The organism is Sporosarcina sp. E16_3, assembly GCF_017347125.1.
Taxonomy (GTDB): Bacteria; Bacillota; Bacilli; order Bacillales_A; family Planococcaceae; genus Sporosarcina.
This window is the reverse complement of record NZ_JADPRX010000034.1, coordinates 1-45,757: the sequence shown is the minus strand read 5'-3', so window position 1 is coordinate 45,757 and position 45,757 is coordinate 1. Positions and strand designations below refer to the sequence as shown.

Below are 45,757 nucleotides of genomic sequence, written 5' to 3'. Positions count from 1 at the left end.
GTGTGGCTAGAAGTGACTCCGTCACTTCTAGCCACACTTTTTTCAGTAATCCTGTTGCGAATAGTTGCCTGTCGCGTACCTATACTATTCAAGTGAATAATGCAGTTGCTTTGAAAGAAAAGAATAGATGACATTCTTTAGTGAGAGTAAGCGCCCGAAGATACAATTTCGGGCACCCTTGCACATTGTATAATGCGTTCCTTGCTTACTCCTAGCAAAGAGTATGCATGTAATCATGTGATGCGTACTAGATAGTGACACTTCTTTAATAAAAAAAGAGAAAACCATAGAGAAAGTTTCAGCCGCCAAAATTGCATCTTTGACGGCTTTTCTCTAGTTAAGAAGCCAGCTATTCTTTCGTCCAAAAAAGCTCCAAATGGACTACGTGTACTTATGCATTTGGAGAACGACGGATGAAGGACTACCATACGATTACCGAATAGAATGCGTATGGATGCGACTTTGTCGCATCCATACATCCCGGTAATCGTAATAGAGGTTATTCAATCCAAAGCAATCCAAATGCAACTAGACACGTAACCCCCAGTGTGTTATCAAGTTATTTGCTGGTTACTTTTGATTATTCAACAGACGTGACAAATAGCAATATTATTCCTAAAAAAGAGCAATCCCCTTCAACCGGATAACCGATTGATAGGATTGCTCTTTTTTCAAATGAAAAGAAAGTATTCATTTTTTAACTTATAATAGTGTCTAGCTCCAGGCGCTCGGGTCATAAGCAATCCATCTATGTGGCAAAGGGCGCCACGTCGCTGGATTGACTTATGCCTGCCGCGTCTAAACGGCGCCTTCCGCTTTTCTTATTGTCTAGCTACAGGCGCCAGCCGCTCGGGTCATAAGCAATCCAGCTATGTGGCAAAGGGCACCACGTCGCTGGATTGACTTATGCCTGCCGCGTCTAAACGGCGCCTTCCGCTTTTCTTATTTCATAGAATTACGGTCTTCAAGTCGGAAAGGTAGAATGACTTGTTGTTCTTCAACCTCTTCCCCGTTCATCAACTTCGTCAACAAACGCATTGACACTGCGCCTAAATCATAAAGCGGAACGACAATCGAAGTAAGTTGCGGTCTTACTACCCTTGCCAATATGGAATGTTCAAAACAGATGAGTTCGTAATCTTCAGGTACAGATAATCCGCCATCCCGAATTGCATTTAACAGACCGACAGCAATCGCATCGCTTCCTGCAATAACGGCAGTTGGTTGCCCCTGCAATCCACGAATTTGTTTCCAACCTTCATATGCACCATCGTACGTATCTTCCATTTCAATGACGAACTGCTCATCAACTGGTATATCCGCATCCTGGAGGGCTCTCATATAACCCGCTTTTTTACCGATACGGTTGATATCTCTTGTAAATGGCCCCGAAACAAAAACGATTTTCGTATGACCATTTTGAATTAATTTATTGACCGCTACATAAGCAGCTTCTTCATAATCAATATTCACCGTTGCTAACTGTTTTTCCACATCCAATGTTCCAGCCAAAACGATTGGTACATTCGCTGTCGACATTTCGGCACGCACTTCATCAGAGATTGAATCACTCATAAAAATAAGCCCGTCCACCTGTTTACCAAGATGGTCTTCTATCAATTCTACTTCTCGATCCGTGCTCTCATCGGAATTCGACAGAATCATATTGTATTCGTACATCGTTGCAACGTCCGCTATTCCACGGGAAAGCTCAGAGTAGAAACTTTTCGAGATATCAGGAACGATGACTCCGATTGTTGTCGTCTTCTTACTAGCGAGACCCCTTGCAACAGCATTTGGTCTATAGCCAAGTCGTTCAATGCAGTCGAGAACTTTCTTTCTCGTTGCAGGTTTTACATTTTGATTGCCGTTAACGACACGGGAGACCGTTGCCATTGAAACATTGGCCTCCCTGGCTACGTCGTAAATCGTTATAGCCATTAAAATCCCTCCTTCTATATATATTCATTATACCCTATGTAATCAAAACGCCGGAACCATTATAGGCCCGGCGTCTACTCATGAGATTGTTGTATGTGTGTTCATGAATTGGTTAATGGCTTCATAAAATTCATCAAATTGTTGCAGATCCATCTGTTGTGCAGAATCGGATAATGCAACAGCTGGATCAGGGTGCACTTCAGCCATTACGCCATCTGCACCAACTGCTATCGCAGCTTTCGCTGTAGGCAGTAACAAATCTTTTCTGCCTGTAGAGTGAGTTACGTCAACGAAGACCGGAAGATGCGTCTCCTGCTTCAAGATTGGAACGGCAGAGATATCTAATGTGTTGCGAGTTGCCCGTTCATATGTACGGATACCACGTTCACAAAGGATGATCTGGCTATTACCTTTAGAAAGTATATATTCAGCTGCATGAATGAATTCATCGATTGTCGCTGCAAGTCCACGTTTTAGAAGAACTGGTTTATTGATCATTCCAGCTTCTTTCAGCAATTCAAAGTTTTGCATGTTACGTGCACCGATTTGAACAACGTCGATATACTCAAGCGCTTCTTCAAGATGTGATGGCGTAATGATCTCCGTAACAACTGAAAGACCCGTTTCATCAGCAACACGTTTAAGAATTTTCAACCCTTCAAGGCCAAGACCTTGGAAATCATACGGCGATGTACGTGGTTTGTAAGCTCCGCCTCTTATCATCGTTAACCCTTTTGCTTTGATGGACAATGCAACAGCTAAAACCTGCTCATACGATTCGACTGCACATGGACCATAAATGAATGACGGAGTTCCGTCCCCAATTTTATGGCCATTAATGTCCACAATTGTATCTTCGGCTTTTCTCTTACGGGATACAAGCAAAGCATTGCGTTGATCGTCTTCTTGTATTTCAAGTGCAGACATGAATATTCCTTTAAAAATTTGTTCAAGAACGCCGTTAGGTAACGGACCATTGTTAGATTCTTTTAGGAAATTAAGCATTTCACGTTCGCGAATCGGATCATACCGATTAACACCCTGCTTCTCTTTTACTTTACCAATTTCTTGGACTACAGTTGTTCTTTCGTTAATAAGATCCAAAACTTTAACATTCAGCTCGTTTACACGGCCGCGCAATCCATCTAAATCATTTTGTCTCATCTGTCCGTCTCCTCCCCGTATATATAATTCTCTTTCAGTAGAGAAGAATATATGTTACATTTTTGATAATAGACCTAAGTATAAAGAAGACTATTTGAAAAGTCACGTTATTTCTACTAATTCTTTTTTATATTGGACATTTATCGACAGAAAGGATGAATAATTCTGGCTACTACACTATTTGCACTCGACATCGGGACGCGTTCGGTCGTTGGAATCATCCTGATTGAAGACAACGGTATTTTTCACGTTGCTGATCTTGTTTCGATTGAACATAAAGAACGTTCAATGATTGACGGACAAATACATAATATTTTAAGTGTTGCAAGCGTTATTTCAGAAATCAAAGAAATACTCGAGGAAAAGCATGGTCCCTTGAAACGAGTCAGCGTTGCTGCCGCGGGACGTGCTCTAAAAACATCAGAAGGTTCAATGGCTATCGACATTTCAGAAAGGTCCCTCATTTCTGTTGAAGACGTCAATCATTTAGAACTTGCAGCAGTCCAACATGCCCAGCAAAAACTGCTGTCATCCGATACAGTTACAAAAGACGATTATTATTATTGTGTTGGTTATTCCGTTCTTTACTACAAACTTGAAGGTGATGAAATAGGCAGTTTAATAGATCAGGCGGGACGATCTGCTTCTGTTGACGTCATCGCGACATTCCTTCCTCGAGTCGTTGTCGAATCACTTCTTTCGGCGCTCAAACGTGCAGGACTCGAAATGGAAGCCCTGACACTGGAACCGATTGCAGCTATCAATGTTCTAATCCCACCATCCATGCGACGCCTAAACGTCGCGCTTGTCGATATAGGTGCAGGGACATCGGATATAGCTATTACCGATAACAACACCGTTGTGGCTTACGGCATGGTACCACTTGCAGGTGATGAAATTACGGAAGCACTCAGCAACCATTATCTCCTTGATTTCCCACTTGCTGAAACTGCCAAAAGAAGTATTACAACAGAAGATACTATTGTCATGACGGACATTCTAGGCTTTGAAGAAAATGTAGCTTCAAGGGATGTAACCGCTATTATTAAACCTGCTGTAGACCGACTGGCAAAGTCGATTTCAGATGAAATCAAGCGCTTGAACAATGGAGTTCCCCCTAAAGCGGTCATGGTTGTTGGTGGTGGAAGTTTAACTCCCGGGCTGACAAAAGAAATTAGTGTATGCTTAGGACTGCCTGAAAACAGGGTAGGTATTCGGGGATTGGATGCTCTCACGGGAGTTACATTAGAACCTGGAATTACTTCATCACCAGAACTCGTCACACCAATCGGTATCGCTATCGCAGCAAGAAGAGCACCGATTCACTATATGTCCGTATCCGTAAATGACAAGGTCCTGCGCCTATTCGAATTAAAAGAAATGACTGTTAGCGATGCACTTCTTGCCGCAAATATTAAAGCCCGCCAACTATACGGCATGCCTGGACTTGGAATGACTATAACAGTAAATGACAAGGATATCATTATACCCGGCGAACATGGTACACCCTCAACAATCCTATTGAATGGGGTAAAAGCGAGCACAAAAGACTACATTAAAAACGGGGATACTATCGACTTACTTCCCGGCAGTGATGGAACTAACGCAATCGCAACTGTACATGACCTTGTCGAGGATATGATGGCCATCAGTGCCGCCATGGATGGAGTTGCCGTGCAATTGGAACCCCTTATTCACATTAATGGAATTCTCAAAAGCATCCATACATCCATCCAAGACCGTGATAAAATTACAGTTACACATACCAGAACAGTCGCAGCAGCGTTTGAAAAAACACATCGGAATGTCCATTTAATTGACAATACTTACACAGTATCCATCAATCAAAAAAAGGTCACCTTGAAAAAAAAGAACATCGAGTTCTTCATTATGGGGACTGCGGTGCAGCCAACGCATGTAATCAAAGATGGAGACCGGATTACAACTAAAAAACCGCCCAGCCCTACCATAGATGAAGTTATAGCTGAGATGGGTAAAAAGGCGTTCGATATACTAACTGTACTATTTAACAATGAAGCCGTCACAATTCGAAAACCACGGCTTACTTTTACACTGAACGGTCATGATACGGAAGTATCTGCCGTTATTAAGCCTGGTGACTGCCTCAATTTTGTACCACTAAGTGAAAGCCCTATTACTTTTGGCGACATCTTCGCATTTACAGATTATAGTTTGCCCGAAAACCAATCAGGTAATTATAGATTACTTCGAAACGGGACAGCAATCGGATTCAACGATGCTATTTTCGGCGGCGATAGACTTAAAATTAGTTTTACTTAAAAAAAGTCCATCTACTCGAATTTGAGTAGATGGACTTTTAACATATCATTTTTTCACTTCTCAAGAATGTCTGACACGTAGTTTTGATTCGTTATTTTATCCTTACCAAGGTTCTCACCGTTACCGTAAGAGACATCACTATTGCCAGTTGTAGCTTCCTCAGCATTATTAGTTTTTCCCACAACTGCCGATTTTAATGCTTCTGCAGTAGCTGTCATACTTTCTTCTCCAGCTTCAATAGCATTTTCAATTTTGGATTTTGCTGTATCAACGAAATCAATAGACTCTTCACCTTCTGAAGATGCTGTTCCATCATCCATCGGCATAGATGTTTTCGATTTCATAGATTTCACTTTATCAACAAGTTGTCCAGATTGTTCTTGGATTGTTTTCGATAATTCACCCGTTTTCTCTTTTGCGACCGAAGTTAACTCTGTTGCTTTTTCCTTCGCAACAGAACTGATTTCAATACTCTTATCCTTCAGTTGAGTTGCCTGAGTCGTAAGATTCCCTCGCATTTCACTACCCGTTTTTGGTGCCAAGAATAGTGCTGCAGCTGCTCCAATAACTCCTCCGACAAGTGCACCCATTAAGAAACTTCCCGCTCCTGAACCTTCATTTTCATCATAGAAAGAATCTGTATAGTCTTTGTTATAATCATAATTTGCCGGTAGGTATGATGGTTGACCATACGCATTTTCATAACCTTGGCCACCTTGATTGTATTGTGGGTCATTATTAGTTGATTTCACTTTTTTTTCTTCACTCATATCCGATTCCTCCTATTTTTTCAAACTATATATATATATTGAAATTTGGATCCTATTTATAAGCCTTTATTCGGGCTAGGCAATCTCTTTTGGCCTGGTACTGGCTTGTAAGCAGTCCACCCTTTCGTGCTTGTCCCACCCGTCTTCCGTTCCTTTACTTTGCCCATAATGTCGATAACCACATTGCTCCATTGAATGATTTGCGCTATCTTGTCACTATTTCGTTCTGCTTCTGTTGCGATATTGCTGGAAACCCTTCGAACAGAGGAATTGAGTACTGTGACAGACTCCCCGACGCCTTTCACTGCATCGACAACAGTGTTCAATTTTTCGGCTTTCTGCTGAATGTCTTCGGCAAGTTGATTTGTTTTATGAAGAAGTTCTGTTGTTTCCGTTGTTACCCCTTCAAGTTGAGTCGTCAGCCCCTCCATTGTTCCAGATACACTTTGTAATGTTTTCTTCAATGAAGATAGGGTCTTCGCCAAACTAATGCATAAAATCAAAAATGCGATTGCAGCGACAATTGCCGCTATGTACAGTAAATTTACCACGGTACAGCCTCCTTCAAATACTCATATAATATTGTCTACCCTTTTCAAGAGTAAAATAAACGTTATTCCTCTTATTACCTCTTCGACACTAAACCTCAATTCCCTTCACAAAGTTAGAAAACATTTCATTTTTTCGTGATTTTTTAATTCCCAAATCAAAAAACAGCTAACTCTGGATCAAGTTTCAATTTTCCCAATCCAGGGTCAAGCTGTTTTTTTAATTGCAACAGTGAAAAAACAGTGTGCCGTTAAACTGTTTCTTCTCTATCAAGATAAGACTTGAATGAGCTCATGTATTTCTGAACATCCCCTGCACCCATGAAAAGGTAGACTGCGTTTCCATGAGATTCAAGTGATTTATTATCATCAAGATCAAGATGTTTTGCACCAGGAATTTTATCAACCAGGTCATTAATGGTTAAATTACCTACCTTTTCGCGTGCAGACCCGAATATATCGCATAAATAGATATGGTCGGCAGTTGAAAGACTTTCTGCAAATTCATCTAAAAGAGCAGCGGTCCGCGTAAATGTATGCGGTTGGAATATCGCAACAATTTCACGTTCAGGATATTTCTGTTGCGCTGATTGTAATGTTGCCTGAATTTCAGTAGGGTGATGGGCATAATCATCCACAATAATTCGATCCGCTATTTCCATTACTGTGAACCTTCTTTTAACACCATGAAAAGTGGACAGTCTCTCTTGGATAGTGGATGCTATTACTCCTTCATAATGACAAAGTACAATCACACCTAAGGAATTCAAGATTGCATGATCCCCAGCCAGCGGTATTGTAAATTTATGATAAAATTCGTTCCTTACAAAAACATCGAAGGTCGAACCTTCCACAGTTTTAATGATGTTTTTCGCAGCAAAATCATTCGATTCTTCAAATCCATAATAGAGTACTGGAACGTTAGCCTGAATCTTTTGCAAGTGTCTATCATCACCGCAGGCAATTAGGGCTTTCTTCACTCGGAGTGCCATTTCACCAAATGCGTCCATTACATCTGCTAGATCCTTAAAATAATCAGGATGATCAAAATCGATATTCGTCATAATCGCATAGTCGGGTTCGTATGCCAGGAAGTGTCGTTTATATTCGCAAGCTTCGAATACGAAGTACTCGCTATCTGCCGGACCACTTCCCGTGCCATCTCCAATTAAATATGAAGTTGGTGAATGTCCAGATAACACATGAGCAAGCAAGCCAGTAGTCGACGTTTTACCGTGTGAGCCTGTAACTCCGACAGATATGAATTTCTCCATATACTTTCCTAAAAAGTCATGATATCGAATAATTTCGAGGCCAAGTTCCTTAGCCCTTATAAGTTCAGGATGACTGTCAGGAAAAGCATTTCCTGCAATAATTGTCATGCCTGATTTAATATTGTTTTCATCAAATTTCAAGACAGTTATTTTTCTTTCGTGGAGCGGATCTTCTGTGAAGAACCATTTCTCCACGTCTGAACCTTGTACTTCATTCTCAGAATCGTGAAGTATTTGGGCGAGGGAACTCATTCCAGCGCCCTTAATGCCAGTAAAATGGAACAACGTCATAATGCAACCTCCCGGGATCATTTCTGTTCCCCTTAATAAATATCATTAATTTTTTCTCGCTACATTTGTTATTTAAGCATTTAAATTTACATTTCGCATTGCTAGGCTAGTTAGTACTCCATACGATCTGTAAGTCGATCGAGATCACTTTCCGTCAAAAAGACATCTCGCGCCTTACTCCCTCGCGGCCCTGAGATGAATCCACTCTTTTCCATCCGGTCCATTAGTTTGGCGGCCCGATTGTATCCGATACTGAAATTACGTTGTAACAGAGACGTTGATGCACTGCCTGTTTCATGGATAAAGAGACATGCCTCTTCAAAAAGTGGATCAGCTCCTTCTTCTTCGATACTGCTTGCAAGAAGGTCTTCTTGGCCAAATAAATAATCAGGTGTTGCCTCATTCCGAACGTGTTCTATTATACGCTCTATTTCCTCATCCGTGACAAATGTACCTTGCAGTCGGACACCAGAAGATTGTCCATTTCCAATGTAAAGCATGTCACCTTTGCCTAGTAACCTTTCTGCTCCAGGGGAATCGATTATTGTTCTAGAATCGATTTGTGATGAAACCGAAAATGCGATTCGTGTTGGGATATTCGCTTTGATTGTACCTGTAATAACATCGACAGAAGGACGCTGTGTCGCGATGATCAAGTGAATACCGCAAGCACGTGCTTTTTGTGCAATTCGACTAATTGATACTTCGACATCTGCCGGCGCCATCATCATTAAATCGGCAAGTTCATCAATGACAATTAGAAGATAAGGCATCTTCAAAGAGAATCGACGACTTTCTACAACCGCTTTATTGTAACGCTCGATATCTCTCACACCTGCATGTGCAAGCAACTCGTAACGTCTTTCCATTTCCGCCACTGCCCACTTTAATGCAGCAGTTGCAGCTTTGACGTCTGTAATCACAGGACTGATTAGATGTGGTATGCCGTTGAATGGTGCAAGTTCAACCATTTTAGGGTCAATCAGCATCATTTTCAAATCGGTTGGTGCAGCTTTGTAAAGCAAGCTGACCAAAATTGAGTTAATGCAGACGGATTTACCCGAACCCGTAGCCCCAGCAATCATACCGTGTGGCATCTTGCGAAGATCTAAGGTTACTGGTGTTCCAGTCAGGCTTAATCCAAGCACAGCTTCAAGCGGGGACGTAGAAGCCCTGAACTGCTCCGTTGCAATAACTTCGGATATCCGAACAGGTCTCGTCTTACGATTTGGAATTTCAATTCCAATTGAACTTCTACCAGGAATGGGTGCTTGGATACGAATATCTTCGGCGGCCAGTGCCAATTTCAAGTCATCTGTTAAATTACGTACTTTACTCACTTTAGTTCCTACTCCGACAGTCAGTTCAAAACGAGTGACTGTCGGACCTTGCATCGCTTCAATAACGGTAGCTTTAACCGCGAAGTGCGACAATGCTTCCTCAAGCTTTTCAGATTGAGATTCCAGCCACTCTGTATCTTCGATTTGCGATTCAGGTGGAATTAGATAATCCAGTGATGGGAAAGCGTAATAGGGTTCTTCCTCTTCTTCTAAGGTTTCACCAACTATTTCTTTCGACTCTACGAAAACTTCTTCTCGAGCGTCGACCAAAGGTTTCGGACTTATCGGCTCAGAAATACTAACTTTTGTGTTATCAATTGGTACTAGCGGGCTCGAAGACACTACTGCTTTAAGTTTCTCTTTATCGGACTTTAACATCAATACATTGAATGGAACAGTCCGTTCTTTTCTTGTTTCTTGAATTTGTTCTTCTACCAATTCAGGTATCGCAGGAGAAGGCTCATCATCTGCTTCTGCCTCAGGTAACACATCCTCAGTATGTTCCACATCATCCAAAATAATTCCCTTAAAGTCCTCTTCAACCTCTAATGATTCGATTGTAGAGATTTCATCCTCAGAAGGCTCTAAAGCTTCCGGCACGACCACCGACTCTTCGTCCTCAATTACTGTTGATTCGATTTCGTAGACTTCAACTTTTGGAGGTTCTATCTCACTAGAAATGACTTCACTGCTGTCATTTTCAACTACAAAGTCCTCATTCAAAATTGATATGCTAATCGTTTTTTCGTTTTCATAAGGAACTTCATCCGGTTGTGTCAGCTGTTGTTCTGTTACAACTTCCTTATCTTTCCGTGGTTGTAACATTACTTCTTCTACTTTCGAAGTTGTCATTGCTTCTCTTCTTGGATTAATAAAGCCATGAACAGGTGAAGGTACTTCGGTCGGTGTAAATGGTTTACTGGAACGTTTTTGTACCGACACATTCACTTTCGGCGGAAGTTCCTCCTGAAGTGCCTTTTTTGTGGAGGAGAAAGAACTTTTTTTCCCCTTCCCTTCTACGCCATATTTTTGTAATGATTCAGCCCTGAAGATATTGACTGTTCTGTTGTCACTTGGCCATTTAACATTTTCGGAAAGTGGTTTCGTTTCATAATTATCGAACACTTCTTCATTTTTGGTTGTTTTTTTTGGAGTATCAACTTCAGTAACAGGTTCATCGTCCCAACCATAAATTTCTGCATCTGAGATAATTGGAAAGCGAAATGATGTACTGTTCTTTGTTACATTTTTATTTAATGATTCGTCAATTTCATTTTCTGTTTCTTCGTATTCTAGCTCCACTTTATTGTTGTCTTCATCCGGTCCAAATAACCGGCCTACTATTGTTTTAAACCAACTCAAGACTATCACTCTTTTCATGTCAATCACTCTATTTTAACAGTACTGACACGACAAAATCAAATCAATTTATAAAATCAAAAGAACGTACCATGCCGGTACGTTCTTTGTGCTCTTATTTATTGAAAGTTTCGCCAGTAACAGCGTTGTTGTCTAGTACTAAAATCCCTTTTTCTTCGGGTGCGTCAGGCAAACCAAGTTCTTTAGCCGAGCAAATCATTCCAGCCGATGGAACTCCACGCAATTCTGCATCACGTATGATCATTCCAGATGGCATAACAGCTCCGACTTTCGCAACAACAACCTTCTGCCCCGCATCCACGTTCGGTGCACCACAGACAATTTGGACTTCTTCACTGCCAACATCTACTGTACAAACACTTAACTTATCAGCATTCGGATGCTTTTCTTTTGTCAAAATATGCCCTACAACAAACTTAGGTGTGAAATCTACGTCCAGTTTAATTTCTACGCCATTCTTCAGAAGTGCGTCTTGCAATTGACTTGCCACAGCCTCAGTCAACTCAACTTCCCCGACCGCTTCATTTTCCACGTAAGATGATGCGTTAAATAGATTAAATGCAGCTAATTCTCCAGTAGCCTCGTCATGGATTAACGTAACATCCCCTAGTGACTTCGTTGCAATAGCTTCCGGACGTGTAAGTGCAAGCTGCACAAGCAACACATCTCCAACACCATTTAAGTTATAAAATATATTCATTTTTTCTTTCCTTCCCTTCTTGCCAAACGATTTTTAGCCATGATGAAGATTGGTTCAAGTTTTCCATCTTCATAGATGAATGACAAAGATGTAACCGGTACCGTGCCAGTAGTAAAGAAGTGCATAGCCATTTGCGCCAGTACATCGTACCCTGTATCGTTCCGGATATCACCTATAATTAGTACATCTTGGTGTGGGACAGAAACAGTCATATGACCTTCAATTTTCGCTTCCATCTCTTTTAGAAATGCACTGTTCAATATTCTGCTGGCATCATAGCCGTCATTATTATTGATAAAGTAATAGATATTACCCGAGACTTCATCCTTCTTCATCGCAGTCGGTAATGCTCTTACTCGGAATAATGCAGACTCTGTTATCTCCGCTTCAGTCATGTGAAGGGACTCCAACATACTTTCATCAATTAACCGATAGGTCGTTCCAAGGTCAAGTGCATAATAGATACATGTTTCAGCCGTATGTTCTTTCATAAGAAAACGATGTCCTACTGCAGATTCTTTCGGAAATGATGAAGACCTGATTACAGGATATATAATCGTACTATCAGAGAAACCTATCAATTGTTCTTTTTCCATTGCTTTAAACGTCTCACCAATTGTATAAACTATTTCTTTTATGGCTGCCTCTTTTTTCTGCTCGTATTTCACAAGAATTTCAGGAAGCGAAATATCCATCCCTTTTTTTAGAACCGAATGCTCTAGACGAACCTTATCCGTTTTTCGGTCAAACCGCCAATTGAAATGTTCAGATGGAAGATGCTCTTTTAATAGTTCAACAAGCTGTGCAGAATTCATCTATTTATTTCCTCCACTCATATAAATTACGTAAGGCGCCATTTAGCCCTGAAAAGCGCTGAAAGACTTGAAGATAAAGGCGTTCAGCGCTTTTATCAACAAGTCTGAAGCGACTCAAGGGGGTGGCGCCTGAAGCCTAGACACTATTTCGTGTCGAAAAAATTATAACTTTTAACCTTTTCCAGAAAAGCGCTTCTACTTTTGATTAATAGAACGCACGATTTCCATCATTCTTGCGAGGTTTTCTTCGATGTTTCCTTTTTTCGTCATTGTCGTCATTTTTGATCCACCAACACTCGTAATTAGCTCAACATCATCATTGCCACTTTTGACTACCGCCGCAAAACCGAATGTGCCTTCATCCGTAAATGTTGCTTGCTCGACAATTTCTTTACTTTTATCAGTAAGAAGCAAATCATAAAATAGTTTACTGTCACTTGTTTCATTGGGATTGACAAAAAGGATGAATGTTTCTTCATTTTTTGTAAAGACGATATTTTGTGCATCTGACTTATCATTCATCTTAAAGCCGGCAGGTAGATATAGTTTAATGCCGTCAATTTCTTCTGTTTGATTTTTTTCGTTCGAATGGAATGCTTCTCTAGCCGCATCGACTCCTGAGGTTGCTTTTTCGTCTAGCGATTTTCCACATGCTACAAGCGCCAATACAGATATCGTCATCAGGAATATGAATTTCCATTTTCGGAACATTCGATTTCCCCCAATCATTAATTTAAACACTAGTTATCATTTTAATGTTGTTACGGGGTAGTTGCAACCAATACACGTTGCTACCAAGCACGTCGAGATTTACTGAGATTGCAGATGGTATTTATATTGTCCTATCAAGAGCTGTAAAATATGTACGAATAACTCATCACGTTTCACCGCGTTCGCAGTCAACATACCGATAGTCCCTTCTTTCATCCGGATACCACTCGATTTGAAATAAGTATCAACAACTGGTCCCAGTTCTTTCCCCGCCATCAACTCATCTGCAATTTCATTCGGTAATGGAATCTGTGCGCCCCCCGCCGTGAACCTTGTCCCGTCAGGCAGCGTCAACGCACCCCAGTTACATAGAAACATTTGTCCCTCAAGAATTCGGACGCCGCCCTCTAGTCCGATTCCGATTGCACCCGCTTTCGATCCTGCTGCTCGTAATGCACGATTAATAGCACCAAGCCTAGTTTCATCATCACCAAAAGGCTGGCCTGAAACACCTGACCCTACTTCGGTCTCAACAAGAAGTGCCTGCGGAAAATGAATTGTCAAAACCTCCTTGACTGCTTTCACTTTTGCGGGATTCGTAGATCCTATCATAAATTCCATTCTTATTCTCCTCCATTCTTCCAAATAGAAAACCGTCCTCTACGCCATTTAACAGCGTAAGGACGGATTTCAGATTATACGTTTCCTTTAATCGTTTCTACTGTTGTCTTATCACACGCCTTAACAAGTTTCACAAGAAGCTCTTTCGCTGCTGCGTAGTCATCCGTGTGGATGATAGATCCCGATGTATGAATGTATCGTGAACAAATACCAATGACCGCACTAGGAACGCCTTCATTCGACGTATGGACCCGTCCTGCATCCGTCCCCCCCTGCGAGATGAAGTACTGATAAGGAATATTATGTGTTTCTGCCATATCAAGGATAAATTCGCGCATACCGCGGTGGGTTATCATCGAACGGTCAAAAATACGGAGTAATGTCCCTTTCCCAAGTTGACCGAATTCATTTTTGTCTCCTGTTGCATCATTTGCTGGACTTGCATCAAGCGCAAAGAATAAATCCGGATTGATCATCGTTGCAGCTGCCGCAGCACCACGAAGTCCGACTTCCTCCAGAACATTTGCCCCGGAGTACAAGTTATTCGGCAATTTTTCGCCATGCACTTCTTTTAATAATTCGATTGCAAGTCCGCAGCCGTAGCGATTATCCCAAGCTTTAGCAAGTATTTTTTTGTCATTCGCCATTGGAGTGAACGGGCTAACTGGAACAATTTGCTGACCCGGACGAATGCCGATTTTCTTCGCATCTTCTTTATCGTCTGCACCAATATCGATAAGCATGTTTTTTATATCCATTGGTTTATTGCGCACTCCATCACTTAGTAGATGTGGTGGAATCGAGCCAATGACACCGATAATTGGACCGCTATCCGTAATAATTTCAACGCGCTGCGCTAGCAGTACTTGGCTCCACCATCCGCCAAGTGGTTGGAAACGAATCATTCCGTTATCCGTAATTTGACTAACCATAAATCCAACTTCATCCATATGACCAGCAACCATTATCCGTGGGCCATCTTCAGGCCCTTTTCTAACGCCAAAAATACCACCGAGGTTATCTTGGATCAATTCATCAGAGTACTTTCCAAGTTCTTCACGCATATATCTACGTACCGCGTGTTCATTACCCGGCGCACCCGGAAGTTCTGTCAACGTCCTAAACATTTCAAGTGTATCTTTTTGCATTAAATAGTTCCTCCCACTTTTTATGTATGTACCTACTGTAATTAGTGTAGTCGATTATTCAGAAACTTTCCATCATTTAATTCGGATTACGAATTATCATTTCAATAGACTAGCTTCGCAAAGCTAACTAATATTGTGGTACACTGTTTGAAATACCGATATAGGGGGTAAAAAGAATGAAATTAACAGATTTCCTAGCAGGTGTATTAACGGGTGTTGCGGCTGGTATTGTAGTCAGTGAAACTATCGATCGAGTAAATCAGAACGTTTCGGCAGACTCTGTTCTAAACACAATTAAAGATGCTTTTAAAAATGAAGGTCCGATAGATGGTTCATGGATCGTCATGAAAACTGAACCATTCAAGAACAACGTCATTACTATGGACGTTTACCGCGGTGGTATATCACGTATTAAAGAAGGCGAACTGGAACAATTTGAATTTGCAGCAGATGCAAAAACGGGTACAGTCGTTGAACTGATAAAAGCATAACTAAGAAAAGCGCAAGGCGCCTTCTGGACGCGACAGGCATAAGTCGACCAAGCGTCGTGGCGCTCTTTGCCACATAGCTGGATTGCTTTCAAGGAACGTAGCCTAAGTAAGCCGCGTCCTGCGGCAATGGCTACGTGACCCACATCCTGTGGGCCTCCAAGCGGCTGGCGCCTGAAGTATAGACACATTTCTAAGTCGAAAAAAAGTTTACTTTCTTTTCTTTTAAAAAACCGTCACAATTCCGGATTCCACTGGAATTGTGACGGTTTTTTTATTAAATAGTAACCTTAACGGATTCAATGATTTCTTTGCCACTTGTATCCCATTTAACAAGTCGATAATAAGCATCATGGTAAAATGTGAATCTATATCCACCTGCAAGTGCCTCTTTCATCAACTTTTCTTTAGCAAAAATTGACGTCATCGGGTAATCATCAAAAGCCAGAACCCACAACGGGTTACTATGTGCTTGTGTAGGCATAATATCAGCCATATGAAGAATCGTTTCGTCGTTCTGAGTCAATTTGATAACGCTATGACCATCACTATGACCGCCTGTATGGATCATTTCAATTCCCGGCATGATCGTAATGCTTCCCTCGAAAGTCTTCACCTGTAGCTGAACAGGCTCCCAGTTTTCTTTTAAGTATGTATTCCTGGATCGGATATTCGGATTACGCATTTCATCCCATTCGGTTTTCGAAACGTAAATTTCAGCATTCGGGAAAACAGAAACAAGATTCCCTTCACGCCATTCTGTCAAACCCGCTGCATGGTCATTATGCATGTGTGTCATAAGAATAATATCAATGTTTTCCGGTGACAAACTGAGCTCAGCAAGGTTCCCCTCAACCTTTGTCTCTTCAACAATGCCCAGATTTTTCATCATTTTCTCACTGAGTTTTCCTTTTCCATGCCCCGTGTCAATCAATATGTTTTTACCTTCATACTGAATAAAAATCGGATCGTTTCTCATCTTGATGCGATTTTGTTCATCAGCTTCGTATCGCCTTGACCAAAGTGCTTTTGGAACAACTCCAAACATCGTCCCGCCGTCTAGATAATTCCCACTACCATCTAGCCACCTCAACGTCATATCATGAAATGTATATGTATCCACAGAAACATCCTCCCATTCCCTTGTCTAATACGATTATGAATTAGTAAATTGAGATTCAAGCCTGTATATCGGGTGTCCTTTTGCAGAAAATTTCTCTTCATATTCCGTCATAATATTATCTTCTGGCATTTCTGCATGCAAATCAAGCGATACATAGCCTAGCTTCATGCCGTACTCCGACATTGAGACAAGTGAGTATTCGAACAACAGACGATTATCTGTTTTGAAGTGAATTTCCCCACCTTCAGCAAGTACTTCTTCGTACAGCTTTAAAAACGTTTCATGCGTTAGTCTTCTTTTAGCATTTCTCGTTTTCGGCCACGGATCGGAAAAGTTTAAATATACCCTATTTATTTCCCCTTTGTGGAAGATTTTCGTAAGGTCCATTCCATTTGCACGAAACAGTTTTAAATTTGACGGCTTTTCTGCTTCAACCGCCTTTTCTAGCGCAGATACGATAACATTGTCAAAATGCTCTATGCCAATATAATTCACATTAGGGTTGGCAATCGCCATGCCGATGACAAATTGCCCCATACCTGACCCAACTTCAATGTGTATTGGGTTTTCATTACCAAAAAGGGTATGCCAACCATTCATCATTTTTTCTGGTTCTGCTAATAGGATATCCGGGTGTTCTGCCATGTAGTCTCTTGCCCATGGTTTATTACGAAGTCGCATTGTATACACTCTTTTCTATTTATAGGTAATTAATCTTCTTCTGATTGTTGTTCCTCATCTTCACCAAATAATCTACTTATTGATGTAGTTTGCCCCAAGTCAAGTATTGCCTGGCCCGCCTTGAATTGCGTAGATTTCATTGGAACAGGCAATTTCTGAAGTACAGAAAACCAGTCATCATAGGACCGTCTATCGATAATTTCAACATCAAACGCAGAACCTGGATGGTCGATATACCCGTTACGTGAAATCAAATATTTCCGTATAGGAAAATCGATTTCTTGTGCTTTAAATATACTTGAAATAATCTTTTCAGTTCTGTTCAGGGCGATGAGCGGACTAAGAAATTTCGTTTCTTTTTTCCCAAGCTTCTTTAACCAGAATCTGTCCCCGCTCCCGCTAAACGCTGCAACGTCCTCTTTCTCAAGTACCGTAATACACATGCATTCAACAGGTGTCACAATGATAATGTCTAGTTCAACAGGCGCTTTCTTCAGAAGCAAGATTGGATAATAAAACAATAAATAATTATCCGGAAGATTCTGAGCGAAACTTCTTAAAAGTGAATCTCGGAAAAAACGCGAATCCACTCTTGACTTGTCCATTAACGTCGAACTTGCCCACTTGATTTGAAAATGAAAAAGTTGTTCCAAATACAGTCTCCTTAAATGCTCAAGACTTGATGGATTATGAATCAGATTTGGGCTAAATCCAAAATTTTCTTCATCACTTTTTTCATCTACGCGATTGTCGTGATCTTGCTCTGCCTCAACATCCTTACGTTGACCGAAGACCCGGAGTAGAGGTGAAAACCATTTGCTCTCTTGCGGTTCTTCTACCTCTTTAATCTCCTGTTGCCATTCTGATAAATCCGCTCCACTTTCCCACTGGGTCTTCATACGTTCCCATTGATACCTTTTTAATCGGATATACTGCGAAGGGTAACGCGTAAGATCTTGTTCGTAACGGGAGACATAGTCAAGCAGTTTAACAAGTTGCGCCATGTCCATTCACTCCGATCACATACTGTTCGCTATTATTCACCCGCAATGAAAGACGGGATTTGCAAGTTGAATGCTTTTTGTAAGTTCTTTGTCAATGGTCCTACTAGTCCCGAGCCTACAGGACGCCCGTCGATTGAAATGACTGGTGTCACTTCAGATGTTGTTGACGTTAAGATAAATTCATCCATTTCAAAAGCTTCATCTAGTGTAAATGATTTCTCGACGACAGGAATTCCTTGTTCTTCACATAGTCCTAGAACAACCTGCCGTGTAATGCCATTCAAAATAAGATTTGTTACAGGATGAGTATAGACTATTCCATCCTTTACCCCAAACACATTCGACGCAGAACCTTCCGTGACAACACCGTCACGGTGAAGCAATGCCTCTATACAACCCGCCTCATGCGCCTCTTGCTTAGCGAGAACATTGCCAAGTAAGTTAAGACTTTTAATATCGCAACGCAACCAACGGACATCTTCCACTGACTTGACCCCGACTCCGTTTTCTATGCCCGCCATCGGTCTTGGGTTGTTAATTGCATATCCTGTCACGACTGGGGGTACTGCCGGATTAGGGAATTGGTGAAGTCTTGGTGCGGATCCACGTGTCACTTGGATATAAATGTGTCCAACCAAAATGTTATTTTTCGCCACTAATTCACGAGCAATTTCCATCAACTGCACTTCAGCATAGGGAATTGTCATCTTTATCTTCGTAGCACTTTGAAATAAACGTTCTATATGTTCTTCCGCAGTGTATAATTCCCCACCATATACTTTAATTACTTCATACACACCATCGCCAAAATAATAACCGCGATCCTCAATCGAAATAGCTAATCCATCACGTTCTGTAAACTGTCCATCCATAAAATATACTGTCATCCTTATTCCCCTTCCGTTCTTTCAGATACGAGTCGGCTAATTGCATCTGCATAGATCCCAGTTGCCTTCACTAAATCATCTATATATACATATTCATCTGCCTGATGAGCTACATCTTCCCTACCAGGAAATAGCATTCCAAAAGCAACCCCTTTTTCAAGGACACGCGCGTATGTGCCTCCCCCGATTGCCAGTAACTCAGCATGTTCACCGGTATGATCAGTATACACTTCTTGCAACGTCCGAATAAGGGGGTCATTTGCATCCACATAATGCGGTGCAGAGTTCGATCCGATATCGACTGAAAAAGGTGTTTCCTTTAACCGTTTCATACATGTCGTCATTTTCTCTTCAAACAGATAGCTAACTGAATAACGCAGACTAACGTTAATTTCCCCACCGCTTTCGGGATTGTATGTCACGATACCCGCATTCAGCGTCGTATCACCTGACATTTCATCATTGAATGCCAAACCTAAGAAAAGCCCTCTAGATTCATTAGCAAATGCATCAAACATGAATTGTGTAAAGTCTTTTGATGGACCTTCTTTTAAAATCCGATTCAAGAAAGAAGCTAGAAGTACAGCGGCATTGACACCATTATCTGGTTCCATCGCGTGAGCTGATTTCCCATTCAAACTAATGACGGTTTTACGACCATCCGTGGAAACTCCCCCTGTGACGCCATGAATATTTAAAAACGTAATGAACTGTTCATTGTTGAATTCAACTTCCTCTGCCAAGTGAGCCTCTGCATAATCCGGCACCATATTTGTTCGATTTCCTGACTTAAATAACAGAAGCTGTCCATCCGCAGTTATCACCTTTTGCCTAAATAGGATAGAAGCAATTCCTTTTTCAGCGTTAATAATTGGGAAGTCTGCATCTGGTGCAAATCCAATAGCCGGCATTTCCTCTTTTTTAAAATAGCGATTCACACAACGAAAACCACTCTCTTCGTCTGTTCCAATAATGAGCCGCACTCGTTTGTTCATTGTGATACCTGAGTCCCGGACCATTTTCATAGCATGCCATGCCGCTATAGTCGGTCCTTTATCGTCAATAGCACCGCGACCAAACAGCTTGCCGTCCTCGATAGCACCGCCAAACGGCTCATGTATCCAATTACTACCCGCTGGTACGACATCAACGTGGCAAAGGATTCCGATGAGTTCATCCCCTTCACCCATCTCAATATGTCCCGCCATATTGTCTATATTTTTCACAATCATTCCCGCTTTGCGACCTTCTTCTAAAATCCAGTCGAGCGCGCGCTTTGGTTCTGGTCCAAATGGTAAATCTTCAGTAGCTGCGCTTTCATCAAGCACAGAAGGAATGGCAATTAAACTTTGTAAATCAGTTAGTAGAGATTCTCGCCTTTTCAAAGCTTCATTTTCCCAATTAAACATTCAAGGCACCTTCTTTCACAATAAGTCTATTTTCACACGTTAGCCCAAGAAAATAAAGAGGAATCCTCTTTTACAGACTCTTTACAAAAAACTCATGCAATCTTCAGGGAAATACGCTATACTAGTATTGTCAGAAGGTTTAATCTGACTTTTCAACTTTTTCGAAAGGATGTGCGTCGTCAGGGATAATTTCAACGTGCTTTAGGCAACATTCATAAGTCTCATGACCAAAATTTTTGGAAAATGAAGATGAAGGGGTGATTCCACACTTGAAACCTGCAACTGATCGTATGCTTACACGCATCAAGGATATCTACTTTTATATCCTTGATAATGGTACTGTAACTACCGAAAACCTGGTCGAAGAATTTGGCATCACTCACCGTACGGTACAAAGGGACTTAAACGTCCTGGAATACAACGAGCTTATTATAAGCCCGGTACGCGGTAAATGGACGACGACAGCAAAAAAAGTGAAATTATCTTCATGACCCGCACATAACCTAGAAAAGCGTGAGGCGCTAGTTCCAGTACCTGCATTCCGTATGCACTGGGGCTGGCGCCTGCGGTTTGGACGAAAATAAAGAGCTGAACCGTATTCTTTCAAACGGCTCAGCCCTTTTTATTTTTCAGTAATCTGCACAAGTTGCTGTAATTCCTCTTCCGTCAATTCCCGGTATGACCCAAGCGCTAGGCTTTCATCCAAAGATAAGGGCCCCATTGATAAACGTTTTAAATAAATAACTTGCTTACCAACTGCTTCAAACATTCGTTTCACTTGATGGTATTTCCCTTCCGTAATCGTCAATTCGATTTCGGAAATGTCGGCTGATTTCAAAATGCGCAACTGACCAGGCTTTGTCTCATATCCATCATCCAGAATAACGCCCTCTGAAAACCGCTCGGTATCCTCTTCTGTAACAATACCTTCAATATGGGCATAATACGTTTTCGGCACACCTTTTTTAGGTGACAATAAGTTATGCGCAAGCTTTCCATCATTCGTTAGCAACAGAAAACCTTCTGTATCTTTATCCAACCTGCCAACAGGAAACAGTTCAAAAATGTTATATTCTGAGTCTAATAAATCAATAACTGTCTGGTCCCTTTTATCTTCAGTTGCAGATAATACCTCCTGCGGCTTGTTCATCATCAGGTACATAAATTCTTTATAGATGACTTTTTCACCAAGTATGGTTACTTCATCCTTCACTGTATCGACATGAAAAGCCGCATCTTTCACCGGCTCTGCATTAACCCGGACAGCACCTTTTTTCATCAATTTCTTAACTTCTTTCCGAGTACCGTATCCCATGTTGGACAACAATTTATCTAAACGCATTATGTTCCTCCTAAAAGCCTAATTTCTTCGTAAATCTAGTCAATCGCTCACCAAATAATTTCTGTGCGAGACCCGTTTTAAGTGATAGATAACCGTAAATCGCAGCGCCTACAGTAGCACAAATCAAAATGTACAAGATAGACTGCATTTTTCCGTCAACAGGACTGATTACTGTCAGTCCTTTCAATGTAAATGTAACGACTAAAAACATGATGGCATTTAAGATACCAATGAGAATCAGTCTTCTGAATACCATCCGAGACCTGTAGTGAAGGACTTTTATAATGATGGCTAAATTTATGCCGACTGCAACTGTATAGCCAATTGAAGTCGCTAAAATAGCACCATTCGTTTCAAACATTTTGATAAGCGGTATATTTAGTACGAGTTTGAAGAATAGACCAAGTAATGACGTGAATATAATCCATTTATGCCGGTCAATACCTTGTAAAATGGCGGCTGTCACCGTATATAAACCAAACAAAATGGCAACTGGGGCATAACTTGCTAATATTTCCGAGCCCACAGTACTTTTACTATAAAGGGTTTGATAAAGTTCATCTGATAAGATAATTATTCCGATGACCATTGGAACTGTTAAATACAACATAATTTGAAATGTTTGATCGAGTGAACGCGTAATTCCTATTTGATCTTTTTTCACATAATAACTTGTAATGACAGGAATCAATGCCATCGAAAACCCTGTCGCAACCATGACTGGAATCATAACAAATTTATGGGTCAGTAGATTCAACATACCTAAATAAGTTTCAGTTACTTCGGCAAATCCAATTGAGGACATGGCTTTATTAAATGTAATCATATCGACGAACTGATACAGCGGATTGATTACTCCGACAAGAACAAACGGCAAAATATAAGCAAATACTTCCGTATACATCTCTTTGAAAGAAACATCACTCGCTGGGGGGCTGTTCGCCAACAGATGGTCCAGTTCAGGTTTGTAGGACTTCCAGTATTTAAAGAGGACTACAAGACCTGCCAGTGCTCCGATAAATGCCGCGAATACCGCAAAATTGACAGCTGTTTTTGGCGATCCGTCTAAGACATTGACGACAATGAATGCCCCCACAAGAACAACGATGATCCTGACAATCTGTTCGACAAGTTGCGAGACAGAAGTAGGTTCAAATTTCTGATATCCTTGCAGAAAACCACGAACAATACTCATAAGTGGTACAGCCAATAGTGCATAACTGACCCAACGAATCACGCCTGCAACATCATCCACCGAAAAAGTTTGATCATCACTACTGTGAACAAGCTTAGCGATTGGTTCGGCCAGTAAATATAGGGTTATAAATGAAACTAAGCCCGTAATCGCCATAACAAGCATTCCTGATTTCAGCAATTTTCGACCAGTTGCATAATCCCCCAATTCATTGTATTTCGAAACATATTTAGATATTGCAAGTGGTGCTCCTGAAATTGCGATTGCTAGCGCAATATTATAAGGCACATACGCATATTGATATAATGGAATATTTTCTTCCCCAACTATTGCATAGAGTGGAATAAGATATAATAGCCCAAGTGCTTTAGATAAAAACAACCCCACCGTAAGTATGGCGGTACCTTTTACAAGATTCGACGACATGTTTGATCCTTCCATTCTCCCTAAATCTACTTTACAGTTTACCCTATAGATGAGACTTTTCACAATTAATATCCGTCAATCGGGTATATTAGAGGCAAACTAAAAGTGTGATTTCCATTCTATATGGTGTCATCATCTGACAATGAATTGAGTAAAACGTATAGACGAGTGAAACTAAGTGGGCAGTCGCCAAAGAAACAATAGGTAAAATAGTATAACGAAGATTGCATTCAAGAAAAATCAGACTACCTATCTCCACTAGATTATGGAGAAAAGGCAGCCTGATTTTGGTTCTGTATGTGTCTCATTCCGCTTGGTAAGTTCAGGATGATTAATCTCTAACTAATTTAATGTTTTCGTTAGCAATCAGTACACCTTGCTTAAATTCTTCATAGTCAGGCTCTGTTTCGTTTAGGAAGCATGTGGTAGCGATCTTTTTCGCTATCAATCGCCTACCTTTTCTCACAACATCCATTCCCCCTGCATGGCTAATCAATTTATGGTAGATTCGCTGGCACTCTTTTTGTTGGAAAGCATCGTGTCTTATTTGTTCGTTCTCCGCGCTCGTTGGATACGATTTCTCTTGATATCCCTCTTGCTGGCTTACATGCTGTTCAACTTCGCTATTTACTTCTTTAGTCATTCCGTACCCTCTTCCCATTCTTAGTCAAAGTAGATATACTCTGCTTTCTCATCATTTCACTTCTATATAGCTTGAATGGATGATTTCATTGAATACCGCTTAGGGGATGCCTCTCGCCATAAGCCAGGTAGCTCCTCCGCCACCGGTCATACGGCTTCGGCTACCCCTGTAAGGCGCCTACGCTAGTTCATATACAGTATTCAATACTTCAACATATATATATATTCGGCACTTACTTATTTAGAATTAACTAGGTGGTATCCCTCACCAGTTTAACGAACAAATCTAGCGAAGGAGCGACAAAGTGTGAGCCTTACGCAATAAGACCGACAGTGATCTTCTGACGGGCTTATTGCGTAAGGCCATCACCAAGCGACAAAGCGATGTTGGAAGAACATTCTATTTATTAAGAGCCGACTATATAGTATTATTCTTGAAAGTTTTATTGTAAAATCAATTTTATTGTACCACATGCCGTTGCTCTATTTCCTTCCATTTTGACCGCCCCTACTGTTTTTCAATAATGCTGTGGTAAACTGATAGTTAATAATCCATTTCCGAAAGGCTTGATAACATAATGACTACTAATAATATTGATGTAGACGTCATCATCATAGGCGGGGGGCCATCAGGATTGATGGCTTCAATTGCTGCTGCTGAAAATGGAAGGAAAGTTCTCCTTCTTGAAAAAGGTAAAAAACTTGGCACTAAACTGGCAATCTCAGGGGGCGGGCGCTGTAACGTTACAAATCGCCTTTCACAAGAAGAAATCGTTAAAAACATTCCTGGGAACGGTCGATTTTTATATGGTCCCTTCTCAGTTTTCAATAATGAAGACATCATTCGTTTTTTTGAAGGTCTTGGCGTTGCATTGAAAGAAGAAGATCATGGCAGAATGTTTCCTGTTTCGAACAAAGCAAAAGATGTTGTCAATGCATTGCTGACAGAAATGGATCGCTTACATGTTGAAGTGCGATTAGAAACGCGCGTTAAAAAACTGTTGATGAATGAAGAGCAAATTCTAGGTGTCAAACTGGATTCAGGCGAGGAAATTCGTGCTCATGCTGTCGTTGTTGCAGTCGGTGGAAAAGCGGTTCCTCAAACCGGTTCAACTGGTGACGGTTATCCATGGGCGGAAAAAGCCGGTCATACCGTGACAGAACTTTATCCAACGGAAGTGCCTTTATTGTCAAATGAGCCTTTCATCCTTTCAAAAGATTTACAAGGTCTTGCGCTTCGTGATGTAGCAGTATCCGTCCTTAATGCCAAAGGTAAGAATCTTATCACGCATCAAATGGACATGTTGTTCACCCATTTCGGCTTAAGCGGACCTGCCATTTTACGTTGCAGTCAATTCGTCGTGAAAGAACGTATGAAAAACGGCGACAAGCCCGTTGAAATGAGAATCGATTCTTTGCCAGATCTAAATGAAGAAAAAGTATTCCAACTGCTTAATACCACTTTAAAAGAAGATTCAACGAAAGCCGTGAAGAATGTGCTAAAAGGAATTGTACCTGAACGTTGGATGCTGTTTTTATTCGACCGGGCAGCAATTGATCCAGCTGAAACTGGAGCCCAGATGCTAGTAGAAAAGATTAGGGCACTGGCTAAGTTATTGAAAGCTTTCTCGATGAATGTCAATGGCACACAGCCGCTTGAAAAAGCATTCGTCACAGGCGGTGGAGTCTCCGTAAAAGAAATTGTTCCGAAAACACTAGGTTCACGCAAGAAAGAAGGTCTATACTTCTGTGGTGAAATTTTAGATATTCATGGCTATACTGGCGGGTATAATATTACTTCTGCTCTTGTAACTGGAAGGATTGCTGGGTTGAATGCCGGGGAGCACGCGACTAATTTATAATCGTTGAATTCGGAAATTCTGTGCGACAGATTGTTTGAAATGGACAACAAAAAATCCGTGTAAGGGGGACAACCCTCTTACACGGATTTTCTTTTTTTATCCTACTGCAACAATATTAATCAGTCTTCCCGGAATCGCGATGACTTTTTTCACATCTTTGCCTTTAAGGAGTCCTTTCACACTTTCATCTTCTAGTGCAAGCCTCTCAAGTTCATCCTTCGTAACATCTTTCGATACGACGATTTTCACACGCACTTTACCGTTGATTTGAACAGCCATTTCAATTGTGTCATCGACAAGCTTTGATGCGTCAAATGTCGGCCATTTTTCATACGTAATTGTATCAGCATGCCCCAACTTCTCCCATAACTCTTCAGCAAGATGCGGGATAATCGGTGAGATCATTTTGACAAAGCCTTCGACATACTCTTTCGGAATCGAATCGACTTTATAACCTTCGTTGATGAAGACCATCATCTGAGAAATTGCTGTATTATTACGCATCCCTTCGAAGTCTTCCGTCACCTTTTTCACTGTTTGATGGTAAACTTTCTCAAGTGACCCACCCGTTTTACCAACAATTTTCGTGCTAAGTGATCCATCTTCATTGACGAATAGGCGCCAAATACGATCTAGGAAACGGCGAGCACCGTCAAGGCCATTCGTCGTCCATGCTTTTGAACCTTCCAGAGGTCCCATGAACATTTCATAAAGACGAAGTGAATCGGCTCCGTGCGAATGAACGATGTCGTCTGGATTCACTACATTGCCTTTTGATTTCGACATCTTCTCATTACCTTCACCAAGAATCATCCCTTGGTTGAACAATTTTTGGAATGGCTCTTTCGTGTGAACAACTCCGATATCATAAAGCACTTTATGCCAGAATCGTGCGTAAAGCAGATGTAGAACCGCATGCTCTGCGCCGCCTACGTAGATATCTACTGGTAACCAGCGTTTTGCAAGTTCCGGATCGATAAGCATTTCATCGTTATCAGGATCGATATAACGCAAGTAATACCAGCAGCTACCCGCCCATTGTGGCATCGTGTTCGTTTCGCGACGACCTTTCATCCCCGTTTCTGGATGAGTCACATTTATCCATTCCTCGATATTTGCAAGTGGCGACTCACCCGTTCCGCTTGGTTTGATATTATCCGTTACCGGTAATACAAGCGGTAAATCTGCTTCCTCAACAGGCGTCATTGTGCCATCTTCCCAATGGATAATTGGAATCGGCTCGCCCCAGTAGCGTTGTCTTGAGAACAACCAGTCACGAAGACGGAATGTAACTTTCTTATCGCCTTTGCCTTTTTCAACAAACCATGCGATTGCTTTTTCGATTGCTTCCTCTTTACCTAAGCCATCAAGGAAACCTGAATTAACATGTTTTCCATCTCCTACATACGCTTCTTCGGATACGTTGCCACCTGCTACAACTTCAATAATTGGTAGGTCAAATTCTTTTGCAAACTCATAGTCACGCTCATCATGTGCTGGAACCGCCATGATTGCGCCTGTTCCGTAAGTAGCAAGAACATAGTCCGCAATCCAAATCGGCATCTTTTCGCCGCTTGCAGGATTAATTGCGTAAGCTCCCGTAAAGACACCCGTCTTTTCTTTCGCAAGATCCGTGCGTTCAAGATCACTCTTCATTTTGACTTCGTTTAGGTATTTTTCAACTGCATCCTTTTGTTCGGCAGTCGTCACTTTTTCGACGAGTTTTAATTCAGGTGCAAGGACTGCATACGTCGCTCCAAAAATCGTATCCGGACGTGTTGTGAATGCTTCAAACGACAGATCTGTTCCGTCGATTTCAAACGTCAGCTGTGCCCCTTCAGAACGACCAATCCAGTTACGCTGCATATCTTTCAAGCTTTCCGGCCAATCAAGTTCATCAAGATCCTCAAGTAAGCGATCTGCATAATTTGTAATACGCAGTACCCATTGGCGCATCGGACGGCGCTCAACCGGATGGCCGCCGCGTTCTGACTTGCCGTCGATTACTTCTTCATTCGCAAGAACCGTACCAAGTGCTGGGCACCAGTTCACAGCAACTTCGTCAACGTAAGCTAAGCCTTTATTGTAAAGTTGGATGAAAATCCATTGCGTCCATTTGTAATAAGATGGATCTGTCGTATTAATTTCACGATCCCAGTCATACGAAAAACCAAGATCATTCATTTGACGCTTGAACGTTGCGATATTCTTCGCTGTGAATTCGACAGGATCATTTCCTGTATCAAGCGCGTATTGTTCTGCTGGAAGACCAAATGCATCCCAGCCCATCGGATGCAGGACGTTATAACCTTGCTTACGTTTAAATGAACTCAAAATATCTGTCGCGATATAGCCAAGTGGATGCCCCACGTGAAGTCCAGCACCTGACGGATAAGGGAACATATCAAGCGCAAAAAACTTCGGTTTTGACGGATCATCCATCATTTTGTATGTTTTATTGTCTTTCCAGTATTGTTGCCACTTCTTCTCAATTTGACCGTGATTATAACTCATTTACAATTCCTCCTATTTAAATCAATTGCACCTTGACGTAATTGCGTCCAGATTCCGAATCGAGCGTGTGCCTGCAGAATGCAGGTATGCAACTGTTGCCGCAGGACACGGCGAGCTTAAGTTGCCTTCCACTCCCTTCAAAATCTGTGACATCCGCCGGAGGCTTTATTTTGATTCAACCTGTGCATGAACACCGGCTGAATCAAAATAAAAAACTCCCGTCCCTTAAAAAAATAAGGGACGAGAGTCGTAAAATTCCCGCGGTGCCACCCAAATTGACGGCAGAACCGCCCAACTTGACTCCTTAACGCGGAAAACGGCACGGGTTAGTCGTACATAATTCACCAATGCAGGCTCCAAGGCGAGTTCATCTCTGTCGTACAGGCTTCCACCAACCGCCTGCTCTCTAAAATCGACAGCAAAGATTACTATTCCTCATCAATGCCAAAGCTATTGCTATTAGTTTACCCGAATCATGTCATTTTAACAACAATCATTTTACGTCTTCAATAACGTCCTTAACAATTAGCACTGCCTCCGTCGAATCGATGACTTCTTGAATAGTGAAACCTTCAAAGACTTCTTTCAATTCAAGTCCTTCAGGTGTCACGTCAATTAATGCACGTTCTGTAATGATTTTGTGAACGACCGCTTTCCCTGTTAACGGAAGTGAACATTCTTTCTTAATCTTCGCAGAGCCGTCTTTCGCAACGTGATCCATAATGACGATAATTTTTCGCGCGCCATGAACTAGGTCCATCGCTCCACCCATTCCTTTGATCATCTTGCCAGGAATCATCCAGTTAGCTAAATCACCTTTTTCAGACACTTCCATCGCGCCAAGTATGGCAACATCGACATGTCCTCCGCGAATCATCGCGAACGATTCAGCACTGTTAAAGTATGCCGAACCTGGGATAGAGGTGACCGTTTCTTTTCCAGCATTAATGAGATCCGGATCGACTTCATCAGCATTCGGATAAGGTCCAATGCCCAGCAATCCATTTTCTGATTGAAGTACGACTGTTTTATCAGGCGATATATAGTTAGCAACGAGCGTCGGCATACCAATTCCAAGATTGACGTAGTTACCGTCTTCGATTTCCTTTTCAGCCCGTCTCGCGATTCTTTCCCTTACATTCACTTCTCCCATAGCACAATTCCCCTTTCCTTAGCGAGTCGTCAGACGCTCAATTCGTTTTTCTTGTTGCGCTTGCAGAAGTCCTTGCACATAAATGCTTGGTGTATGAATCGTCATCGGATCAAGGTCACCCGTTTCAACGATTTCCTCCACCTCTGCAATTGTGAATTTCCCCGCAGCCGCCATCATCGGATTAAAGTTTTGTGCGGTCTTATTGTAAATTAAATTACCAAATTTATCGGCTTTTGCTGCACGAATAAGTGAGAAATCTGCATGAAGCGCTTCTTCCAAAACGTACTCTTTACCGTCAAATATGCGAATTTCTTTCCCTTCCGCGACGAGCGTTCCAACACCGGCCGGCGTGAAAAATGCCGGTATACCAGCTCCGCCTGCACGGATTTTCTCAGCAAGTGTTCCTTGAGGCGTCAATTCAACTTCGATTTCGCCAGACAAAACTTGGCGTTCGAATTCTTTATTCTCCCCTACATATGAGCCTATCATTTTCTTAATCTGTTTATTTTTCAACAGAAGTCCAAGTCCCCACTCATCGACTCCACAGTTATTCGAAATAACAGTTAAGTCTTTCACGCCTTTTTCAACAAGTGCTAAAATGAGTTGTTCCGGAATCCCTACTAGCCCAAATCCCCCAACCATTAGCGTTGCACCATCATTAATCTGTGCAACCGCCTCTTTTGCCGATGAATAAATCGGTTTCATTTTACATCCCCCTTTGAATCATTCGGAAGTCACGTAATAATCCTTCACCTCAATTAAATCAAACTCTACCGAATGTTGCAACGATAGTAGTATATAGAAAAAAACCGGAAAGCCTATAAGTGGCTTTCCGATTGATGATTAGCTTTTTTAATAGGCCGGTCGTACAGTAAACTGGTGATGATTGGGATAATCATAAATGCCGTCAAAATGACTAGCATCACTTGCATACCGTATTGGTCAGCCAGAATTCCTCCAATGAATGGTCCAAACATCCGCCCCATTGTCGCGAAGGAATTGACAATTCCCTGATAAAATCCTTCTCTTCCTTTAGGCGAAAGCTGGCTCGCAATGGTTGGTACAGCTGGCCACACAAACATTTCTCCAAATGTTACAATCACCATTGCGACGATGAACATTGTGAATGATGCTGCAAAACTAACTACGATATAAGAAATACTAAAAATGACAATCCCGATAAGCATTTGTGTTTTTATCTTATTTTCCAGCCTGGAGATAACAGGCTTAATGATTGGCTGTCCTATTACAATCAACAGACCGTTTATCGTCCATAATAAACTATATTCTTTCAATGAAATACCAAGTGATAATGAATGCGTAGAAATTGTCGTCATCCACTGGGAATAGACGAGCCACATAATCAAATAACCACCTGAAATGATAAGTAGCGCATAAAACGGTGCTTTTTGACGAATTTTTTTATTCTCTTTAATGACACTTGTATGACGATCAGGCGCAATTTCAAGTTTGCGATAACCGAAGAAAGCGATAAAGAAAAAGATGACATAAAACACTAAGTTCGCAGGAAATATATAGTCGATACTAACAGATGCGACAAGCCCTGCTAAGGCTGGCCCAATCGCCACACCGACGTTTTGAGCAAGGTAAATCGAATTGAAGGCTTTCCTGCCACCCTCCGGCCATAACGTTGCGACCATGGCATACATACTCGGAAAAATTAGGCCTCCACTGAAACCTAGAAGTGTCAAAAACCAGATGTAAGGTTGCCAGTCATGCCAAAATACAAGACCTACAAGACCGATGATTGATATAATAATTCCAGCCATGATAGACTTGAATCCGCCTATCCGGTCAAACAAATAACCGCCAAGCAAGTTGCCCACGACACCCGCTCCTGCATTCGCCATTAGGACAAGTCCAGCAACAGAAAGCGACTTCCCTAAATAATCGTGCATATAAATTGTATTAAGCGGCCACAGAAACGAGTTGCCCATAACGTTGATAAACATTCCAATCACGAGAAGCCATACTTTTTTAGGCATACCGACCGTCTCCGTCCATAATCTAAAGATAGTAAAAGTGTATGACCTTTTCTACATTCGGACAAGACAAATAAAATAAGTTCCATAATTCAGATGATGCTAGCGCGGAAAAACATGATACAATTAGCTGTTAGAGGAGTGAATAAAGTGGATAAATTAAACTTACCTTTCCCTACTGAAGGGAAACGCTATCATACATGGTCACGTCACTTAAAAGACGAATTTGGATTCAAAGTGATGAAAGTTGCGCTTGACGCTGGATTTGATTGCCCAAACAGGGATGGTACTGTTGCTTTCGGCGGCTGTACATTTTGTAGCGTTGCAGGATCCGGTGATTTCGCCGGCGACCGCGTTGATCCGATTGACGTCCAATTTGCAGAAATCAGCGAAAGAATGCATAAGAAATGGAAAGACGGCAAATACATGGCCTATTTCCAAGCTTACACAAATACGCATGCACCACTTCCGAAGTTAAAAGAAAAATTCGAAGCGGCATTAGCACAAGAAGGCGTTGTCGCATTGTCAATCGCAACTCGTCCAGACTGCTTGCCTGACGATGTCGTTGAGTATTTAGCTGAACTAAATGAACGGACTTATTTATGGGTTGAACTTGGTCTGCAAACCGTTCACGAAAAAACAGCTAATCTTGTTAACCGGGCCCATGATTTCAAATCCTATGTTGAAGGCGTCGAGAAACTGCGCAAACATGGTATTCGCGTCTGCACACACATCATCAACGGCTTACCACTAGAGGATTATGACATGATGATGGAAACGGCACGTGAAGTTGCAAAACTCGATGTTCAAGGCATCAAAATCCATCTTCTTCATCTACTAAAAGGAACACCAATGGTAAAACAATACGAAAAAGGCCAACTTGAATTCCTAGAAAAACAGGAATACATTGATCTCGTTGCTGATCAGCTTGAAATTCTTCCACCAGAAATGATTGTCCACCGCATTACAGGCGATGGTCCAATTGAATTAATGATTGGCCCTATGTGGAGTGTCACGAAATGGGAAGTGTTGAACGGCATTGACAAAGAACTCGAACGCCGGAACAGCTGGCAAGGGAAACATTATGCAGGGGCGGTCGAATTGATTTGAAGCTGCATCGCATTCTTCCTTTTGCAAGACAATTATTTAGTGAAACAGTCAATGCTGGTGAAACTGTTGTTGATGCAACAACTGGCAACGGCAACGACACACTCTTTTTAGCTGATCTAGTCGGTGAAAATGGACATGTCTTAGCATTCGATATTCAGCAGGCAGCACTCGACGCAACAGCGGAGCGACTAGGTGATTTAAGCGAACGCGTGTCACTTATATTAGATAGTCATGCAAACGTCGAAAAGTATGTCAACAGACAAATTGGCTGTGCTGTTTTCAACCTCGGTTACTTGCCGCATAGTGAAGATTTGTCGATTGTTACAAAAGCCGATTCAACAATCAAAGCAATCCATACAATGCTTGGATTACTAAAAAAAGGTGGAATCATCGCGGTTTCTGTCTATGATGGACATGAAGGCGGCGGAGAAGAACGGGATGCGCTTCTGGCTTATGTAAAAAACTTGCACCAAGCTGATGTCCATGTCATTCGTTATGAAATGATTAATCAACGAAACAATCCCCCGTTTTTGATAGCGATGGAGAAAATGAAAGATTTTAAAGTTGTTAAGCAAGTTGATTGAATAAAAAAAGGTTGCCCTGATTGGAATTCAAATCAGAGACAACCTTTTTTTGATATTTTATTAATTTTTGATTGGTCGTACATCTAATATAATCGGTCTGCAATGTTATATACTCGTTACTGGTCTTCTGTCAAAAATCCCGCAAATCAGCAATCGGGCCCGCTGTTTTAAAGTCTATATTCTCCATAAATGCAATCAATTGACCAGCCGTTTGTTCCGCGCTACTTAACAACCCTTTTTCTTTATAGTCTATAAAACGATTGAGGAGAGGGAATGCCTCTTCTTTACTCCCCCGAATAGTTTCCTGCATACCGGTGTCTATAATACCTGGCGCGATTGAAACAATGTCTACTGGGTATGCCGCACTTTCCTGCTCAAGTGCGACGACACGTGAAAAATGATCAAGCCCCGCTTTCGTCGCACAGTATGTTCCCCAACCCTCGTATGCGTTGCGGCCTGCTCCAGATGAAATATTGACGATTCTTTTCACTCCTTCGAAGTTTTTTAAAACAGAGATAAATGCAGTGGATAAAATCAGTGGTGCTGTCAAATTGACCGCAATTGCTTTTGTCATTTCCACTGCATGAACATTTCCAATAAATCCAATAGGATCAACCATTCCAGCATTATTAATAAGTGTTAATGACACCGTATCTTGTGGCATCAGCGCGATTATTTCATCCATAAGTGCCTCAAGTTTTTCCGTTTCAGAAAGATCTGCCCGAATGAAATTCACACCGTCCAGCTCACTTGGTGTTCGTGCAGCACCAATGACAAAATGCCCCTCCTCACTCAGCTGCTTTGCAAGTTCTAACCCAATCCCTTTCGATACACCTGTAATAATATAAGCATTCATTTAACTTCCCCTCCCTACTAGTAACTTCTTCCACCAACAATATATAACACATTACGATGCTGACGAAGTACTACTTTGCAACGAAAAATGCGATTCACCCATGACAAAAAAATGCCAACTCCCCCGAAGGACAGCTGACTGATGGTATATTCAATCCATTATTGTTATTTTCACTTTCTTACGCCCCCACTTATAAGCCTCGCTCTTCGTAGGGATAAATACATCAATCTTATTTCCTTTAATCGCACCTCCAGTATCACCTGCAATCGCATATCCGTAGCCCTCTACATGCACTTTCGTTCCAAGTTTGATCACATTTGGGTCGACAGCGATTACTTTTAGTTCCGAGTTTTCTCTTAGGTTAATGCCCGTTTTTGTGATACCTGAACAACCGTTACAATACGCTGTATATGCAGTTGCCGTGACGGTAAATTCTTTGACATCGTTCGTAGTTGTTGACCGGGATACAGTTTTTGCGGGAGGTTTATCGGTTGTTGTTGCTGCTTTCTTGGACTTTTTAGCGTTTGAAACGATACTAAGTTTTTGATTTGGGTGAATGATATCCGATTCCAAATTATTCCACGACTTCAATTTCGCAACTGTTGTATTATGCATTTGAGAAATTTTGTATAATGTATCGCCTTTTTTTACTTTATACGTTGAAGATGACGCGAAACCCTCATTTGCTCCGCTGATTAATAAGACAATCGTAAGGATTAGCGTCAAAAGCATGTTTTTCATTTACTCGTCTCCTTGTATTTTATTCTTAGGAGACAGCTTGCCCAAGTTGTATGACAACAACATTACAATGAGTTGTCTTTTTCATTACAAAGAATCAACAAGTTTTTGGGCACTCTTTTACAGTAAGTAGGTACAAAAAAAGCGCCAGCTCTCCAATTGGAAAGCCGACGCTTTATCATTTAATTCAGTATTTTTATCGTCACATTTTTACGGCCCCATTTATACGCTTCGCTTTTTGTGGGGAAAAACACGTCAATCTTGTTTCCTTTGATTGCGCCTCCCGTATCACCAGCGATTGCATATCCGTAGCCTTCCACATATACCTTCGTTCCAAGTTTAATGACACTTGGATCGACAGCAATGACTTTCACATCCGGGTTACTTTTTAGATTAATACCTGTTTTCGTTATACCTGAACACCCATTACAGCTAGCTGTAAATGCACTGGCCGACACAGTGAATTCTTTGACTACATTGTCGGAGTCAGACCGGGACGGCGTTTTAGCAACTGATTTAACTGCTTTTTTCGTTTTAGGTGCTGTTTTTACTACCTTTGCTCCAGAAGAGACTTTCAGTTTTTTATTCGGATGAATTATGTTTGACTTTAAGTTATTCCATGACTTTAAATTAGATATGGAAACGTTATGCATCTTCGCGATTTTGTATAACGAATCGCCCTTCTTCACTGTGTAATTTGGAGACGCTGCCCAGCTTTCATTTGCGCCGCTGACCAATAATGCAATCGTAAGAATGAGTGTCATTAATAATTTTCTCAATTACTCTACTCCCTGCTATTTAGTCTATACTTATAATAGCAACCTTCTGTTACAAGGACATTACAGAAAGCCGTCTTTACCATTACAAACAAGATGTGTATTATTACATGCAGAGAGGTGTCTGTAATGAAGGCGATAACTATTCGTAGAGCGACAAGAAACGACGCTACAGCTATAACTGACATACTTGTAGCGAGTCAATGGTTTACATATGAAAAGCTTTATTCTGTAGACTACATCTCTAAACTGATTAGTCAATATTACAACGTGCAACGTATTGAGCAGGAAATCGTCTCTATTAATGATGAATGGCACGGTTATTTCATAGCTGAGACAGCTGGAAAAATCGTCGGGGCTATTGGCGGCGGAATGACGAGTAAAACGGCAGGGGAAGTATATGTCTTCTATTTAGACCCTTTAATGCGCGGAATGGGTATTGGCACACGACTTCTTGATTTCTATACTAAAATACAGAAATATACGTATGGCGCACATGAACAATGGGTTTCCGTCGCCAAAGGCAATGATTATGGCATCCCCTTCTACGAGGCGCGCGGATTCATCTTCCAGCATGAGGAATTTGCATACGGAACTTCTAAAAAAGACCAGGATATATCACTTAAATATAAGCGTGACATTAATTAAAGTAAGGTGGATTTAATGACTTCAATTTTAGGTTATATCACAGAAATGATTCCTTATTTACTCATTGCTTTGCCTATTATTATCATTTTCCGTATCATTTACAATAAAATACGTGGCTACAAGAAACTTCATGTCTACCATGAAATCGGTGTTGTCATCTTTCTATTATTCATGACAGCGTTATTTTCACAAACAATCCTGACGTTTCTTTATACGGGACCCGTCGTTACACGCTCGTTCTCGAATGTAAATCTAATTCCGTTCAGGGTTTTTCAAGATAACTATTATGCCATTACAGAATTGAATTTCTGGCAGCCATTTATAATAAACTTTTTAGGTAACATATGCATTTTCATGCCCATCGGCTTTATGATCCCTTTATTATGGAGTAGATTCAATCGATTTTGGAAAGTTTCTTTGATTGGATTAAGCATTTCACTTTTCATTGAAATTACGCAATTGTCCCAAGCGAGAAGTAGTGATATTGATGATTTATGGTTAAATACAGTAGGAAGTATGATTGGCTACTGCGTGTATGTTGTCATGAAAAAACACAATTCGAAGGTGAACCACTTGTTTAAAAAGGAAGAACTCCGCTCGTAATATATTGCATATCTTCCAACTGGTCTTAATTTATTGTATACTAGAGCAATAATGACTTATACAGGATGGTGATTCACAATGCCGGTACCGACAAATCATGCGAAGCCGCTACGAGTTTCCGCAAAGGAAAATGCATTTAACCAACTCCAGCAATGGATTATAGATGGCACATTACATCCAGGTGAAAAGTTAAACGATACTGAACTAGCCGGGGCGCTCGGAGTTAGCAGGACACCTATTCGTGAATCGTTGCAACTTCTTGAAGTGCAAGGGTTCGTGAAGATGTATCCCGGGAAAGCGACACAAGTAACGGAAGTGGATAAAGAATCTATCACAGATCTTCTCCCTCCACTAGCGGCGTTGCAAGCTTTATCTGCAGAGCTTGCGATTCCTCAACTTACAGAAGAGACGATTGCCTTACTTGAAAGTACGAATAGAAGATTTGCTCATGCAGTCTATACAGAAAATTATTTTTCCGCTTTGAAAATCGACGAGGAATTCCATCAGATTATCGTTGATGTAGCGAACAATCCATACATCATATCCATGGTTGCCTCACTTCAAGCGCATGTCAGAAGACTGTTCTTCCATAACTCGATTATTTTGACTGAAAAATCGATTGATGAGCATGATAAAATAATAACGTTAATGAAAAATCGTGATGAAGCGAACGTATCTGCTATTATGCGAGGAAATTGGCTCCGTGCGATTGAAGAATTCCATTCATTATCAACTAACTGAAAGCGAAAAGCCGGTTGCCTCGAAAATGAGGAAACCGGCTTTTCGTTTAGATCATTCAAGACTTCGATAAAACTTGTTTCATAGCAGCATCTTTGTGACGAATAATCTGTCGAACGTAGAGGGCAGCCACCCCCGCAGTCAAAACAGCTCCGATGATGAGCGATACTGTATAGTCCATGTTGAATCCTTCAGGTGCATAGAAAATATACGTACATACTACCCCTGTCATAAATAGAGCCGGTACTCCAGCAATATAATGCGATTTACCTGCTTTCATCAAGAATGAAACGGCTGTCCACAACATGATAGTTGCGGACAGCTGATTCGTCCACCCGACATAACGCCATAAAAATGTGTAGTCAATTGTCGATAATAAAAACATCGGTACGCCAAGTGCGATTGTAATACCAAAAACGATAACTTTTCTATCAGGATTAACCCATTTCGAAATGGATTCAGTCACAATCATCCGGGAAGAACGGAGAGCAGTATCGCCCGTTGTAATAGGTAAGATAATCACAGCTAGAATAGCTAGGATACCTCCGACTGTTCCTAAAAGCGTAGTGGATATTTCATTGACAACACCTGCAGGTCCCCCAGCCGCCAGAGCAGCCTGTAAACCGCCTGTCCCTCCGAAGAATGTCATTCCAGCAGCAGCCCAAATGAGCGCAATAACGCCTTCAGCAATCATCGCACCGTAGAATATTTTACGACCTTCCGACTCTTTTTTCATCGTCCGGGAAACGATTGGGCTCTGGGTCGAATGAAAGCCTGAAATCGCTCCACATGAAATCGTCACCATAAGGAGCGGCCATATCGGTAAGTCTCCTGGATGTAAGTTCTCTAATGTCAGGTTTGGAATCGGCTGACCACCAAAAATGAGGGCTACAGCGATTGCCATTGCCATAAAAATGAGGATAGCGCCAAAAACCGGATAGATTCTGCCAATGATTTTATTAATAGGCAAAACTGCAGCTAGTACAAAGTAACCGAATACGAGGATAAGTGCAGCCATAAAGCTAAGCGGTGTGATTTGTGCAATCAGCTGAGCTGGACCCGCGGTGAATGCAGCAGCAACAAGGATCATCAACACAATTGAAATAATCGTGATTGCTTTTTTAGCAAAACTCCCTAAGTATTTACCTACAATTGTCGGGAATTGTGCCCCACCATGTTTCAATGACAGCATTCCCGAAAAGTAATCGTGTACGCCCCCCGCGAAAATACTTCCGAAAACAATCCAGATGAACGCTACTGGTCCATACAGCGCACCCGCAACTGCACCAAAAACTGGTCCTAATCCCGCAATGTTCAGTAATTGAATGAGCCATCCTTTCCACCAACTCATCGGTACATAATCCATACCATCATTCACCGTGTACGCCGGTGTTTCTCTGGCATCATTCACCCCAAACGCTTTTTCAACAACTTTCGAATAAACTGCGTAGCCGGCGAAAAGTACAATCAATGATGCAAAAAACGTTACCATTTACGCTTCCTCCTCTATGTATAAAAGCAATACACAGACTATTATATATTATTAGATATATAAAACAAGTAGAAATGTTATAAAATAATAAACCAATAACTTTTTATTCACGTACTATTCAATCCAGTTACACAAAAAAGAGCTACATCACTTTTCAAAAGGTGATGTAGCTCTACTTTATTATTTCATTAAGTATTCACTGAAGACATTTTTAGTAAACGAGCCAATACTCCTGTCACTAGCATGACAGCTAGAACTGGTAATAGCCAACCTAGACCTTCATTATAGAACGGTAATACACGTTGATAAAACGAAACGATTGGTGCCATCCATCCGAAGTAGTCTATTTCAAGTAATTCACAAAGTGTTTTCAAACCATCTATCGAACTGATCATGAATGCGATAGCTGTTGCCGATACGTATACAAGACGCGAGTGGTTAAACAGCGGTGAACAGAACGTAAGCAGTATTAAAACTACAGATAGCGGATAAAGGAACATCAATACAGGAATCGAATACGTAATGATGTTAGACAAGCCAAAGTTTGCCACAACGAAACAGAATGTAGTGAAAATCGTTACGAATATTTTGTAACTGATTTTCGGCATAATTATATGGAAATACTCTCCGCAAGCCATCATTAACCCTATACTAGTCGTCAAGCATGCGAGAATTATAATGACTGCAAGCATGACGGAACCAAACGCACCGAAATAATACGATGATGAATTACTCAAGACGGGCCCACCCGTGTCAAAAAGTCCGAACAACTGCGTGCTCGTCGCCCCCAAGTATGCAATTCCCACATAAAGAATTGCAAGGAGCCCCGTTGCAACGGCACCTGTCTTAGCAGTCGCAGCTAAAATAGCTATCTTATTCGTCACACCCATCGAGCGAATGGCGTTGATAACGAGAATTCCGAAGACGAGTGATGCTAGTGCATCCATTGTGTTATACCCTTCCGTAAATCCTTTCATGAATGCACCGCTTGCATATGCACCCTGTGGAGATCCAATTGTCCCCATTGGTTTCATGACGACCATTACAAGCAATACAAGAAGTAGAATGATAATCGCCGGTGAAAGAATCTTACCGACACGGTCAACTAGCTTTGCTGGGGTCAGTGCCAGCCACAATGTAACGCCAAAAAATAGCAATGTGAAAATAATTAAAGCAATTTGTGTATATTCTGCACTAATAAATGGAGATATACCGACATCAAATGCAACTGCACCTGTACGCGGAGCGGCAAAAAATGGTCCGATTGTCAGATATAGAAGTGATGTGAATATCACTGCATAAACCGGATGGATTCTACTTGCCAGATCTTGTAAATTTCGGCTACCTGAGAAGCCTATTGCTAAAATACCAAGAAACGGAAGCCCTACGCCTGTGATCAAAAAGCCTATAACAGCAAGCCACATATTCGTTCCTGCATATTGTCCCAGCTGTGCAGGGAATATTAGATTTCCCGCTCCAAAAAATAATGCGAATAACATCAAGCCTATAGCAAGATATGATGAAAATGATAATTTCTTTTCCATAGTTCCAGTTCCCCCTTGGTGTGATTGCTTTTACATATATGCAATATATCGGTGAAACTAATATTACTCTTTTTATCTGAAAAACGCAATATATTACTGAACATATTATCATATTAATAAATTGATTATATTGATTTTTCTAACGCAAATATGTTACTAAATTTAGATCCTATTTGCGTAATGAAAAAATCCGTCTGCATGATTGAACATGCAGACGGACATAAGGTTCACTCATTTTATAATAAACTTCGTGTGACTATTGCCTTCTTTCGCTTTTTTCACTTCGAGGATGGCTGGAAGAGCAGCTTTCAGTTCTTCAACGTGAGAGATAACACCAATCATTCGACCTGATTTTTGCAGATCAATAAGTGTATCAATCGCTTTGTTCAACGATTCCTCATCGAGTGACCCGAATCCTTCATCAATAAACATCGTGTCGATCGAAACCGAACCTTGGAAACTTTGAATGACGTCCGCCATACCAAGCGCAAGACAGAGAGAGGCATTGAACTTTTCACCACCTGACAATGTCTTCACGTCGCGTGTTTGACCTGTATAAGCATCATATACATCCAGACCCAGTCCACTTTGTTTCCCTCGTACTTCCTGTCGGTCGCTGCGGATTAAGACAAATTGCCCGTTCGACATTTCCTTCAGACGTTCATTCGCCGATTGGATAATGCGTTCCAAGTATTCGATTTGAATAAAGCGTTCGAATGACAATTTCAATCCGTTCTGTCCTCTCACGATATCGTAAAGGTCTGTTATTTTCCCATATATCCGTTCAAGTTCCATCACTTTTCTGGATGACTGCACAAGTTTTTCTTTCAAACCGAATGCAGTTTTTTCATATTCTGAAGAAGCATTATAATCAGTAAGAGCGGCTTCATAGTCATTTTTCATTTCGGCCAATTTCGTAGCCAAATCGCTTAGATCCAACACTTCTTTCCCTTCAAGAAGTACCCGTAATTCCCCTACTGCGTCGCGTAAACTATGAAGCTGTTGTTTGAATGCTGCCACTTTTTCTCTTAACAAAGTGCGGTCCACTTCTTGCATTTTCGCCTCGCGATAAGCCTCTTCTGTAGCGAACGCGGATTCTTCCAATGCGTTTGTGAATCTGCTTTCCGCTCGGCTCCTCTTCCCTTCAACTTCCCCCAATGTTTCCAAAGCATGAATTCCTGCAGATTTCGCCTCCGTCAGCTTCTTGCTAGTTTCTTCCCGCACTTTCTGTACTGTTTCCCAAGCATAATCTAATTCCTCTTTTTTCTTTTCCACTTCAGCAATGCGCTCCTGAAGTTTAGCAAGTACCCTAACATCTTCCGGTATTGTTTGTAATGTCATGTTAAAAACGGCTAATTGAGTATCATACAACGATTGCTGTTGAATCAACGCACGCTCCATTTCAACTTTTCGCGCCATGAATTGCGCTGTAATCAATTCTTGTTTTTTCAAATTCTCTTTCAGATTAACAAGTAATTTCCGGTCCTCACGAAGCTTCGCCACTTCCCTTTCCAACTTTTGTTTATCTACATGCAGATTATTTTTTCCTATTTCTATAGCAAAACGCTTCATTTCCTCATTTTTTTCATTCAACTGTTCTACTACATTTTCATAGGTAATAACGGTGGTTCGGAATTGACTTTCGACTTCTTTCAGCCTTCCTCTTTCCACTTCAAGCTGTTCCCTCGAAACGGTTACCTCTATTGTTTTATCCGTTCTTGCGGGATGATGTTCGCTTCCACATACAGGGCAGGATTCACCATCTTTAAGTGACTCAGCCAACATAGCCGCTTGATTATTCAGCCAAGTCTTTTCGACTGCATCATATTCAAATTTACATTTTTCGTAATACATTTCGTTGTCGTACTTCCCTTTACCCAAGACATTTAAACGACTTTGAATACTGATGAATTCATCAAGTATCTTACACTTTTCATTCGTCTCATTTAATTGATCCATACGTTCATCGTACGGAGCAATTTCCACTTCAAACGTCTCAATTTTCAATTTCAGCTTTTCTAATTTACTGGTTTCTTCATCTGTCTTTCCGGCGATTTTTCCAAGTTCTTGTTCCAAAACAATGTTTTCTCTCTTCATCAAATCAAGAGCGGCTTCCTTCGACGCCAAACTCGATACTGCCGGTAAAAAATCCTTTAGGCGAATCAAGCTTTCTGTCATTTTTTCACGTTCTTCTTTTCTTGCCTCTTCAACACTAAAACACTGTCCAGCAAGTTCCATGTTTTCTGTAGCTACCAGGATGGCTTTCTCTGCTTTCTTAAGGTTATCAGCTTTTGCGTAAGTCTCTTCTTTCAACGCGAGAAACTGCATTTCGATTTCACCAATTGAAGCAGCTCGTTCCGCATCAGTTATCTGTTGTTCTTTTCGTTCCATTTCCGACTGTTGGTTGGATAAATCCGTTAACAAGATTTCTTTTTGTTGTAGCTCAGCAAAACGTTCATTCATACTTTTCGCAGCGTGGTAAATTTCTTGCATTTCTGCATGCTTCAGGTAGACATCGTCATAACTCTTTTTAACAACAACCGTCTTTTCTTGATAAAACACAAGCTCCTCTTCCAACCCTTGAACGACTTGGTTCACATTGTAATTTTCATTCGCAAGGACAGTAAAGACCGATGACTCGCGCTCCGGCAGTAAGGATGCTATTTGTCCAATATGCCCCTCGCTCTGTTGCATCTCTTTCGTCAGGATCGCTTGTGCGTTGTCTTTCCTCCCTTTCAGCTGTTCCACAATTTCACGGTACTTGTCTGTTTTGAATATTTTACGCATGATTGTTTCTTTATTTTCTGTATCGGACGTGAGAAACTTCCGGAACTCTCCTTGTGGTAACATGACAATCTGACTGAATTGCGCCTGCGTAAATCCAATCAGGTCTTCCGCCTTCTTATTAATTTCAGACACGATTTGCCTATCTACAAGCGGAACTTCCCCGTCCGGCGTTAATTCATAAAACTCGCAACGTGCAGACGTTTCAGATTTGTTCCCTTGTTTGACATATGGAATTTGTCGCATGATTCGATACGTCCGATTATGTATGTCAAACATCAATTCAACCGTTGTTTGAACTGCATCGTCAGCAAAATCACTTCGCATCGCCCGAATATCCGTTCGATCTTCTCCGCTCGCCTGGCCATATAATGCAAAGCAGATGCCGTCGAAAATCGTTGTCTTTCCTGCTCCCGTTGCGCCAGATATGACGAACAGACGATTGTCTTTTAGTTCTCTAAAATCGACTATTTCCGTTCCTTTATATGGCCCAAATGCCGTCATCGTCAATTGAATTGGTCTCACAGTCCCGCCCCCTCCTTGTGCATAACTTCATGGAGCACTTCCGCAAAGAGGGTTTCTGTTTCTTCGTCCGCCACTTCGCCTTTCATCTGTTCATAAAACGCTTTGAAGAGTGCAAAATCATCATGCTTCCCATGTTCCATACGTTGTTCATCCGCCATATTTGCGGTCGACATGAACACTTTACGCTCAACATGCATCGCGTTCGGATAGACTGACCGGACTTTTTCCATTGGGAATAAAACCGGTGTCTCATCTAGCAATTTCACAAAAATATAATCCTCACTTACTGGATGCAATAAAATATCTTCCATCGTCCCTACAACTGTCCGCATATCATGCTTCGCCTTCAACTCCCGTTTTTCAACGGATACTTGTCCTCTAGCATCGAGTTCGATGATCAGAAACCCTTTATTGTGATTTTCTTCTGAAATCGAAAATTTCATTGGCGAACCCGCAAATCGCACTGTTTCATTTAACACATAATGTGCCTGATGTAAGTGACCAAGAGCGGTATAATGGAATCCTTCGAAAAGATGTGCAGACACATATTCCGCTCCACCAATTGCAAGCGGTCGTTCGGAATCACTCGTGTTCGCCTCACTTTCTCCGTGGGGCGTCACAAAAGCATGTCCAACAAACACATGTCGAACCCCCTCAACCATCTGCTCACGAATGGTTGACGTTACTTTCTTCATAGCATCATTGTGGTTCATAATTGTTTCGTCATCATGTAAGTGTTTCACTACAGATGGATCCGCAAAAGGTACGAGGTAAAAATGAACTTCGCCGAAATCATCAGTCAGAACAACTGGCTCGATATCTCTCGTCATTTGACCCGTTATATGATAACCATTTGCCCGCATCAATCCACTACCGAAACGAAGGCGTCCCGGGCTATCATGATTACCTCCAATCGCAAGTACAGGTATTCCTAGCTCCATGGTGATTTTTTCAAGCACTTCATCTAGCAGCGCGACAGCTTCCGTCGGCGGCACCGCTCGGTCATATAAGTCGCCTGCGATAACGACCGCATCGGGCTTCTCTTCTCTTATCGCTTCAATGAATTGATCTAGTACATAACGCTGTCCGTCTGTCATATAAATCCCCTGAACAAGCTTGCCAAGGTGCCAGTCCGCTGTATGGAAAAATCTCAATTTTATTTCCCCTTTCAATACTCTTTCCCTCTATTTTACAGGATAATTACCGAAAAAGGAAACATACATTCCTTTTCAACTATTTCCAACATTAAGGTTGACCTTCTATTTTTAGTATGCTTATAATGTGAGTGAATCCAATTTCATATGATCCACCGCTAGGGGTGCTCTAACAGAGCTGAGAGAGGCATGTGCCTTGACCCTTATAACTTGAACTGGTTAATACCAGCGTAAGGAAGAGGTGCTGACACAATAATTCTGCCGGTCTATTTTCCGGGATACTTTTGATTGTCTACAACCCACTTCTTCTTCAAGGAGTGGGTTTTTTGGTTTTCAAGAACAAATGCGCAAGCGCCTGTTCAGAGGCGACAGGCATAAGACGGGCTGGCGAAGCGGCGTTCTTTGCCGCACAGCCGGACCGACTTATGACCCGAGCCTCTAGGCGCTGGAGTCTGGACGTGAAATCACTATG

General features: G+C 41.4%; 39 protein-coding genes, 1 riboswitch and 1 other annotated feature. Of the genes, 9 read left to right on the top strand and 30 right to left on the bottom strand.

Going from position 1 to position 45,757, the window contains the following annotated elements; genetic code table 11:
• Nucleotides 1-942: 942 nt before the first annotated feature.
• Nucleotides 943-1,941 carry a catabolite control protein A gene (gene ccpA, locus I2483_RS16345; protein ID WP_186669993.1) on the bottom strand — a complete coding sequence of 333 codons (999 nt, stop codon included), beginning with the start codon at nucleotides 1,939-1,941 and terminating at the stop codon, nucleotides 943-945.
• 78 nt (nucleotides 1,942-2,019) lie between these two features.
• A complete protein-coding gene (locus I2483_RS16340) occupies nucleotides 2,020-3,105 on the bottom strand; it encodes a bifunctional 3-deoxy-7-phosphoheptulonate synthase/chorismate mutase (RefSeq protein WP_207149480.1) in 1,086 nt (361 codons plus the stop codon).
• 288 nt (nucleotides 3,106-3,393) lie between these two features.
• On the opposite strand from I2483_RS16340, the gene I2483_RS16335 reads away from it, so the two are divergent.
• Nucleotides 3,394-5,406, top strand: a complete 2,013-nt coding sequence (locus I2483_RS16335) for a cell division protein FtsA (protein WP_255550487.1) — start codon at nucleotides 3,394-3,396, stop codon at nucleotides 5,404-5,406.
• Nucleotides 5,407-5,459: 53 nt separating this feature from the next.
• Here I2483_RS16335 and I2483_RS16330 read toward each other — a convergent pair whose 3' ends face one another.
• The 9 genes from I2483_RS16330 to I2483_RS16290 form a co-directional block, all read right to left on the bottom strand.
• Complete coding sequence (locus I2483_RS16330; protein ID WP_207278160.1) at nucleotides 5,460-6,176, bottom strand: YtxH domain-containing protein; 717 nt, start codon at nucleotides 6,174-6,176, stop codon at nucleotides 5,460-5,462.
• Nucleotides 6,177-6,232: 56 nt separating this feature from the next.
• Nucleotides 6,233-6,727 carry a DUF948 domain-containing protein gene (locus tag I2483_RS16325; protein ID WP_207278159.1) on the bottom strand — a complete coding sequence of 165 codons (495 nt, stop codon included), beginning with the start codon at nucleotides 6,725-6,727 and terminating at the stop codon, nucleotides 6,233-6,235.
• Nucleotides 6,728-6,975: 248 nt separating this feature from the next.
• A complete protein-coding gene (murC, locus tag I2483_RS16320; protein WP_207278158.1) occupies nucleotides 6,976-8,289 on the bottom strand; it encodes a UDP-N-acetylmuramate--L-alanine ligase in 1,314 nt (437 codons plus the stop codon).
• Nucleotides 8,290-8,399: 110 nt separating this feature from the next.
• Nucleotides 8,400-11,009, bottom strand: a complete 2,610-nt coding sequence (locus I2483_RS16315; RefSeq protein ID WP_207278157.1) for a DNA translocase FtsK — start codon at nucleotides 11,007-11,009, stop codon at nucleotides 8,400-8,402.
• A gap of 94 nt (nucleotides 11,010-11,103) precedes the next feature.
• Nucleotides 11,104-11,709, bottom strand: a complete 606-nt coding sequence (gene ytpR / locus I2483_RS16310) for a YtpR family tRNA-binding protein (protein ID WP_207278156.1) — start codon at nucleotides 11,707-11,709, stop codon at nucleotides 11,104-11,106.
• The gene (locus I2483_RS16305; RefSeq protein ID WP_207278155.1) at nucleotides 11,706-12,524 is read right to left on the bottom strand and encodes a DUF1444 domain-containing protein; all 819 of its coding nucleotides are present in this window, start codon (nucleotides 12,522-12,524) and stop codon (nucleotides 11,706-11,708) included. The genes ytpR and I2483_RS16305 overlap by 4 nt, the downstream gene beginning before the upstream one ends.
• Nucleotides 12,525-12,719: 195 nt before the next feature.
• Nucleotides 12,720-13,235 (bottom strand): hypothetical protein, encoded by a 516-nt coding sequence (locus I2483_RS16300; protein WP_207278154.1) that lies wholly within the window; start codon nucleotides 13,233-13,235, stop codon nucleotides 12,720-12,722.
• A 99-nt stretch (nucleotides 13,236-13,334) separates the two neighbouring features.
• Nucleotides 13,335-13,856 carry a DUF84 family protein gene (locus I2483_RS16295; protein ID WP_207278153.1) on the bottom strand — a complete coding sequence of 174 codons (522 nt, stop codon included), beginning with the start codon at nucleotides 13,854-13,856 and terminating at the stop codon, nucleotides 13,335-13,337.
• Nucleotides 13,857-13,930: 74 nt separating this feature from the next.
• The gene (locus tag I2483_RS16290) at nucleotides 13,931-15,004 is read right to left on the bottom strand and encodes a M42 family metallopeptidase (RefSeq protein WP_207278152.1); all 1,074 of its coding nucleotides are present in this window, start codon (nucleotides 15,002-15,004) and stop codon (nucleotides 13,931-13,933) included.
• Between the two features lie 176 nt (nucleotides 15,005-15,180).
• Here I2483_RS16290 and I2483_RS16285 point away from each other — a divergent pair, with 176 nt between their 5' ends.
• Nucleotides 15,181-15,495, top strand: a complete 315-nt coding sequence (locus I2483_RS16285; protein ID WP_207278151.1) for a hypothetical protein — start codon at nucleotides 15,181-15,183, stop codon at nucleotides 15,493-15,495.
• Nucleotides 15,496-15,769: 274 nt separating this feature from the next.
• On the opposite strand, the gene I2483_RS16280 is transcribed toward I2483_RS16285, so the two are convergent.
• The 5 genes from I2483_RS16280 to pepV are packed head-to-tail and all read right to left on the bottom strand — an operon-like array spanning nucleotide 15,770 to nucleotide 20,596.
• Nucleotides 15,770-16,615 carry a YtnP family quorum-quenching lactonase gene (locus I2483_RS16280; protein WP_207278150.1) on the bottom strand — a complete coding sequence of 282 codons (846 nt, stop codon included), beginning with the start codon at nucleotides 16,613-16,615 and terminating at the stop codon, nucleotides 15,770-15,772.
• Between the two features lie 33 nt (nucleotides 16,616-16,648).
• Nucleotides 16,649-17,296 carry a tRNA (guanosine(46)-N7)-methyltransferase TrmB gene (trmB, locus tag I2483_RS16275; RefSeq protein ID WP_186669955.1) on the bottom strand — a complete coding sequence of 216 codons (648 nt, stop codon included), beginning with the start codon at nucleotides 17,294-17,296 and terminating at the stop codon, nucleotides 16,649-16,651.
• Nucleotides 17,297-17,325: 29 nt separating this feature from the next.
• Complete coding sequence (locus I2483_RS16270) at nucleotides 17,326-18,300, bottom strand: nuclease-related domain-containing protein (protein ID WP_186669953.1); 975 nt, start codon at nucleotides 18,298-18,300, stop codon at nucleotides 17,326-17,328.
• Nucleotides 18,301-18,332: 32 nt separating this feature from the next.
• Nucleotides 18,333-19,187, bottom strand: a complete 855-nt coding sequence (gene dat, locus I2483_RS16265) for a D-amino-acid transaminase (RefSeq protein WP_207278149.1) — start codon at nucleotides 19,185-19,187, stop codon at nucleotides 18,333-18,335.
• A gap of 2 nt (nucleotides 19,188-19,189) precedes the next feature.
• Complete coding sequence (pepV, locus tag I2483_RS16260; protein WP_207278148.1) at nucleotides 19,190-20,596, bottom strand: dipeptidase PepV; 1,407 nt, start codon at nucleotides 20,594-20,596, stop codon at nucleotides 19,190-19,192.
• A 269-nt stretch (nucleotides 20,597-20,865) separates the two neighbouring features.
• Between pepV and I2483_RS16255 the strand changes: the two genes are divergently transcribed.
• On the top strand, nucleotides 20,866-21,087 hold the full coding sequence (locus I2483_RS16255) for a DeoR family transcriptional regulator (RefSeq protein WP_186669936.1): 222 nt from the start codon (nucleotides 20,866-20,868) through the stop codon (nucleotides 21,085-21,087).
• A 131-nt stretch (nucleotides 21,088-21,218) separates the two neighbouring features.
• On the opposite strand, the gene I2483_RS16250 is transcribed toward I2483_RS16255, so the two are convergent.
• The 3 genes from I2483_RS16250 to I2483_RS16240 all read right to left on the bottom strand — a co-directional run bounded on the left by I2483_RS16250 (nucleotide 21,219) and on the right by I2483_RS16240 (nucleotide 24,202).
• Entirely contained in the window at nucleotides 21,219-21,938 is a 720-nt protein-coding gene (locus tag I2483_RS16250; RefSeq protein ID WP_186669934.1) for a pseudouridine synthase, read from the bottom strand.
• A 10-nt stretch (nucleotides 21,939-21,948) separates the two neighbouring features.
• A complete protein-coding gene (locus I2483_RS16245; protein WP_207278147.1) occupies nucleotides 21,949-23,559 on the bottom strand; it encodes a putative polysaccharide biosynthesis protein in 1,611 nt (536 codons plus the stop codon).
• 331 nt (nucleotides 23,560-23,890) lie between these two features.
• Entirely contained in the window at nucleotides 23,891-24,202 is a 312-nt protein-coding gene (locus I2483_RS16240) for a hypothetical protein (protein ID WP_207278146.1), read from the bottom strand.
• Nucleotides 24,203-24,779: 577 nt separating this feature from the next.
• Between I2483_RS16240 and I2483_RS16235 the strand changes: the two genes are divergently transcribed.
• Nucleotides 24,780-26,063: a BaiN/RdsA family NAD(P)/FAD-dependent oxidoreductase gene (locus tag I2483_RS16235; RefSeq protein WP_207278145.1), complete on the top strand. Its 1,284-nt coding sequence runs from the start codon at nucleotides 24,780-24,782 to the stop codon at nucleotides 26,061-26,063.
• Between the two features lie 96 nt (nucleotides 26,064-26,159).
• Here I2483_RS16235 and leuS read toward each other — a convergent pair whose 3' ends face one another.
• The 4 genes from leuS to I2483_RS16215 all read right to left on the bottom strand — a co-directional run bounded on the left by leuS (nucleotide 26,160) and on the right by I2483_RS16215 (nucleotide 31,736).
• Entirely contained in the window at nucleotides 26,160-28,577 is a 2,418-nt protein-coding gene (gene leuS, locus I2483_RS16230; RefSeq protein WP_207278144.1) for a leucine--tRNA ligase, read from the bottom strand.
• Nucleotides 28,578-28,810: 233 nt separating this feature from the next.
• Nucleotides 28,811-29,028 (bottom strand) — a binding site (T-box leader).
• Between the two features lie 42 nt (nucleotides 29,029-29,070).
• Nucleotides 29,071-29,730, bottom strand: coding sequence for a 3-oxoacid CoA-transferase subunit B (locus I2483_RS16225; protein WP_207278143.1), 660 nt, complete (start codon nucleotides 29,728-29,730; stop codon nucleotides 29,071-29,073).
• Nucleotides 29,731-29,748: 18 nt separating this feature from the next.
• Nucleotides 29,749-30,435 carry a CoA transferase subunit A gene (locus I2483_RS16220; RefSeq protein WP_207278142.1) on the bottom strand — a complete coding sequence of 229 codons (687 nt, stop codon included), beginning with the start codon at nucleotides 30,433-30,435 and terminating at the stop codon, nucleotides 29,749-29,751.
• A gap of 113 nt (nucleotides 30,436-30,548) precedes the next feature.
• Complete coding sequence (locus I2483_RS16215) at nucleotides 30,549-31,736, bottom strand: MDR family MFS transporter (protein WP_207278141.1); 1,188 nt, start codon at nucleotides 31,734-31,736, stop codon at nucleotides 30,549-30,551.
• Nucleotides 31,737-31,883: 147 nt separating this feature from the next.
• Here I2483_RS16215 and mnmL point away from each other — a divergent pair, with 147 nt between their 5' ends.
• Together mnmL and mnmM are read left to right on the top strand one after the other, a co-directional pair.
• Nucleotides 31,884-32,843, top strand: coding sequence for a tRNA modification radical SAM protein MnmL/YtqA (mnmL, locus tag I2483_RS16210; RefSeq protein WP_346267744.1), 960 nt, complete (start codon nucleotides 31,884-31,886; stop codon nucleotides 32,841-32,843).
• Nucleotides 32,840-33,427, top strand: coding sequence for a tRNA 5-(aminomethyl)-2-thiouridylate-methyltransferase MnmM (gene mnmM / locus I2483_RS16205; protein ID WP_207278139.1), 588 nt, complete (start codon nucleotides 32,840-32,842; stop codon nucleotides 33,425-33,427). The genes mnmL and mnmM overlap by 4 nt, the downstream gene beginning before the upstream one ends.
• A gap of 130 nt (nucleotides 33,428-33,557) precedes the next feature.
• On the opposite strand, the gene I2483_RS16200 is transcribed toward mnmM, so the two are convergent.
• The 3 genes from I2483_RS16200 to I2483_RS16190 form a co-directional block, all read right to left on the bottom strand.
• Nucleotides 33,558-34,283: an SDR family NAD(P)-dependent oxidoreductase gene (locus I2483_RS16200; RefSeq protein ID WP_207278138.1), complete on the bottom strand. Its 726-nt coding sequence runs from the start codon at nucleotides 34,281-34,283 to the stop codon at nucleotides 33,558-33,560.
• A gap of 150 nt (nucleotides 34,284-34,433) precedes the next feature.
• A complete protein-coding gene (locus I2483_RS16195; RefSeq protein ID WP_207278137.1) occupies nucleotides 34,434-35,024 on the bottom strand; it encodes a 3D domain-containing protein in 591 nt (196 codons plus the stop codon).
• 179 nt (nucleotides 35,025-35,203) lie between these two features.
• Nucleotides 35,204-35,800, bottom strand: coding sequence for a 3D domain-containing protein (locus I2483_RS16190; protein ID WP_255550486.1), 597 nt, complete (start codon nucleotides 35,798-35,800; stop codon nucleotides 35,204-35,206).
• A 126-nt stretch (nucleotides 35,801-35,926) separates the two neighbouring features.
• On the opposite strand from I2483_RS16190, the gene I2483_RS16185 reads away from it, so the two are divergent.
• The 3 genes from I2483_RS16185 to I2483_RS16175 all read left to right on the top strand — a co-directional run bounded on the left by I2483_RS16185 (nucleotide 35,927) and on the right by I2483_RS16175 (nucleotide 37,789).
• On the top strand, nucleotides 35,927-36,445 hold the full coding sequence (locus I2483_RS16185) for a GNAT family N-acetyltransferase (protein WP_207278136.1): 519 nt from the start codon (nucleotides 35,927-35,929) through the stop codon (nucleotides 36,443-36,445).
• A gap of 15 nt (nucleotides 36,446-36,460) precedes the next feature.
• Complete coding sequence (locus I2483_RS16180; protein WP_207278135.1) at nucleotides 36,461-37,048, top strand: VanZ family protein; 588 nt, start codon at nucleotides 36,461-36,463, stop codon at nucleotides 37,046-37,048.
• Between the two features lie 78 nt (nucleotides 37,049-37,126).
• On the top strand, nucleotides 37,127-37,789 hold the full coding sequence (locus tag I2483_RS16175) for a GntR family transcriptional regulator (RefSeq protein WP_207278134.1): 663 nt from the start codon (nucleotides 37,127-37,129) through the stop codon (nucleotides 37,787-37,789).
• A gap of 55 nt (nucleotides 37,790-37,844) precedes the next feature.
• On the opposite strand, the gene I2483_RS16170 is transcribed toward I2483_RS16175, so the two are convergent.
• From I2483_RS16170 to I2483_RS16155, 4 genes are all read right to left on the bottom strand, one after another.
• Nucleotides 37,845-39,278: a carbon starvation CstA family protein gene (locus I2483_RS16170; protein ID WP_207278133.1), complete on the bottom strand. Its 1,434-nt coding sequence runs from the start codon at nucleotides 39,276-39,278 to the stop codon at nucleotides 37,845-37,847.
• A 188-nt stretch (nucleotides 39,279-39,466) separates the two neighbouring features.
• Complete coding sequence (gene brnQ / locus I2483_RS16165) at nucleotides 39,467-40,822, bottom strand: branched-chain amino acid transport system II carrier protein (RefSeq protein WP_207278132.1); 1,356 nt, start codon at nucleotides 40,820-40,822, stop codon at nucleotides 39,467-39,469.
• 231 nt (nucleotides 40,823-41,053) lie between these two features.
• The gene (locus I2483_RS16160; RefSeq protein ID WP_207278131.1) at nucleotides 41,054-44,131 is read right to left on the bottom strand and encodes an AAA family ATPase; all 3,078 of its coding nucleotides are present in this window, start codon (nucleotides 44,129-44,131) and stop codon (nucleotides 41,054-41,056) included.
• A complete protein-coding gene (locus I2483_RS16155) occupies nucleotides 44,128-45,285 on the bottom strand; it encodes an exonuclease SbcCD subunit D (protein ID WP_207278130.1) in 1,158 nt (385 codons plus the stop codon). The genes I2483_RS16160 and I2483_RS16155 overlap by 4 nt, the downstream gene beginning before the upstream one ends.
• A 150-nt stretch (nucleotides 45,286-45,435) precedes the next feature.
• Nucleotides 45,436-45,539, top strand: a riboswitch (TPP riboswitch).
• Nucleotides 45,540-45,757 lie beyond the last annotated feature (218 nt).

What these genes read in the sequence shown, in the direction of transcription:
- I2483_RS16250 (WP_186669934.1), bottom strand. Translation starts at nt 21,938, where the DNA reads ATGCGTTTAGATAAATTGTTGTCCAACATGGGATACGGTACTCGGAAA.
- I2483_RS16240 (WP_207278146.1), bottom strand. Translation starts at nt 24,202, where the DNA reads ATGACTAAAGAAGTAAATAGCGAAGTTGAACAGCATGTAAGCCAGCAA.
- brnQ (WP_207278132.1), bottom strand. Translation starts at nt 40,822, where the DNA reads ATGGAAAAGAAATTATCATTTTCATCATATCTTGCTATAGGCTTGATG.
- I2483_RS16340 (WP_207149480.1), bottom strand. Translation starts at nt 3,105, where the DNA reads ATGAGACAAAATGATTTAGATGGATTGCGCGGCCGTGTAAACGAGCTG.
- I2483_RS16290 (WP_207278152.1), bottom strand. Translation starts at nt 15,004, where the DNA reads ATGCAAAAAGATACACTTGAAATGTTTAGGACGTTGACAGAACTTCCG.
- I2483_RS16170 (WP_207278133.1), bottom strand. Translation starts at nt 39,278, where the DNA reads ATGGTAACGTTTTTTGCATCATTGATTGTACTTTTCGCCGGCTACGCA.
- I2483_RS16235 (WP_207278145.1), top strand. Translation starts at nt 24,780, where the DNA reads ATGACTACTAATAATATTGATGTAGACGTCATCATCATAGGCGGGGGG.
- I2483_RS16300 (WP_207278154.1), bottom strand. Translation starts at nt 13,235, where the DNA reads ATGTTCCGAAAATGGAAATTCATATTCCTGATGACGATATCTGTATTG.
- trmB (WP_186669955.1), bottom strand. Translation starts at nt 17,296, where the DNA reads ATGCGACTTCGTAATAAACCATGGGCAAGAGACTACATGGCAGAACAC.
- I2483_RS16195 (WP_207278137.1), bottom strand. Translation starts at nt 35,024, where the DNA reads ATGAAAAACATGCTTTTGACGCTAATCCTTACGATTGTCTTATTAATC.
- I2483_RS16335 (WP_255550487.1), top strand. Translation starts at nt 3,394, where the DNA reads ATGATTGACGGACAAATACATAATATTTTAAGTGTTGCAAGCGTTATT.
- murC (WP_207278158.1), bottom strand. Translation starts at nt 8,289, where the DNA reads ATGACGTTGTTCCATTTTACTGGCATTAAGGGCGCTGGAATGAGTTCC.
- I2483_RS16200 (WP_207278138.1), bottom strand. Translation starts at nt 34,283, where the DNA reads ATGAATGCTTATATTATTACAGGTGTATCGAAAGGGATTGGGTTAGAA.
- I2483_RS16215 (WP_207278141.1), bottom strand. Translation starts at nt 31,736, where the DNA reads ATGCCTAAAAAAGTATGGCTTCTCGTGATTGGAATGTTTATCAACGTT.
- I2483_RS16245 (WP_207278147.1), bottom strand. Translation starts at nt 23,559, where the DNA reads ATGTCGTCGAATCTTGTAAAAGGTACCGCCATACTTACGGTGGGGTTG.
- ytpR (WP_207278156.1), bottom strand. Translation starts at nt 11,709, where the DNA reads ATGAATATATTTTATAACTTAAATGGTGTTGGAGATGTGTTGCTTGTG.
- I2483_RS16305 (WP_207278155.1), bottom strand. Translation starts at nt 12,524, where the DNA reads ATGAATTCTGCACAGCTTGTTGAACTATTAAAAGAGCATCTTCCATCT.
- I2483_RS16295 (WP_207278153.1), bottom strand. Translation starts at nt 13,856, where the DNA reads ATGGAATTTATGATAGGATCTACGAATCCCGCAAAAGTGAAAGCAGTC.
- I2483_RS16225 (WP_207278143.1), bottom strand. Translation starts at nt 29,730, where the DNA reads ATGGGAGAAGTGAATGTAAGGGAAAGAATCGCGAGACGGGCTGAAAAG.
- dat (WP_207278149.1), bottom strand. Translation starts at nt 19,187, where the DNA reads ATGACAGTATATTTTATGGATGGACAGTTTACAGAACGTGATGGATTA.
- leuS (WP_207278144.1), bottom strand. Translation starts at nt 28,577, where the DNA reads ATGAGTTATAATCACGGTCAAATTGAGAAGAAGTGGCAACAATACTGG.
- I2483_RS16185 (WP_207278136.1), top strand. Translation starts at nt 35,927, where the DNA reads ATGAAGGCGATAACTATTCGTAGAGCGACAAGAAACGACGCTACAGCT.
- I2483_RS16220 (WP_207278142.1), bottom strand. Translation starts at nt 30,435, where the DNA reads ATGAAACCGATTTATTCATCGGCAAAAGAGGCGGTTGCACAGATTAAT.
- I2483_RS16180 (WP_207278135.1), top strand. Translation starts at nt 36,461, where the DNA reads ATGACTTCAATTTTAGGTTATATCACAGAAATGATTCCTTATTTACTC.
- I2483_RS16330 (WP_207278160.1), bottom strand. Translation starts at nt 6,176, where the DNA reads ATGAGTGAAGAAAAAAAAGTGAAATCAACTAATAATGACCCACAATAC.
- I2483_RS16285 (WP_207278151.1), top strand. Translation starts at nt 15,181, where the DNA reads ATGAAATTAACAGATTTCCTAGCAGGTGTATTAACGGGTGTTGCGGCT.
- ccpA (WP_186669993.1), bottom strand. Translation starts at nt 1,941, where the DNA reads ATGGCTATAACGATTTACGACGTAGCCAGGGAGGCCAATGTTTCAATG.
- I2483_RS16175 (WP_207278134.1), top strand. Translation starts at nt 37,127, where the DNA reads ATGCCGGTACCGACAAATCATGCGAAGCCGCTACGAGTTTCCGCAAAG.
- I2483_RS16315 (WP_207278157.1), bottom strand. Translation starts at nt 11,009, where the DNA reads ATGAAAAGAGTGATAGTCTTGAGTTGGTTTAAAACAATAGTAGGCCGG.
- I2483_RS16270 (WP_186669953.1), bottom strand. Translation starts at nt 18,300, where the DNA reads ATGGCGCAACTTGTTAAACTGCTTGACTATGTCTCCCGTTACGAACAA.
- pepV (WP_207278148.1), bottom strand. Translation starts at nt 20,596, where the DNA reads ATGTTTAATTGGGAAAATGAAGCTTTGAAAAGGCGAGAATCTCTACTA.